We start from the raw sequence: 56,919 nt of genomic DNA, 5'->3' as shown, positions 1-56,919 counted from the left end.
AAAGAGCTTACGAGGTTGCCGGAACTGTTCGAGGAATTACCCGTAAGGAAGAAACACATGCTGGTAAAAGGGGTGTTCAAACATGGTCTGGTATATTCAGAAGGAAGTTATCGAACTCCCTGGCTGCACCCGGCGGTTTCCCATAACGAACTGATAATGAAAGAAAAAGGGCTGCTCGTTGTAGAGCAACCCAATGCCGTTTGGAACCAAATTCCTGTTAGTAGCCCCGACGGGAATCGAACCCATATCTAAAGTTTAGGAAACTTCTATTCTATCCGTTGAACTACAGGGCCAACATCAAGCTGCAAACATACGACTTTGCCCACAAAAACAGAAAGGCACCGTTGAAATGTAATCCCAAAATCAAAAATCCGGCGCAATAGATGATTTATATCGCACATCGATAAAAACGATACTTCCCCATTGCAATAAACCTTACTTTTGCAGCGACAAAATTAAGGATATATTACTATGAGTTTCACAGGAAAAAAGTTCCCAAACATTACCGTTGACGCGATTGATTACCTCGGTGATAATTTGTTTATCAATATTTTCGAAGAAGCAGCGAAGAAAGAAAAGAAAGTGCTCTTATTCTGGTATCCCAAAGACTTCACGTTCGTATGCCCTACCGAGCTGCATGCGTTCCAGGAAGCACTTCCCGAATTTGAAAAACGCAACACGGTGGTTATCGGCGCTTCATGCGACACCAATGAAGTACATTTTGCCTGGTTAAATACACCGAAAGACAACGGCGGCATTGAAGGGGTAACCTATCCCATCCTCGCCGACACCAACCGCAACCTTTCGCGGATACTGGGCATATTGGAAGGCGAAGAAAGGAAAAGTGAAGAGTTCGGCTCCATCTTTGAAGGTTCGAACGTTACTTTCCGTGCCACATACCTCATTGACGAGGAGGGAAAGGTATTCCACGAAAGTGTAAACGACATGCCGTTGGGCCGCAACGTAAAAGAGTACATCCGCCTGATCGATGCGTACGCCCACGTGCAGAAATTCGGTGAAGTATGCCCCGCCAACTGGGAAGAAGGCAAGGATGCCATGAACGCTACCCGCGACGGTGTGGCCGCATACCTATCCAGCCAGCCGGCGATGAATTAGTGCTTGCTGTAGCCCACTGATTTCCGAAGGCCCGTGGACGACCTCAAAGGATTGCTCACTGGCCTTTGTGATGTATCAACCCTGCCCTTTTGTTAAATAAAAATTGATTTGAAAGATGTTACAGGAATTAGAAAATGACAACCTGGCCGATATCGTAAAGAACAACGATGTGGTGCTGGTGCAATATTCGGCCACCTGGTGTGGCAACTGCAAAATCATGAAACCGAAGTTCAAGAAGTTAGCTTCGGAAAATGACCAAATCCCGTTTGTTATCGCGGATGCCGAGCGGTTCCCCCAGTCCAGGCAACTGGCAAATGTGAGCAACCTGCCGACTTTTGCAGCCTTCAAAGGCGGCCAGCTGGTAAACCAGGTGCAAACCAACAAATTCGACCCCTTAATCGATCTGCTCAATGAAGTTGCCCATAATTAAACACCTGGTCGAGTTCATCGAGCAGAACGACCAGGACTATGTGCTCGAGGCCATTGAAGCCCTTGAGTCGCTTACCGAAGTTCCTTCACTGAAAGATGAAGAGCTCGACGTAATCGGCGAACTGATTTCGAACATGTATGGTGCCGTTGAAGTAGATAAACTGGTTAAATCGGGAATGGATCGCAAAGAGGCGCTCAATACATTTATGAAACGCGTACTGGGTTCCATCGATAAGGCATAACCCCGGATGGTCCCCCATGGCGGCCTGTGGAAAACATGGTTTCTGTGGAAAACTTGTCGTCCCGCCCCCCATGGCCCTATTTTTCTTTATCGTATCTTTACAAGTGTTAAAGGTTAACTTCTTAGGGCAAGCGCTTTAAGATCGAATGATTTTTTAATTGTTAATTGCAGAAGCCGTCTCGCTTAAAGCGAGACGGCTTCTGCTTTGTAAAATTTGTGTGGGGGGGTTAGAAAGTTGAGGATGAGAACCCTTATATTTAAACCATGAACAAACAACGAGTCGTATCTTTAACATCGCTGCTTCTTTTCGTCATCTTTTCTACCCGCGCACAGACACTGCAACCCCAGCATCCCGGCGAGATTAAACAGGCCATAAAGAAGCTGAATACATTAGGGTCCGTACTCTACTTCGCCGCACACCCCGACGATGAAAATACCCGTCTTATCGCGTGGCTTGCCAAAGAAAAACACCTTCGCACGGGCTATCTTTCATTAACGCGGGGCGATGGCGGGCAAAACCTTATCGGTACGGAGCAGGCAGAAGAGCTGGGGCTCATCCGTACGAACGAGTTGCTTGCCGCGCGGAAGGTCGATGGCGGCGAACAGTTCTTTTCGTCGGCAATCGACTTCGGATTCTCGAAAACCGCGGCGGAAACATTCCACATATGGGATCGGGAAAAAATCCTCGCCGACGCGGTATGGGTGATCCGGAAATTCAAACCCGACGTCATCGTCACCCGGTTCCCCCCCGACCAGCGCGCTGGTCACGGACACCACCAAGCTTCGGCCTTGCTGGCTATTGAGGCGTTTACGGCCGCAGCAGACCCCAACCGTTTCCGCGAGCAGCTCACTACCGTCGCACCTTGGCAAGCGAGGCGGCTCCTTTGGAATACGTCGAGTTTCTTTCAGGGGTCCCCGCCATCGTCCACACACCTGCTCGTCAATATCGGCGACTACAGCCCGTTCATCGGCGAGTCTTATGGTGAAATCGCCGCCGAAAGCCGGTCCAAGCACCAAAGCCAGGGTTTCGGGGCTGCCCGCCAGCGGGGCAACGCCGTGGAGCGTTTCGAGCTCCTCGCCGGCGACGCTCCGGAACACGCTCTTTTTGAAGATATCGAAACGTCGTGGAAGCGGGTCGCGGGAGGTGAGACCATTGCCCGGTTGGTTACCGAAATAGACAACCGCTTTGATATGGAGCACCCCGAGAAATCAATCGGTGGCCTCCTGCAGTTGCTGGAACGGGTTGCCCAGCTAGGGGATGACCATTGGAAAACTTTGAAAACCGACGAAATCAAAAACCTGATCCTGGCATGCGGAGGGATATGGTTTGAAAGCTACGCCCCCGTGTCGCAGCTCGCCGTCGGCGAGCAGGCCCCGATCAACACGGCCTACATCGTACGGCGGCCGGATGTAACGGTATCCGTTGGTGGCCATCCTTTGCCATTCAACGAGCTATACGAACAATCGGACGTTTTTACGGCCACTGCGGCCACACAGCCTTACTGGTTGCGGCAACCCCATGGGTTGGGCCGCTTCGCCATTGCAAACCAGCAAGATGTGGGCCGTCCGGGAAACAGCGATGCCCCGAAAACGTCCATTACGTTATCCATCAATGGGAGGGAGTTAACTTTCGAACGCCCGGTTGTTTATAAATATACACATCCCGTGAGGGGCGAAGTATACGAACCATTAACCATAACACCCCGCATTACCGCCAATATAGGCCACAAGGCGCTTGTTTTCAGCGGCATGGACCCTAAGACCATCGAAGTGCGATTTACCGGCCATACACAAAGGGAGGTCTCCGCTGTCGCCCGCCTTCAACTGCCCGCGGGGTGGCGGGCAGCGCCAAGCGAGGTTCCCTTGCATTTCTCAGCAAAGGCGGGGGAGACCATTTCCCACATCACGCTGTACCCAGCGGAAAACGCATCATTGGCAGACTCACTGGGTATCGCACTGGAGTATCCCGACGGAACCGAAGCCGCACAGGCAATCCAAACGATCAGTTACGACCACATCCCGAAAATCACCTGGTTCCCGGCCGCCAAAGCACGCCTCAGCAAGATCGAAACAGGCGCGTCGGCTCAACACATCGGCTATTTGCCCGGTGCCGGCGACCTTATCCCCGCTGCGCTTCGGGAGATCGGTCTGCGGGTAACCGTGTTGAACGAGCAGGATATATTATCGGGCGACTTGTCCCAATACGATGCCATCGTTACGGGGGTACGCCTATACAATGTTAACCCACGGATACGGCACATGCAGCCCCGGTTGCTGCAATACGTCAAAGCCGGCGGCACGTTGGTGGTGCAATACAATGTGAGCAATGGGTTGCATACCCCGGAAATAGGGCCTTACCCGTTGGGGCTCAGCCGAACCCGGGTCACCGACGAAACAGCTCCCATAACGATGCAGCTCCCCGATAGCCGCGTACTGAATTACCCCAATGCCATTACGCAGACCGATTTCGAAGGGTGGGTACAGGAACGGGGGCTTTATTTCGCGGGTGAAACCTCGGACCAGTATGACCGACCCCTACAGATTGCCGACCCCGGCGAATCGCCGAGCGACGGATCGCTATTGGTCGCTCGCTATGGCGAAGGTAACTTTGTTTATACATCCCTTGCTTTTTTCAGGCAATTGCCGGCCGGCGTACCCGGCGCATACAGATTATTTGTAAATTTGTTAGCAAAACCCATTGATTAAACGGACATAGATATGGAGAAACACATCGAAGAGCATTCCACGGGAACGAGCATTAACTCGTATTTTTATTTGCTTGGCGCTATATTCGGCGGTTCAACGGGCGTGCTCGCACAAGAGGGTTTCCTCGGTGCCGTCATCGGTGTAGTAGCAGGGCTGCTGTTTGCCGGCTTTTTCGTCGGCACCTTGCTCAAAGGCCGTGAGCATGACCGATAAGGGGCTACCTCCCTTCGTCCGCACCTGGAAGCGATTCTACTGGATCGTGATTGCCTGGTTGCTCGTATTGATCCTGCTGTTTTACTTCTTCACTGATTATTTTGGATGAGTACGACGGATTGGGTTGTCCTGTTCTGTACCCTGCTGCTCATCGTCGCGTACGGCGTGTATAAAAGCAAGGGCATCCGCAATATAGACGGATACCTGTTGGGCAACAAGTCACTGCCGTGGTACCATGTTGCCCTATCGGTGATGGCAACGCAGGCAAGCGCCATCACGTTCCTTTCGGCTCCGGGGCTCGCTTATTCATCGGGCATGAGTTTCGTCCAATTCTACTTTGGACTGCCCTTGGCTATGATCGTGCTGAGCATCTCGTTCGTGCCGATGTTCCATCGATTGCGCGTATTTACGGCCTATGAATTTTTGGAGAAGCGGTTCGACGTACGCACGCGCGCATTCACCGCCTTCCTCTTTCTGGTGCAGCGGGGCCTTTCAACCGGGATTACCATTTATGCGCCCGCCATTATCCTATCGAGCATTTTGCAGATCAATGTGGTTTATACGACCTTATTCATCGGCACGCTGGTGGTATTATATACGGTCTACGGTGGCACGAAAGCCGTGTCGTACACCCAGCTGCTTCAAATGGCCATTATTTTTGGTGGGCTGGTCACGGCGGGGGTCCTCGTAATATATATGCTCCCCCAAGACATCGGTTTGATGAAAGCCCTGCATATAGCAGGCAAATCGGGCAAGGCCAATGCCATCGACCTTTCTTTTGATTGGAATAACCAATACACCCTTTGGAGCGGGCTCATCGGTGGCTTTTTCCTGCAATTATCTTATTTCGGCACCGATCAGAGCCAAGTAGGCCGGTACCTCACCGGATCGTCCATCCGCGACAGCCGCATTGGGCTGCTGATGAACGGGTTGCTGAAAGTGCCGATGCAATTTTCCATCCTACTTATCGGTATCCTGGTCTTCGCCTTCTATCAATACAACACTCCGCCCATATTTTTCAACAAATACGAACTCCACAAAATAGAGCAAAGTAGCTACGCGGCGCAGGTGGACGAGCTGAAGGCTGAGCACAAGCAGATATTCGACGAAAAGCAGGAACAGATCCATCGGCTCACCGAGGCCCTCGATCGCGAGGAGGAAGCCGTGATATCCGATGTGCGCGAGCAGCTGCAACAAGCCGATATGCGTGCCAAAGAAATACGGAAGGACCTGGTAACGCTGATGCAGGAAAACGATGCCCTCGCCGATACCAATGACAACAATTACATTTTCCTGACGTTCGTAACAGAAAACTTTCCGCGGGGGCTCATCGGCCTACTGGTAGCCATCGTGTTCATGGCTTCGATGGGCGCGACGGCCAGTGCCATCAATTCATTGGCCTCCACCACGGTCATCGATATTTACAAGCGTTTTGTAAGCAAGACCGGCACCGAGCGGGGATACCTTTCCGCCTCACGGATATTTACATTTGTTTGGGGTATATTCTGCGTGATCATCGCGCTGTATGCCAGCAAACTGGGTAACTTGCTGGAGGCGGTAAATATACTGGGCTCCTTGTTCTACGGTACCATCCTGGGTATCTTTATTGTCGCGTTCTACGTAAAACGCGCCGGCGGACGGGCCGTTCTGGCCGCGGCGATCCTCACCGAGATCATGGTCGTCTCCTTTTGGTGGTTTGATGTGATGGCCTTCCTTTGGCTCAACTTGGTGGGCTGCATGGGCGTCGTATTGTTTGCCTTGCTTTTCCAAGGGCGGCGAGATTACCGGGCTACTCAGTCAAGCCGGAAGTCCGCCCAGACAGGGTAGTGGTCAGACAGTTTCGTTTTGATGATTTGATAGCGGTGCACCTCAAATGCTTTGCTTGAAAGGATATAGTCGATCTGGAAATTTGGAAAATCCCCATTGTAGGTAACCCCCCAACCCCGTCCCTTATCCCTAAACGCATTCCGCAACCCCGACGAGACCTCGTTCACGGCATAGGATAATGGCGTATCATTGAAGTCGCCGGCAATAAGATAAGGCAGGTTACACGCCCGGCTATGGGCCCGCAGCGCGTCCGCTTGGGCACTCCGGGCACGAAAGGCCTGCTTCAGCCGCGATCCGATGCGCTTGGTGGAAGCAGCATCTTTCTCGAGGGTTTTTGACGGGCTGTTGATAAAGTCGTAATCCTCCTTCTGGAAACCGAACGAACGCAGGTGGACATTGTAGACCCTGAAAACCCGCCCGCCTTTATCAATATCTGCATAAATAATCTGGTTTACGCCATACTCATGCTCCGGCAAGACACCCGAACTGACAATCGGATACCGTGAAAATATCGCCATCCCGTATGCCTCGTAATCATTCTGGGCCGTGGGGGAGACATAATGATAGGGCATACTGATCTCGCGCCTAAACTCCTCCGCCATCTTGTACTTTCCCTTCTGCCGGGTATAATACTCCTGCACGCAGATCACATCCGGCGATACGCCATCCATCAGTTGCATGGCTTGCTCGCGGATGGTCAGTTTCGTGTCCTCCTGCTCAAACGCCCTAAAGAAATGCACGTTATAGGTCAATATCCGTATGTGCCCGGTATCCGGTGAGGCCACCGCGCTTTCAGGCACCTCGGCGCTAAAACCGTAATGCTTGCGCAAGGTGTTCCACCCCAACAAAATGGCCAAGAGGGAAATCGCCGCATAGGGAACCCGCCGCACCAACCAATAGCCCACAAACAACCCATTGATGACCAACAGCGGGAGGTATGCTATCCCCAAAAATGCAATGGGCCAGAAAGATTGCGGGTTGATGATCGGCGCCAAATAACTCAACAACAATGCAGCCACCGCAAAAATATTTGCCAACAACACGGATTTACTGAAAAAACCCAGCCGCCTCGTACGCCCGCGTTTCCTTGCCATCAATCAATATTCGTTTTGCCCTTGCTTACTGGCTTTAAACAGCGCTTCTTTTTCCGCATTTGTGAGGCTATCATAGCCCGACTGGGAAATCTTGTCCAAAATGCGATCGATCACCTCTTGGTTTGGCACCAAGGGTTCCTCTTGGACGGGTTTCTCATTCCGTACCACCCGCAGTGTTCTCCTCTTCCGTTCCTGCTTCCCCAGAATCCGGCTCCAATCCTGCCCGTTCTGCAATCGTTTGATATAGACGAAGCCAAACACTGCGCCACCAATATGGGCAATGCTCCCTCCGGCATTCAACCCGCTGATTGCCAACACATCGATCACAATAAATACCAACGCCAAATACTTCAATTTGACATTGCCAAAAAAAAGCATGCGGATGGTGTAATCCGGCAGCAAGGTTGCCGTGGCAAAAACAACGGCACTCACACTGGCCGAGGAGCCGATCATAACCGTCCGGAAAGCCTCAGCCCTGAACACGGGGATCATGTTGTATGCCAGCAAATAAAGCAGCCCCCCCGCAATCCCACCGGCGAGGTAAACGAAGGTGAATTGCCTTTTTTTAAGGAAGTCAAGGAAAATGATACCCAACCAAAAAAGCCAAAGCATGTTGAACAGGATATGGAACAGTCCCTGTTGGGTAAACATATAGGTGGCTAAGGTCCACGGTTTGTACAGCCAAGCGGATACCGACGCGGGCAGTTGAATCCACGGCATCACATAACCGGATAGCGAGGCATCCGTAAACCCAAGCGCCGAAACCAACGAGAGCATACCGAGTGCCACAAACACCAGGATGTTAATACCTATAAACAGGAAAAGAGGATTCCCTGAACGGAAAGCCTTATGCCATAAATCGCCAATCCATGACTTTTTCATCGCGTGCTCCCTGTATGGTCATTTGATAACATTGGCTAATATAGGAAATTTTTTTTTGAATATCCTTGGAGGCCCGGCGCACCTACCAATAATTAGGCCGTCGTATTCCCCAGAGTTTTATTAACAGGAAGCCGAACAACGCACCACCGATATGCGCAAAATGAGCAATGGAAGAACCCGTGCGCGATACACCCAGAAATAGTTCGATAAGAATCATCACCGGAATGAAATACTTCGCCTTAATAGGCACAGGCAAAAAGATAAGCATCAACGGCGTATTGGGAAACAGGTAGCCAAAGGCAATCAGCAAGCCATATATGGCCCCCGAAGCTCCTACCATGGGGGTGGTATATACAGACAGGAGCGTTTGCCGCGCTTCCAACGGTAGGCTGCTCAGCACCCGTGCGCTTCTGTTTGCCACATCAATTTCGGATAGAAATGCCTTTGCCGAAAACGAATCCACGATCATGTATACTTCCAATGCCTGCACCGCAAACTGCAAAACCAAGGCGCCCAGTCCCGTGATTAGGTAAAAATTCAGGAAGCGCTTCGACCCAAACACCTGCTCCAGTATCGGTCCGAACATGAACAGGGCAAACATATTGAAAAAAATATGTGTAATACCGCCATGCATAAACATGTACGTAATGACCTGCCAGATGTGGAAACCCGGTGAATCCGGATAGTAAACACCGAACAAATCATTTGCCCGCTCGAAAATCAGCGAACCGCCAATGAAACATATTACATTGATGATGAGTAAATTCTTCACTACCGGCGGCAAGCCGGAAAAGGGGGATGTGGTATTGTTAAACATAATCTTTCTCAGACTAATTTTTCAGTGTTTACCGCTCAAACCGTTCCATCAGCTCTTGCAGGGTAAAAGTAAGAATTATGGGCTTACCGTTAAGCGACATATTCGGCATTTCGCACGCAAACAACCGGTCGATCAGGTCGGCCATGTCTTCCGTTGCCAGTTCCATGCCGGGCTTGATGGCCGCGTGCCGGGCAAGGCTTTTGGCCAATTGCTCCCTTTTCGGAAGCTTTAATTGGATCTGGTTATGTTTATAGTCTTCCAGGAGCCGTTCCAACACCTCCCGCTCGTCGAGACCCGTGGTCAAGTCAGCAGGGATCCCTTCGACCACGAACGTGTTCTTGCCGAACTCCCGTATCTGGAAACCCAACGCACGGATGTCTGGCAGTAAATCGGTGATCAGTTGGAAATCCGAACCGGTGAATGTCACCGTTTGCGGGAAAAGGCTCTGTTGGCTGGCTCCTTGCCAATTCCCCTGTTGCTGCCGGAACTGCTCGAATAGAATCCGCTCGTGTGCCGCCTGTTGGTCGATCAGGACAAAACCCGAATGGATCTGCGACATGATGTAGCGGTTATGCAGCTGGAAAGGCTGCTTTCGGGGGGAGGGTGCCGGCTCGGTGGCGCCATCGTCCTCTTCGCTATGCAAAGGCAGCTGGCTACTTTCTTCCTTTTTGGTAATCCGGTAAAGCGTATCCCACTGCGCAGGGACGGCAGGTCGCCTCCCTTCGCTGGGCTTGCTACCCTCAAACGGATTATAATCGGGGTTAAAAGTGATCGATGGTGGAGTGATCTCCTCCAACGGCTTGTGGCTGATCATCTGGCTGAACCCCGTTTCCTGGTTGAAATCGAGCGTGGGCGTGATGTTATACCTACCCAACGACCGTTTCACGGCCGATTGAAGTATCGCATAGATCGCCCGCTCATCCTCGTATTTGATCTCGGTCTTCGTGGGATGCACGTTGATATCGATCTTGGCCGGATCAATCTCTATAAACAGCACATATAACGGATAACTGTCCGCCGGCAGGATTCCCTCATAGGCCTTAACCACCGCATGGTTGAGGTATGGGTCTTTCACGAACCGGTTATTTACAAAAAAATATTGTTCCCCACGGGTCTTCTTGGCATATTCCGGCTTCCCGATGAACCCCTTGAGGTTGATGATGGTTGTCTCTTCCTCCACCGGCACCAAGCGTTGGTTGTAGCTGCTTCCAAACACATGCACAATCCGTTGCTTCAGGCTTTCCGCCGGTAACTGGAACAGTTCCTGGCCATCGCTATGGAGCGTGAAAAAGATCTGCGGATAGGCCAGTGCCACGCGCTGGAATTCCTCAATGATATGCCTCATTTCCACGGCATTGCTTTTCAGGAAGTTGCGGCGGGCCGGAATGTTGTAAAACAGGTTTTTTATACGGATGCTTGTTCCTGCGGGCAGGGCCTCGGGTTCCTGGCGTACTACGTCCGATCCGGCAATCTCAACGAGTGTGCCCAATTCATCTTCCACGCGGCGTGTCCGAAGCTCCACATGGGCTATCGCAGCGATGGAGGCCAGTGCTTCCCCACGGAATCCCATGGTGCGGATGGCAAACAGGTCTTCCGCTTTCCGGATTTTAGAGGTGGCATGGCGCTCGAAACACAGCCTTGCGTCGGTTACGCTCATACCGCACCCATTGTCTACCAACTGTATAAGTGTTTTCCCTCCGTCCCTTACAATCAATTTTATCCGGTCAGCACCGGCATCGATCGCATTTTCTATCAGTTCCTTCACTGCCGATGCCGGGCGCTGCACCACTTCACCCGCGGCAATTTGGTTGGCCACCGCATCCGGCAACAATTGGATAATATCTGACATACGCGGCAAAGTTACGAAAAGGGGCCTACACCCTGCATTTCTGCGGCAAGAAATCGGGCCGTCTGGCTCCGCCCGCATTTCAAAAGATCTTCCGGCGTACCGCTGAAGAGGATTTCGCCGCCGCCGCCGCCCCCTTCAGGCCCCAGGTCAACCACCCAATCGGCAACCTTGATCACGTCGAGGTTGTGCTCAATCACCAGCACCGTGTTTCCTCGGTCTACCAGTCGGTTAAGCACATCGAGCAAAACACGTACATCCTCGAAATGCAGCCCCGTCGTTGGCTCGTCCAGGATATAAAACGTCTTGCCCGTATCTTTCTTTGAAAGCTCTGTCGCGAGTTTCACCCGCTGTGCCTCGCCGCCCGATAATGTCACGGACGACTGACCCAGCGTCAGGTAACCCAGCCCCACGTCACGCAGCGTTTTGATTTTACGGTAAATGGCCGGGATATTCTCAAAAAAGGCAACCGCTTCGTCTATGCGCATGTCCAGCACGTCACTGATCGATTTACCCCGGTAACGCACTTCCAACGTCTCCCGATTATAGCGCTTGCCGTTGCAGGTTTCGCAAGGCACCTGCACGTCTGGCAGGAAGTTCATCTCGATAACCTTCATGCCCGCACCTTGGCAGGTTTCACACCGCCCGCCCTTCACGTTAAAAGAGAACCTGCCCGGCTTATAGCCCCGGATTTTCGATTCGGGCAATTGGACGAACAAGGCCCTGATATCCGAAAACACGCCCGTGTAGGTCGACGGGTTGGAGCGCGGGGTCCGGCCGATGGGGCTTTGGTTGATTTCGATGATCTTGTCGATGTGCTCCAGCCCTTCTATCTTGCGATAGGGCAGGGGGGTCTTCTTTGCGCGGAAAAAGTGGTGGTTCAGGATGGGGTATAACGTCTCCGTAACAAGGCTCGATTTTCCACTGCCCGATACCCCGGTCACGAGGAGGAGTTTTCCCAGTGGGAACTCCGCCGTCACATCCCGAAGGTTATTCCCCGAGGCGCCCGATAAACGCAACGTGTGGCCATTCCCTTCGCGCCGCAACGCTGGCACGGGTATCTCCTTGGCCCCGCTGAGGTAGGCCGCCGTGAGCGTGTCGGCCGCCCGGATGTCTTCGGGCGTCCCCTGCGCAACCACAAGCCCGCCATGTGCCCCCGCCGCGGGCCCCATGTCGATCACATGGTCGGCATGGAGGATCATGTCCTTGTCGTGCTCAACCACCAGTACCGAATTACCGATATCACGCAGGTTCTTGAGCGCATTGATCAGTCGCTCATTGTCACGCTGGTGCAGGCCGATACTGGGCTCATCCAGGATATACAGTACATTGACCAGTTGAGACCCGATCTGTGTGGCCAGCCGGATGCGCTGTGCCTCGCCCCCGGAGAGCGTCTTGGCTGTACGGTCGAGGGTCAGGTAATTGAGCCCTACATCCAGGAGGAACCCCAAACGTGAGCGGATTTCCTTCAGTATCTCTTTAGCGATTACCTGCTGCCGATCATTCAGCTGATGCTCCACATCCGTAAACCACGCTGCCAATTTGCTGATATCCATGGACGCCAGCTCATGGATATTCTTTCCTGCTATCCTGAAATGGAGCGATTCCCTCTTCAGGCGTGCGCCCTGGCAGGTTGGGCATACCCGTTGTGCGCGGAAATCTTCCAGCGGCAGTCCGTTTTGCCCTTGCCGATCACTTTGGTCCTCAAGCATTTTGAATAAGCCTTCAAACGTGATCCGGTAATCTTTCTTATTCCAGCTGCTATAAGAAACCGGTACAACGACTTCCTCTTCCGTACCGCCCATCAGGATATCGAGCTGTGCTTCGGTGAGCTTCTCAATCGGCGTCGATAGCGAAAAGTCAAACTTCTTCGCCACGGCTTTCAGCACTTGGAAGTTCCACGTTTCGCGGTATTCGCCCAGCGGGGCCAACCCACCCTTCATGATGCTCAGCTTCGGGTCGGGCACCACCGCCCCCCGGTCTATTTCATAGATATAGCCCAGTCCGGCACAGTGCTCACAGGCACCGTACGGCGAATTGAACGAAAAGGTATTGGGCTGGGGCTCATCGTAAGATATGCCCGACTCGGCATCCATCAGGTACCGACTGTAGAAGAACTCGTTGTTGGACTTGTCGCTCACTTTAATGATGCCCTTGGCTGTTTTCATGGCCTGCATCACCGACGTATAAAGGCGCTTGCGGTCCTTCTCCGACACCAGAAGCCGATCGATGACCACTTCGATATCATGGATCTTATAGCGGTCTGCCTGCATCTTGGGTACCAGGTCCAGCAATTCGCCGTCTACCCGCACTTTCACATACCCCTGCTTGCGAATCTGCTCAAACAATTCCCGGTAGTGGCCTTTGCGTCCTTTTACCACAGGGGCCAGTACGTTGATTGCCTGGCCCTCAAACTGCGCAATGATGCGGTCTACCACCTGGTCTTCCGACATCCGCTCCATGCGCTTCCCGGTTACATAAGAAAACGCCTCCCCTGCGCGCGCAAAAAGCAACCGCATAAAGTCATACACTTCCGTGATGGTCCCCACGGTAGACCGCGGGTTCTTGCTGGTGGTTTTCTGCTCGATGGATATGACGGGGCTAAGTCCCGAGATCTTGTCCACATCGGGGCGTTCCATGCCGCCCAGGAACTGGCGGCTATATGCACTGAACGTCTCCATGTACCGCCGTTGGCCTTCGGCATAAATGGTGTCGAAAGCGAGTGAAGACTTTCCGCTCCCACTCAATCCCGTTACGACCACCAACTCATTGCGCGGAAAACTTACGTCGATATCCCGGAGGTTATGAACCCGCGCACCAAAGACTTGTATTTCACTTTGTTCGCCCAGATCGGGCGCCATTTGTTTTGTCATTTACTGTTGTCAACTAATCGTATGATGAGCAAAATTCGCCAAAACTGGGCCGAGACGCAAGCTGACGATTTCTCCTCTGTCGCTAAAGATAATGGTTTGCAGGCAAAAAATGCTAAAAATATTCGACAAAAAACGCCCGTCTCGTTTAAAACGAGACGGGCGGCCCTATTCATCAAGTTTCCTTTGCCTTAAGCGACCGAAGAGGGTGCTGTTTCCTCCGCAAGGGCTTCATCAACAAGTACACGGCCGCAATGCTCGCATACGATGATTTTCTTGCGCTGGCGGATTTCCAGTTGCTTCTGGGGGGGTATCTTGTTATGGCACCCCGAGCAGCTGTCGCGGTCTATCGAAACAACCGCCAACCCATTCTTGTAAGAGGTCCTCAGTCGGCGATATACCCGTAGCAGGCGCTCCTCGATGTCATTTTCAGCTTCGTCGGCTTGCTTGGTCAACTCATCCTCTTCCTTTTGGGTTTCGCTGGTGATGGTATCCAACTCCCCTTTTTTTACTTCAAGGTCTTTCTTTGCCGTTTCCAGCGTCTCCAGCGTGCCTTCGTAAATCTCCGTCTTGTTTTTGATATCAAACTCAAACTCGCGGATTTTTTTCTCACTCACCTGGATGTCCAGCCCCTGGATTTCTATCTCTTTGGTAATGGCGTCGTACTCCCGGTTGTTTTTCACCTCGTTGAGCTGCCCCTCGTATTTCTTTATCGCCGCCTGTGCATCCTGGATCATGTTGCGGCGGTTTACGATGGCATCCTCCAGCTCGTCCAATTCGCCCCGGATTTTCTCTATGCGGGTTTCCAACCCCGCTATATCGTCTTCCAGGTCGCTTACCTCCATCGGCAACTCACCCCGCACCTGCCGGATTTTGTCGACCTTGGTGTGGATGGTCTGCAGCAGCCAAAGCGCCCTTAGTTTTTGTTCTATAGTCTGTTCCATTTAACTATAATATTTTATTGGGTTCGTGTCCATTCCCGTCAAACGGACTGCAAAGGTAGGAAATTTTTTCTGAATAATTTCCAACAATAGTTGCTGCGTAAACTGTTCGCTTTCAAAATGTCCCACATCCGCGATGACGATTTTTCCCTCGGCATCAAAAAACTCGTGGTACTTGTAATCTGCCGTCACGAACACATCTGCCCCTGCACCGATTGCCTGGCCGAGCAAGAAGCCCCCGGACCCGCCGCAAACGGCCACATCGGCCACCGGTTTGCCTCGGAGGGCTGTGTGCCTGATCACGGTTGCCCCCAGCTGTTCCTTCAGGAAACCGAGGAAGTCTGTTTCCGCCATCGGCTGCTCCAACCGGCCAAAAAGGCCTGCCCCTATCCCTTGATGGCGGTTTTGCAACCGATAGATGTCGTACGCCACCTCTTCATAAGGATGCGCTTCGAAAAGGGCCTGTAACACGGCTCTTTCTTCTGTGGCTGGAAAAACCACCTCGATCCGCATTTCCTCTTCCCGGTGGTGCTCCCCCGGGCTACCCACAAAAGGATCCGCCCCTTCGCCCGCCCGGAACGTCCCATAGCCGGTGGTGTTGAAACTGCAAGCATCATAGCGGCCAACGTTACCGGCGCCGGCCCCGAACAGGGCCGTCCGCACACGCTCCGCATGTGCCAACGGCACAAACACCGCCAGCTTGCGGAGCATGTCGCCCTTCGGGCTGAGTATCCGCTTATCCCGTAATCCCAACCGCTCCGCTATCTTACCATTCACGCCGCCCAGTACGTTATCCAGGTTCGTATGGATGGCATACAGCGCGATGCCATGCTTGATTGCCTTCATCACCACCCGTTCCACATACGTGCTGCCATTGAACCGCTTCAGCCCGTTGAATACGATGGGGTGGTGGGATATGATCATGTCGCAGCCCAGCGCGATGGCTTCATCCACCACGGCCTCGGTGCAATCCAACGAGATGAGTGCCCGGTTTACTTCCTGGTCGGGGCTGCCGACCAAGAGCCCTGCATTGTCGTAGGGCTCCTGGTAAGCCAGTGGGGCCAACGACTCGAGGTGGTCGGTCAATTCACGCAGTTTCATCATCGGTTTGCCGGTTATTTTTGAGTTTTTCATGCTCTACCAGAAGATTTCTAAAGTTGTTCACCTTCACCCAATAGCCTACGAAATAAACGATGCTTAATAAACCGATGGTCACCAGGATAAATGCGGGTAATGGAATGCTGGACAGCAAAAAGAGCCAGGCGTACCACATTCCTGCCATCCGTCCGGGGTTTTCTTCCTCCGCTATTTTACGGTCATAGAACTCATTGGTAAGCGAATCTGCCAACCGCGAGGCCACGGAAAAATTCCAGTAAATGTTAAATAGCGGTATGACCAGCAGCCAGGCCTGGTTGGGGGTCATCAACCGGTTTTCAGGCGAGACGCAACCCAATGTTTTGCGTACGGTATTGGCATAAAACACCCACACGGCCAATCTGATCAGAAATACAGCGACAACCAGCTGTATCATTTCGGGCGAAAGATTTTCGTAGTCAATGTTCATTCGCAAACAGTTGCTTCTAATGATTTCTTCGGTGCTAAATTACAGCGATTCCGTTATAAAACCCAACGATCGGCTCGAATCCACGGCATCAACGTTCCCTTGGCGGAAGGGTCATCTCGATGTGCAGGATGCCGGCATCCATATAAGGCTCGCTTGTCTGCTCAAAGCCCAGTGCGTTATAAAACGCTTCGAGATGCTGCTGCGCCCCTATTTTTATCGTTTTCCCCCCATATAAACCGTAGGCTCCATCGATGCTCCGCCTCATCAGCTCGCCGCCCAGGCCCCGCCCCCGGAAAGCCGAGGCAGTGGCCACGCGTCCAATGCTCAACGCATCCGGGTAGGAGATACCGTACGGGATAAGCCGTGTATAGGCTACCAACGTATCGCCCTGCCATGCCATGAGGTGGCACGACAGTTGGTCCTTGTTATCCAAGTCGCGGTATACGCACGCCTGCTCCAAGACGAATATTTCTTGCCGCAATTGCAGGATTTTATAGAGCTCCTCCAACGAAAGTGCGGCAAACGTCTTCTCCACCCATGTTATTTCCTGCCTATCCATGGATGCCTTCATTAGTTGCCCACCACTTCTTCCAATAGGACCGCCAGCTTGTCCGGCATGCTCATCTGCGGATTATGATCCGCTTGCATGTTGACTACCGTCCAGCCGTAGCGCTGCGCCCGTTTAGCGAAAAAAGCAAAAGCATCTTTTTCCGCATTGTCGCCCTCGTACGTAAGGATATAGGTAGTCGGTAGGGCCAACCGCTTTTCGTTCTTCAGCACCAGCGGTTGGGAAAATGTCTTGGCCGGCTGCGGTACATCTTTCGGAAAACCCTGCGCGTCCACAGCCCAAAAGGGGTGTATGAGCCCGTCTTCCGCCGACATTTCGCGGCCGGTCTGCCCGCCGCCGTGCGCAGTGGCCACGCTTTGGCCGTCTTCGGGCACAAATGCGTCCAGGTAAATCAACCGCTTGATGCGGCCGGGCAGGCTGTCGGCCACACCGGTAACCACCATGCCGCCATAGCTATGCCCCAGCAGGATCACATCGTGCAGGTTCTCAAACAGGATGGTATTTACCACGTCCTTGATGTGGGTATCCAGATCGATGTCCGGCGAAGCCAGGTGCTGCCGCTCTCCCAATCCGGATAAGGTGGGCCGGTACACCGTGTGTCCGGCCGCGCGGAGCAGTGAATCCGTCTGCTTGAAAGACCATCCGCCGCCCCAAGCACCATGCACCAGCACGTAGGTTTGCTGTTGGGCCATCGTTGCCGCCGACCAAAGTGCCATACAAAGAAGCAGCATACTTGTTAACTTGTACATATGGGTGTTAATTTGTGATACATAGTTAGTGCTTTTCCGGTAAATGACCAAAAAAAGCCCACCCCAATATCTCCTGCATGTACGTATCTACAAGGGATACATTAAGCATGTCATTGATGTAACCGATATGCATATCTGGCCGGATGAGCACGAGTTTCGTTCCTGTCGGTTTCACTTCGAACGCACGGAACACCGCTTGGTTCCGGTTTGAATAGGGGAGATAGTAAAGATGCATCTCACGGGGATATTTTTGCCGCATCCACTGTCCGATGATATGGAGGTGGTGGTGGCTGATTGTACCCAGCACCAATAAAACAAAACCTGGTTTTTCACACCAGCGGTGTAAATCGGTCTGTATTTTTACTTTCTCGTCAAACACGGGCAAGCAGGGAAGCCGGTCACCTGCCTGGATATAGGTCCCCGATGCATGGTGTACTGCAAGGGGAGAGTGCCGATAATGCACATCGATGCCTGCCAGTCGGTCAAATGCCCGCCGTAGGCGGTCCGGGTCGCTGCCGACACGGTTTATCCGCATTTTTAAGAGGGAGTTCTTCAACCTGTTCAGCCACCGTCGGCCTTTTTCTCCCACGTCAAAAATACCGTTCCCCGCCTTTATCGCAGGCATTCGTTCCTGCTGGTACGTATGGAGCACGCCCAATGCCATCCGACCGTTCACCACCCCCGCGAGTTTCCAGGCGAGGTTTGCCGCATCGTATAGGCCTTCGTTCATTCCACGGCCCACGAGGGGCGAGAACCCATGCGCCGCATCGCCGATTAGGAAGCATCGTTGCCGCCGCATTTGCTCAACGGCTTGCTTCCGGTAGCGGAAATGTGTAATCCGTAGGCTTTCGTCCGGGTCGAAATCAACACCAAACGCAGCCGTCAGACCTTGTTTGACGGCTGCACATCCCAGTATATCGTTTTGTTTGGGTTCATATCCCGCGGGCAATGTGCCCAGCATGTGGTGGCGGCCGGTTGCGCCGATAGGAACAACCGCCAATGGTCCGGTGTCGAGAAAAAAAAGCCGGATTTTACGGCTTTCCACTTGTTTCGTTTCGACTTCGGCCACAAAAAAATTCCGTGCTTCGCCATCGCCTTCAAGCGGTATGCCGAGCAATCCTTGCAAAGTACTGTGGTGGCCGTCTGCGCCGATCACCCATGCACACCGCCACTCCTGGCGCCTGCCGTTGTGCAGCAAGGTGGCCGTCGCCCCGCCGTCGTCCTGCCTGATCGATTCAAGACGGGTTTCCCACGATACGGGGCATGCCTTTTCTGTCAGCCGGTTGAGCAGCAGTTTCTCCACATCATCCTGGCCAATCCGGTGGATGAACGGAAATGCTGTCGCTGTAGCAACCAACTGCGAAAAATCCAACGTGCCCACCGGGCCACGGCGCCCGAGCAGCTGCATGGCATAGCACGGTTCCCCCTGCGCAAGCAGCCGATCGGAAAGCCCCAGCTGGCGGAAAAGCTCCAACGACCGAGCGTGTACAAGCATCGCTTTGGGTTCACGATCCGGACCCGGCTTGGCATCGATGACCGTGGGCTGCAGACCGTAACGGAGCAGTTGGGCCGCCATCATCAACCCCGAAGGGCCGGCCCCGACAATCAAAACATCGGTTTGCTTTATGGTTCCCACAGTTAAAAAAGCAAGAAAATCGCTGGCTTTTTATGGAAATCATAGTTCCCTTCCCGCCACTTGCGGATCGGTTGGCTTATGATTTGCTCATCGGCAGCCGTGAGGTCAACGGCCACGCAAAGGCGTGTCTGCGGTTTGCATATGCGGAGCAGCTCAGCCAGCAACTGGTTGTTGCGGAAGGGGGTTTCGATAAAAACTTGTGTTTGTTTGTCCCGCTGGGCCGTTTGCTCCAATAGGCTTATTTTCCTCGCACGGTCGCCTTTATCTATCGGAAGGTAGCCATGGAACGCAAAGCTTTGGCCGTTGAACCCCGACGCCATCAGTCCCAACAGGATCGAACTGGGGCCGACCAGCGGCACCACCTTGATGCCCAGGCGGTAGGCCTCCGCCACGATGTCTGCACCGGGGTCCGCCACACCCGGGCAACCAGCCTCGCTCATCAAACCTACATCCTTACCCGATAGCAGGCCCGAGAAAAAAGGCGCCATATCCGCGTTGCCTCGCGAATGTTTTCCGTAATCATGCAATAGAAGCCTGTCTTGCGGTGTCCGGAGCCCCGCTTGTTTCAGGAACTTGCGTGCGGTTTTCCCGTTTTCAACGATGTACTCATCAATTGCATTGATGGTTTCGCTGAGGTAAGGCGTAAACGAAGCCGAGGCCGCATCGTCTGCCAAAGGCACGGGGATAAGGTACAGGGTTCCGTAAAACATGTACAAACCTAACAAAAAGGTGTTGAATAAGTTGGGTCAAGCCCGGATAATGTGCAGGTTGGTTTTATTTATTCAAACACATTTCTTAATTTGGCCAAAATTCCGCTGAACGCATGGCCACACAAATCACTGACGGCGTAAAGGTTTCGGTTGAGACGGTGTACCAACCCGAGTACTCCAATCCCGAAAACGAACATTTCATGTTTGCGTACCGGATTACCATCGAAAACTTAGGGGACTACAGCGTGCAGCTTTTACGCCGGCACTGGTATATTTTTGATTCCAACGGCACCCACCGCGAAGTGGAGGGCGAGGGGGTTGTGGGCCTGCAGCCCATCATCGAGCCCGGTGAGCGGCATGAATATGTTTCGGGTTGCAATCTCAAAAGCGACATGGGCACCATGGGTGGCACCTACCAAATGCTCCGGGAACTCGATGGTGCGATCTTCGAGGTGGATATCCCTAAGTTCGACCTGATTGCGCCCCACCGGTTGAACTAGCCGCCGCGGTTACCTGTTATACGCTTCTGCCGACCTACTTCTTCCCGGCGTTGTGCATGCCTCATCTTTTTTGTTTCGGTTTTGGCCATTTAAGTCAACGCTTCTATGCGGTACCCGTTTATAAATTTGCTGGAGGCAACCACCTACGCGGTAAAAGTGTTCACAAGAAACAGCACAACTAAACGGTTCCGGCCGGAAAGTAAATACAACCGGCAGCACAGGTAGCCTCTTGGGCGGTGGAAGTGCTCACAAGAAGCGGCAGAACCAAGCCGCTTCGACCGGAAAGCAAATCCATGCATGGCATACGTAAAGCCTGTGAAGCCGATGCGGACACAAGACGCAACAGAACCAAGCCGTTCCGGCCGGAAAGCAAAGCCATGCACGGCATACGTAAATCCCCTTGAAGTTGTAATGTACACAAGAAGCAACAGAACCAAGCCGTTCCGGCCGGAAAGCAAAGCCATGCACGGCGTACGTAAAGCCTGTGAAGCCGATGCGGACACGAGAAGCAACAGAACCAGGCCGTTCCGGCCGGAAAGCAAAGCCATGCACGGCATACGTAAGTCCCCATGGAGCCGTGGTGTACACAAGAAGCAACAGAACCAAGCCGTTCCAGCCGGAAGTAAACAAAAGCGCGGCATGCGTAAGTCCCCTATGCCGAGGTTGAGTTCACAAGCATCGGCATATCCAAACAGTTTTTATCGGAATACAAAAGCAAATGCGGCATAAGAAAACGCCTAAACAGTATAAGCGTTCACGAGAAACGGCATAACTAAGTAGTTCTGGTCCGGAAGCAAACCCCTGCACAGCAGAAATATATACTGCCGGCATATAAGAATGTGCTACCGGCATATAAGACAACGTGCCAATGATGAAAAGCAACTAGGAAGTACCGTTCCGCAGGATTCATAGTCCAACGCTGCCCGCACCCGGCCGCGAGTGGGAGAACCGATATATTTCCGTATTTTTGCACCGGATTTATGGCAACTCGGAAATCAGCTATTCTATTCGGCGCCACCGGATTAATCGGCAGCCAGCTCCTGCGCGAGCTGCTCGACTGCTCGGCATATGCCGCGGTTACGGTTGTCGTCCGCCGCGATACCGGCATCAGACACCCTAAGTTGAATCAACTTGTTGCCGATCACCGGTCGCTTGCCGACATCAAGGGACAGCTTGTCGCCGACCACGTTTTCTGCTGCGTAGGGACCACGAGGAAGAAAACGCCTGATCTCAACGAGTATTACCGCATAGACCACGATTACCCGGTCGCTGCCGCGCAGTATACGAAGGATAACGGTGCGACGGCTTTTTTGCTCGTTTCCGCGGTAGGGGCCAACCCTGCTTCGGCCAATTTCTACCTCCGGATGAAGGGGGAGACCGAACGGGACATCATCCGCTTGGGCTTCGAGCGGGCCCATGTGTTCCGACCGTCGCTACTGATGGGCAACCGATCGGAGAACAGGGGGTTGGAATCGCTGGCACAGGTCCTCTTCAAGGTTATTAATCCTTTATTAATCAACAGATTATCAAAATACAGGGCGGTTTCGGCTACTTGGGTGTCAAAAGCCCTATGCCATGTCGCCTTAAGCGGAGACCAAGGGGTCCATACGTACCATTGGGCCGATATCAAAAAGTGGGTATGAGCATTGTGTCAACAGAGCGGCTGGGCCATTCGTACCACGACAAGTGGTTGTTCAAAGACGTTTATTTCGCCCTACAGCGGGGGGAGCGCACCGCATTGGTCGGTGCCAACGGCGCCGGTAAATCCACCTTGCTGGGAATCCTTTCTGGCACGGTTGACCCCTCAGAGGGACAGGTGGTGCAAGAAAAGGGCGTGCGACTGGGATTTTTAAATCAAAATCCTGATTTCGAGCGGTTTAATACAATTTCCGATTTCATTTATAGCGAGGATCACCAACAGCAACAGCTCATCCGGCGCTATGAGGAACTTGTGTTGGATCCGCTTGCCGATGCCGACAAAGTGGCTGAATTGAGCGACCAGCTTACGGCGGCCAACGCTTGGGAGTACGAGCATACCATCAAAGGGATCCTGTCGCGTTTCCAATTGACCGACCTTTCCCAACATATCGCTACGCTTTCCGGAGGCCAGCGCAAACGGTTGGCGCTGGCAAAATTGCTCATCGATGAGCCGGACGTATATATCCTCGATGAACCAACCAACCACCTGGATATCGAGACCATCGAATGGCTCGAGAAATGGCTGGTAACCGGCCAGAAGACCGTATTGTTGGTTACGCACGACCGTTACTTTCTCGATAGCGTGTGTACCTCTATCTTTGAGCTGGAACGGGGCTCGCTGCAACGGTACACCGGGAATTACAGCTATTACCTCGAGCGGCGGGCGGAACGGGCCGCCGCTGAAGGAACCGCCCTCGTGCGCAACCGCAACTTGCTGCGCCGAGAACTCGAATGGATGCGGCGCCAACCCCAGGCTCGGGGAACAAAATCGAAAGCCCGGATCGACGCCTTCCACGAACTGAAGGAAAAGACGCAGCAAGCCACCACACAAGGTTCCGTGCAACTCAGTGTCAAGGTAAGCCGGTTGGGTGGAAAGATCATGGAACTGGAAGGTGTCTCCAAATCATACGATGGGAGAACCATTATCCGCGACTTTTCCTATGTCTTCAAGAAGGGCGACCGCATCGGTTTGGCGGGCCGCAATGGCTCGGGCAAAAGCACGTTCCTCAACTTGGTCACCCAGGTGACCGAACCCGATTCGGGTACGGTTGCCGTGGGCGATACCGTCGTTACCGGGTACTACCGCCAAACAGGTTTGGCCGTCGATGCCGATGCCCGGGTCATCGACGTAGTCAAGAACGTGGCCGAATACATTACGATGGCCAATGGCGACACGCTCACGGCGACACAACTCCTTACCCTGTTCCTTTTCCCGCCCGAAAAGCAATTCGGGCTGGTAAGTAAACTCAGCGGGGGCGAGCGCAAGCGGCTCCTATTGATGCGGGTACTGATGCAAAACCCGAACGTCCTTATATTGGACGAACCGGCGAACGATCTCGATATCGACACGCTCAATGTGCTGGAGGAGTTCCTTACGAATTATCCGGGCATCCTCTTGTTGGTGTCCCATGACCGTTACCTATTGGACCGGCTAACAGACCAACTATTCATCTTCGATGGGATGGGCGAGGTAACCCCCTACAACGGGAACTACGCGGCATTCAAGGCGGAGCAGAAGGAAGCAGAATCCGTAGCCCCCAAGGCGTCGCGGCCGAAAGCGGAGGCAAAGCATCTTGAACCCGCAACGAAAACCAAACTCACGTTCGGCGAGCAGCGGGAATACGAATTGCTGGACAATGAAATTCCCGGCCTCGAAAGGAAAATAGCAGAACAGGCGGAATTGTTGGCTCGGGAAACCGACTACCAAACGATTGCAGCCATGGCTGCAACGATGGAAGAATTAACACGGCAGCTCGATGCCAAAACCGAGCGCTGGCTCGAGTTAAGCGAATATATATGATGTGTTCCACGTGGAACATCGCGATAAGATAGGGCGTTCCACGTGGAACAAAACAAAAGGAAGATGTTCAAAAAATACAATGTCATCGTAGTAGGAGGGGGGCACGCCGGATGCGAAGCAGCAGCAGCAGCAGCCAACATGGGGTCGTCGGTCCTGTTGGTTACCATGAATATGGCCACCATCGGCCAGATGAGCTGCAATCCGGCCATGGGTGGCGTGGCAAAAGGCCAAATTGTGCGCGAAATCGACGCACTGGGCGGCTACTCGGGTATCATAGCGGATAAAACGACCATCCAATTCCGCATGCTCAACCAATCGAAAGGACCAGCCATGTGGAGCCCACGGACCCAAAACGACCGCATGCGCTTCGCCGAGGAATGGCGGCTCCAGTTGGAATCGATACCCAACATAGATATTTGGCAAGATACCGTGAAGGCCATACAAGTAGCCAACGGGAAAGCCGCCGGCGTCATCACTTCCCTCGGCCTCACCATTGATGCCGACGCCGTGATCCTCACGAACGGCACCTTCCTCAATGGAACCATCCACATCGGTGAGAAGCGCTTTGGCGGAGGCAGGACCGCCGAAAAAGCAGCCACTGGATTGACCGAGCAGCTCGTCGGTCTGGGTTTCGAATCCGGTCGCATGAAAACGGGCACGCCCCCCCGCGTGGATGGCCGAAGTCTGGATTATTCCAAAATGGAGGAACAATGGGGCGATGAGCAACGGGGACGCTTCTCATTCACGGAGATTGACTTACCCACGGAACAACGGTGTTGCTGGATTACGTATACCAACCCAGCCGTACACGAAAAACTAAAGGAAGGTTTTGAAAAATCGCCCATGTTCACGGGCCGTATACAAGGTCTCGGACCCCGTTATTGCCCATCCATCGAAGACAAAATCAACCGTTTCGCCGAGCGCGACAGGCACCAGATCTTCGTAGAGCCCGAGGGTTGGAAAACCGTCGAAATTTACGTGAATGGCTTCTCGACCTCCCTTCCGGAAGAGGTACAACAACAAGCGCTCCAACTCATACCTGGCTTCGAAAAGGCAAAGATGTTCCGCCCCGGATATGCCATCGAGTATGACTACTTCCCGCCGTTGCAGTTGGACCTCACCCTCGAAACACACCTCATCAAACACCTGTTTTTCGCCGGGCAGATAAACGGCACCACCGGCTATGAAGAAGCTGCCAGCCAGGGCCTGATTGCCGGCATAAATGCCCACCAGCGAATCAATGATCGGCACGAACTTATCCTGAAACGGTCAGAATCCTATATCGGTGTGTTGATCGACGACCTCGTAACCAAAGGGACCGAAGAGCCTTACCGCATGTTCACATCACGGGCCGAACACCGGCTCTTGCTTCGCCAGGACAACGCAGACGTACGGCTCACCCCTTTGGCACACCAGTTGGGAATGGTAGGAGACGATCGGCTTGAAAAAGTAAAAAGCAAAGTGGCAGCAGCCCGACAACTCGTCGATTATCTCCGGAAACATTCGGTCGGAGCCGAAGAGATGAACCCTATCTTGGCCGAATTGGGCTCAAGCCCGCTTACCCAGAAAATCAGGTTGTTCAATGTACTTACCCGTCCCCATGTCCATATCAGGCATTTGGCCCAAGCCGATACGAGACTTGCGGGATTGCTTGCTCACTGCGATACCGAAATTGTAGAACAAGCGGAAATCCAAGTGAAATACGAAAGCTATTTCGATAAGGAAATAGAAATCGTCGATAAAATGAAACGGATGGAAGACCAGGAAATCAACCCGGACTTCGATTACACTTCGCTCGTATCACTATCAAAGGAGGCCCGCGAAAAACTCATCAAGGTCAAACCCCGCACACTCGGACAAGCGTCCCGGATTTCCGGTGTTTCACCCTCAGATATTTCCGTTTTAATGGTACATTTGAATTAACAGTTTGATTAACAGTTGTTTACAATAAAATTATCTCGGCTTCCATAAATCATCCACAAGAGACTTTCTCAGATTTTTCAACGTACGGCATGTCAAGAATAGAAACCCGCTCAAATCGCTTAAAAATAGCCCCAAATGCAAAATGGGTTGTTCTCCCGTTTTTTGTAGCCCTTGTTTTACTCTCTTGGCAGTGTGCAAGTATCCAACAGCCCCAGGGCGGACCCAAAGACTCCATTCCGCCCGTGATACTGAAAGAAACCCCGCCCAACTTTACACGGAACTTCAACGCGGAAAAAATAGTGATCGAATTTAACGAGTTCATCAAACTTTCCAACCCGTTCAAGGAAGTCAGTGTCTCGCCCGATATCGATCAACCCATCAATCCCCGAGTCAAACGGAAAAATATAGAGATTACACTTCCCGATTCCCTTGAGGAGAATACGACCTATACCATCAACTTTGGAAAGGCCATCGGCGATTTCAATGAGGGTAATCCATTATTGAACTACAGCTATGTTTTTTCTACCGGCGATATCATCGACTCGCTAGCCGTATCCGGAAAGGTAATCAATGCGCTTACCAAGGAAAAGGAAAAGGAAATTACCGTCATGCTCATCCCAACACGCCAGGACTCAATTTTTGGCAAACGCAAAGCAAACATTTTCACACTTACCGATACCGCCGGAAATTTCAGGTTGCAAAACCTAAGGGAAGACAATTACCGCATATATGCATTAAGGGAGGAAAACAACGATCGCATATACAATGCCCCAACCGAACTTATTGGCTTCCTGAACGATTCCATCGTATTGGGCAAAGACACTTCGGGAATACTGCTGGAAGTCTCAAAAGGTATCCCCCGCGATTTCCGGTTACTTGATCGCAAAATAGAGTCCAATGGCAAAATCAGTCTGATCTTCAATAAGCCGCTTGAAGATGCCGGGTTGACGATCATCCATCCCACGGCACTCGATGCCGATAAGGTGGTCGAATATACCCCTACCCTTGACTCGGCCACGGTATGGGTCAACGACCTTACCTTCGATTCACTGAAAGTCGCTATCAGCAACCAAGGAGAAATACTGGATACCATTGTGATGCGGAGGGGCCGCAACGACAAATATGACCGCGATTTCATCATCACAGACAATCTCTCAGGAAATAAGGTAAACCGCACCCGGCATATTGAACTAACCGCAGGGTCGCCCGTACAGTCTATCGACCGCAGTAAAATCGTCCTGCTTGTAGATTCCGTTCCCGTTACTAATTTCCAATTGGCGAAAGATACTTCCTTGCAACGCCGGTACATCTTGCGGTACAACTGGCGCCCGAAACGTAATTACGTCCTGACTCTCGAGGAAGGTGCATTCGCCGGATTCTTCTCCGACAAGAACAAGTCTGTGACCAAAACGTTTACCATGGACGAGACCGAGAATTTCGGCGACATCCTCTTGAAAATAACCGTCCCCGATACATCACACCAATACCTAGTACAGCTCATCAATGAAAAAATGGATGTTATCTTCCGGAGTATTCCGATAGCTACCTCCACAGACATCCCTTTCCATCAATTCCCCGGCGGAAAATATACCATCCGGGTTGTCTACGACGAAAACAATAACGGTAAATGGGATACGGGCAACGTGTACGAAACCAAACAACCCGAGCGGGTGTGGTATCTCGGTAAGACCTTTATCATCCGGGCAAACTGGGAACAAGAAGAACTTATCACCATTCCTGAATAGCAAGGCTATGGTGATATCGAATATAGAACGCTGTCAGGAAAACCAGCTAGCATACATCACGTAGCGATCGGGCAGTTCATCGAGCATTTTCCGCTGCTCGGAAGTGATGGGTTTCACTTTCCGAGCGGGCACCCCCGCATACAGATAACCACGCTCACATACCGTTCCCTCCAACACCACGGCTCCTGCCGCGATGATAACATACGGCTCTACAACAGCACGGTCCATCACGATGGCACCCATGCCAATCAATACCCGGTCCTTCAGCTCACAGCCGTGCACCAGCGCGTTATGCCCGATATTCACGAAGCTACCGATCAGGGTAGGCGCTGTTTTGTACGTGCAATGAATCACGGCCCCATCCTGAATATTGGTATAAGTGCCAATCCGTATATGGTTCACATCGCCTCTCACCACCGCATTGAACCATACCGAACAATGTGCTCCCATCTTCACATCGCCTACCACCGTCGCATTGTCGGCAATAAAGCAATCGGTTCCGATATCCGGATGAATACCTTGTACGGGCAAAATCAATGGCATAAAATATCCAATTAGAAAATAGTGTCGACCCGGGTATCCGCGCGCTCCGGATAATCCGTTGTATAATGCAATCCACGGCTTTCCTTCCGGCCCATAGCCGACTTGATAACCAGGTACGCTACCTGGATGACGTTACGAAGTTCGCACAATTTTACCGATAGTCGGGTGTTCTTATAAAAACTTTCCGTCTCGTCATACAATAGCCCCAACCGCCGCATGGCACGTTCCAACCGGAAGTCAGACCGCACGATACCCACATAGTCGCTCATCACTTTCTGTGTTTCCCGTAAATTATGGGTTACCAGGATATCTTCATTGGACAATTCCGTATTCGAATCGTCCCAATCCGGTATCGATGCGGGGAGCTCAATATCCGACGCCATTGCAACGGCATCCAGATAAATCCGATGGGCAAATACCGTAGCCTCTAATAACGAGTTAGAAGCCAGCCTATTAGCTCCATGAAGTCCCGTGGAAGCACACTCTCCGCACGCATACAGGTTGCGGATTGACGAACGGCCGTGTTCATCCACCATAATGCCGCCACATAGGTAATGCGCAGCTGGCGTGACCGGAACATAATCCCTCGCCAAATCGATACCTATCGATAAACACTTCGCATAAATGTTCGGGAAATGGGCCAAAATATCCGCCTTACCTCGATGGGTAATGTCAAGCAAGACAAATTCGTCTCCCGACTTCTTCATCTCGGAATCGATTGCCCTTGCCACGATATCCCGTGGTGCCAAGTCCGCACGGTCGTCATATTCCTTCATAAAGAGGTCTCCATTCTTCCGTCTGAGCACACCGCCGAATCCCCTGACCGCTTCTGAAATCAGAAAAGCCGGGTACTCACCGGGATTATAAAGTGCTGTAGGATGGAATTGCATAAACTCCATGTTGCGCACCTTTCCCTTCGCACGGTAAACCATCGCTATACCATCGCCTGTAGCAATCACCGGATTGGTCGTGCTGGAATAGATGTGCCCGGCACCGCCCGATGCCATCACCGTTACCTTGCTCAGGATACGCTCCACCCGGTGGTCCACCGTATTCAATACATATACACCATAGCACGTGATATCGGGTGTACTTCTATCCACAAAGGTCCCCAGATGGTGCTGGGTAATCAAATCTACCGCAAAGTAGTGGGTCAGCAATTCAATGTTCGGATTTTCATGGACCTTCTCGAGCAATACACGCTCGATCTCGAACCCTGTAACGTCCTTATGGTGCAATACCCGATGCTCGGAATGGCCACCTTCGCGTGCCAAATCATACACGCCATCCGTCTTCTTGTCGAAATGGGTGCCGTAATCGATGATTTCCTGTATACGGTTCGGCCCCTCCCTAACCACATTTTCCACAACCCGTTCATCACACAATCCATCACCAGCTATCAGTGTATCAGCAATATGCTTTTCGAACGAGTCAGATTTATCCACAACCACCGCCACGCCCCCCTGGGCATACTTCGTATTCGATTCGTCTTCATTTGACTTCGTAATAATCATCACTTTACCATGCGAAGCAGCCTTCAAGGCAAAGCTCAGACCGGCTATCCCCGAACCGATAACTAAAAAATCAACCTGATGCATAAATAAAAAATGGGCTAAAACTGACCAACCTGGCCCTAGGTCTGAAATCCTGTTAATAACTTGTCGATTACCGGTTGAATAAAAATGATAACTCCACCTTTCACCAACTTCCTCTATTTTCTACACAAACTTCTACCTGAAACCAATCGAAATACACTACAATATTAACAAATCCTTCCCAATAAATACTATACAAAATCATGTGGATAGGGAATCGGCCTGAAAGTGAAAAGCATTGTAACTCAATAACAACACTTAAAATTCATGTTAATAATGTGTTAAAAAATAAAGAACTTTCAAAAATCAAAATAAAAACCCCGCACTTTACCCACAAAACCAACACCCTAACAAACAATAATAAAAGGATTATTTAAAATAATTATTACTTATTGAAGCGGTGGGAAACCGAAAATCAAATCAATTTGTTTAGCTACCTTTGTATTGCGATGAACGAATATCTAACGGAACTAGACAACAAAGGGTATATAGACGAGCCTATCGACCCTGCATTGGATCTTGTTGAAGAAATCAATCGGTTGAAGAGGGAGAAAAATGCGGTCCTTCTTGCCCACTACTACCAGGAACCCGAAATACAGGACATCGCCGACTACATCGGTGATAGCTTGGGCCTATCGCAGCAGGCTGCCCAGACCGAGGCCGATGTAATCGTATTCGCTGGCGTGCATTTTATGGCCGAAACGGCAAAAATACTGTCTCCGGAGAAGAAAGTATTGCTTCCGGACCTGAAAGCCGGCTGTTCGCTGTCGGATAGTTGTCCACCTCATTTATTTGCCAAGTTCAAGGAGCAATATCCAGACCATATTGCTATTACCTATGTAAACTGCACAGCCGAGTTGAAAGCATTGAGTGATATCGTATGTACTTCCAGCAATGCCGTACAGATTGTGGATAGCCTACCGCTTGATCAGAAGATCATTTTCGGACCTGATCGGAATCTAGGCGACTATGTACAGAAAAAGACAGGCCGGGAGCTGGTGCTTTGGAATGGTGCATGTATGGTACATGAAATTTTCTCGCAGGAGCGTATCGAAGAGCTACGGCGAGCGTACCCGGAAGCCAAATTTATTGCACATCCCGAATGTGAGGAGCATATTCTGGAGACCGCAGATTATATCGGATCCACGTCCGGCTTGTTGAAATATACCAAGGAACATCCCGCAGATACATTTATCGTGGCCACAGAGAGTGGTATCATCCATCAGATGCAAAAAGCGAACCCACGAAAGCGGTTTATCCCCGCACCGCCGAACAATGCATGCGCATGCAACGATTGCCCGTATATGAAGCTCAATACATTGGAAAAACTGTATAATTGCATGAAGTTCGAGCAACCCGAAATCGTTTTGTCTGACGATGTGATTTCGCGTGCCCGCAGACCTATCGAACGGATGTTGGAAATCTCCGCTAGATTGGGACTTTAGGGGCAGTTAACTATTGATAGTTGGCCATCGATAATGTGAAGTAGCGATGAAATATTCTTTGACCTCGTTGTTGTAAAAAGTGATGTTTGATAATAGAGAACATACCGATATTAACCAGTTGGGTGAGTTTGGCTTGATAGCACACCTCACCAAAGCAGTTGAATGCAAGGAAAAATCCACCACAAAAGGTATCGGCGATGATGCTGCCGTATTGGACTTTTCGGGATACAAGACGTTGATATCTACCGATCTGCTGCTGGAGGGAATCCATTTCGACTTGCGGTATGTACCGTTTAAACATCTGGGATATAAGGCCGTACAGGTGAATTTAAGTGATATCTATGCGATGAACGGCATGGCGTCACAAATCACTTTTTCTATCGGCGTATCCAGCAAATTTCCCTTGGAAGCAGTGGAGGAGCTGTATGCAGGGGCATTATTGGCATGCAAGAACTTCCAGGTGGATCTGGTAGGCGGAGACACTTCGGCGTCGGCACAAGGGCTGGTGATCAGCGTTACCAGCATAGGCCATGCAAAGACTGAAAATATCGTCTATCGCGACGGTGCGCAGGAAGGTGACCTGATTTGCGTTTCCGGCGACTTGGGAGGTGCCTATGTCGGTTTGCAGCTGCTGGAACGTGAGAAGCGGATTTTCTTGGAGAACCCCTCTATCCAACCCGACCTGGAAGGAAAGGATTATATCGTGGAGCGGCAGCTCAAACCGGAAGCCCGTAAGGATGTCATTGAGTTGTTGGCATCGTTGCATATAAAACCTACGGCGATGATAGACGTGTCGGATGGGTTGGCTTCTGAAATCCTGCATATCTGCAACGCATCGGAAAAGGGCTGCAGGTTATACGAAGAAAAGATACCGATTGACCCGATGACCTACGATACTGCCCGGGAATTTGCGCTGGATCCGACAGTCTGTGCACTGAATGGCGGTGAAGATTACGAATTGCTCTTCACGATCAGCCAGTCGGACTATGACAAGTTATCGGGCCATGCAGATATCAGTGTTATTGGCCACATTACAGACAAAGCCTCGGGGCACGAATTGATTTCCAAATCGGGCAAGGTACATCCCATCAAAGCACAGGGATGGAACGCATTCCGTTCGCTGTAACCCCGTGAAAGAAAAAGTTATCTAAGGAATCCCCTGAGCACATATTGCAGTATCCCGCTGTGGCGGTAATACTCCACTTCGATAGCCGAGTCAAACCGCGCCCGTGCTTGAAAAGTCACCGTACGCCCGTCGGCTTTCGTAGCTGCCACGTCCAGTATCTTGTGTGGTTTCAACTCATTGGAAACACCCGCTATGGAAAAAGTTTCCGAGCCGTCGAGTCCTAGCGAGTCCGCATTTTCCCCTTCGGGGTACTCCAAAGGCAAAATACCCATTCCCACCAAGTTGCTGCGGTGGATACGCTCGAAACTTTCTGCGATCACCGCCTTGATACCAAGCAGGCTTGCCCCCTTGGCTGCCCAGTCCCTTGACGATCCGCTGCCGTATTCTTTTCCTGCCAGTACCACCAACGGGGTACCTGCTTCGATGTATTTCATTGCGGCATCATACACCGATAGTGTCTCACCGGTTGGAAAGTAGGTGGTGTACCCCCCTTCTTTCGCCGTAATCTTATTGCGTATCCGTACATTTGCAAAGGTGCCGCGCATCATCACTTCGTGGTTGCCGCGACGCGATCCATAGGAGTTGAAATCCTTGGCTTGTACATTTTTGGAAACCAGGTATTGGCCTGCCGCCGAATCAGCCCTGAAAGACCCTGCCGGCGAGATATGGTCGGTCGTGACCGAATCGCCGAGTGAGAGCAACACGCGTGCGCCCGTGATGTCTTGTGTGGGCAAGGGATCTGTGCTGATATTCTTGAAGAAAGGTACTTCCTGTATGTAAGTAGATTCGTCTTTCCACCCGAAGTTTTTGCCTAGTGGCGCAACCAATTGCTTCCAATCTTCGCCCCCATCGAAGATAACATCATAAACAGCTTTGAAATCTTCCACGCGCATGCAGTTGCTTATCGTATCCACGATTTCCTGCTGCGTGGGCCAGATGTCGCGCAGGTAAACCGGGTTGCCGTTCGGATCGTAATCCAACGGATCGTTGATCAGGTCGATATCCACGCGGCCGACCAATGCGTAGGCCACCACCAGCATCGGCGACATAAGGAAATTCATCTTTACCTGCGGGTGCACCCGTGCTTCGAAATTCCGGTTCCCTGAGAGTACAGATGCGACCACCAAGTCGCCTTTATCTACCGCTTCGGCGATGTGCGGAGGCAGGGGGCCACTGTTTCCGATACAGGAAGTACATCCATAACCCACTGTATGGAAGCGTAGCGCTTCCAGGTCTTCCAAAAGGTTAGCGCGTTGCAGGTATTCGGTTACGACCTTCGATCCTGGAGCCAAGCTGGTTTTAACCCATGTTTTGGTGCGCAGACCACGCGACACGGCCTTGCGCGCGACCAAGCCGGCCCCCACCATGACGGCAGGGTTGGAGGTATTCGTGCAACTCGTGATCGCAGCGATTACAATGCTGCCATCACTAAGGATATATTCCTTGTTTTTTATTTTTATCCGTACGGACCGGAGATCTTCGGGCTCCACGAGAATCTCTTTTGGTTTGGCCCGGTTTTCATAGGTAAAAGCACTGCCCGAGCCGCCTTCCGATAGCCAAGCCTGTTCCTGCCTGGCCTTTATCGGCACGTAATTACGCTGGTATTCTTGTTCCAGCAGCAACGAGAACTGCGTATTCAAATCTTTTACGAGAATCTTGTCCTGCGGCCGCTTCGGACCGGATACCGTTGGCTGTAGTGTATCCAGGTCGAGTTCAAGTACGTGTGAGTATGTTATTTCTTCGTTGCCGGTACGCCACAGCAGGTTTTCCTTGCAATAGTCTTCCACAAGATTGATGTGTTCTTCCGACCGGTTGGTCCGCCGCATGTATTCCAGCGTTTGGTTGTCTACAGGGAAGTAAGTGACGGTACAGCCAAATTCGGGAGACATGTTGGAAATCGTCGCACGGTCAGTGACGCTAAGGTGATCAAGCGCTTCGCCGAACACTTCGACGAATTTTCCGACAACCCCGAAGTCGCGCAGCAATTTCGTAATGGTAAGCACCATATCGGTAGCGGTGCACCCGGCCGGGATCTTTCCGGTCAATTTGAGTCCGATGACCTGTGGGCACGTAAAATAGATAGGCTGGCCCAGCATGGCTGCTTCGGCTTCGATACCACCAACACCCCATGCGATTACGCCGATACCGTTGACCATCGGCGTATGTGAGTCCGTGCCGACCAACGTATCGGGGAATGCCCAGCCATCACGGGTGATGACCCCTTTGGCCAGATATTCCAGGTTGACTTGGTGGCATATGCCCATCCCCGGCGGCACCACGGTGAAATTGTCGAGTGCTTGTTGGCCCCACTTAAGCAATTCATACCGCTCCGCGTTACGCTCGTACTCGAGTGCCACGTTACTTTGGTAGGAATAGTCGGTACCGAAATAATCCACTTGTACGGAATGGTCTATAACCAGATCGACGGGGATGGCCGGATTGATCTTGCTTCCGTCGCCCCCTTTCCGGATGACTTCCGCCCGTATGGAAGCGATATCCACAATGGCAGGTACCCCGGTGAAATCCTGCATCAATACACGGGCCGGCTTGAAGGGGATCTCTTTGTCGGTGCCCGCGGGATCCCAGTTAACCAAGGTGTCTAGATGTTCATCGGTAATCGCAAAATTGTCGTGGTTCCGCAATACATTCTCGAGCAATATGCGGATGGAAAAAGGAAGTTTGTTTATCGCGTTGTTTTTTTCTGCCAGTTTTTTCAGAGATGCAATGTGATGATCCATATCGTTTAGTTAGCGTTTTGTTGTCGGATAAAGAAAGATTGTGCCACTTATGGCAAGCAACAATTGAAAAGGAGATTATGTGCTAATATAGTGAAAAAAATCCATTTGTAAATATTTTTGGCTGGTTTACAAATAAATATATATACCTTTGATTTTTATTATTTTTAATTTTTCAATACAATGGCAGAAGGAGTAGTTAAATTCTTCAATGAAACCAAGGGTTTTGGTTTTATCGTTCCTAATTCAGGTGAAAGTGAAATTTTCGTTCACTCATCAGGCCTTATCGACAAAATTCGTGAAAACGACAACGTTTCCTACGATGTTGAGCAAGGAAGAAAAGGACTAAATGCGGTAAATGTTAAGGTAATCTAAGGATTACTTATCACTATATTTATTGTATTTGGCCGTCTCGTTTCAAACGAGACGGCTTTTTTTTGCCGCTTGCGCTTCGCGGTCGCCAATCAGGCCTCCATAGGGCTTCAATGAATCTACATGGTCGAAAACAACCTTCGCCGCTCCGAGGAACGGAACAAAAAGGACCATGCCAGCAACACCCCAAACCAAGCTTCCGAGCAGCAGCGCCATGATGGTAAACAACGCATTCAACTGGATTTTGCTGCCCGTTATTTTCGGTGTGAGGATGTAGCTGTCTATTTGCTGCAGTACGATGAAAAATACGGCAACAACAGCAGGAGTAACCAGCGAATCGCGCGTAATTAGGGTATAGAGCACCACGATAGCACTGCCTGCAACCGAGCCTATGTACGGTATAATGTTAATGAAAGCCACCATCACTCCGAAGAAAAGGGCATTTTCAATGCCGATGATGGTTAGACCGACCGTGTTGATGACCGAAAAGATCAGGGCCACAATGCTCACGCCCGCTAGGTAGGAACTGGCTACGTGGGTGGTTTTGTCAACCACGTTGCGAGCTTCGTCCAGGTTTGTACGCCCGGCGTAATGCACAACGAGTGCCAACACAAAATTTTTAAACCGGCGGCGATAGATGAGTAATAAGACGGTATAGGCCGTGATAATAAGCAGGTGGATGAGGAAGGAGAGGATGGATCGGAAAATATCGCCCACATATTTGCCAGCGAGGTTTGAAAAACCATCAATCTGGTTCTGCAAATAGGCCTTTTGTGTATCCACGGGCAATTGGAAATGCTGGGATATGAAGGCATGCGCCGCGTTCAGCATGTCATTGAGCTTTTTCCCGATCAAGGGCATGTCCTTTGCCAGTGCGATGATTTGGTTGATCAGCAGGTAACCGATACCCAAAAGAAGAACCAGGGCAACCAAGGTACAGCTTACTGCGGCCAGGGCCCGCGGAACGCTCCGTTGCTCGAGCCACCTGCACAGCGGCACCAACAACATGGCCATCATCGCCCCGATTGCGATGGGAATAAAAAAAGGTTTTCCAAAGTGGAGAATGCCGAAAAAAAGCACAACAAAGAGCAAAACCTGATTAAAACGGGTAATGGGGTTAACTCCTGCCTGCATATAATAGATTGTCAATGGCCTGCGCGAGATTCCGGTCCTTCTCGGTCACCACATCGCCGGCATCATGCGTAGAAAGCCATATTTCCACCTTGTTCCACGTGTTCGTCCAAGTGGGGTGGTGGTTGTGTTGTTCGGCCAGTAAGGCAACCCGTACCATAAATGCAAAGGCTGCTGAGAAATCATCGAAAGCAAACGATCTGTATAGGGTATTGTTTTCTTCTTGCCACATCTGTACGGAAAATGGTTGTTAAAATTATGCATTATCGAAACAATCGAAAGGCATTTTTGTTTGTTCGCGATATCAGTCAAGTACGGCTTCCAGCACCTCATGCGATTTGATTTCCCCCAAGTGATCCACATGGAACTGGTAGAACGCAAGGATCCGGCCGAGTAGGAAACGGCGATCTGCCAGCGGAAGCCGCAAGGTATCCAGCTGGTCAAAGGAGACGGTCAGCAGGTTTGCGAACTGGGTCGTATGCGGGCCACTCAATACCAGCGGATGTGCCGGCAGTTGACCGCAGAAGACGCCATCCTTTAAATCGAAGAACCGTTGGCCCGGTTTCGGCGAGGCAGGATGGAAACCGAGGTACCGCGATAATTTGAGGAGGAAAAGAAGGTGGAAGTTGGGTGACATCCTATCCGTGCTATCCAGCCACGATACCGCATTGAATACGTAATTGAAAAGGGGCTCATCGGCCGACTGTTGACGGAGGCATTTGTATAGCACTTCGTTCAGAAACAACGCAACGGCCCGTTTGGCAACGTCATACGGTATCGTCTGAAAAGGGGGTTTTTGGCGGGCTTCCGAGATCCGTTGAAGCGAAGCATTCGCACGTTGGTACACCACCATATCAAGCAGGTGCAGGGGTTGCAGCAGTGTGGTGCCGATTTTGGCCTTCGGCTTGCGTGCGCCGTTCACCAAGTACGACTGCAGCCCGAACCTTTCGGTAAACACCTGGACCACCACACTGGTTTCCGAATAATTGGTAGTCTTCAATACGATACCCCGCGTTTTATGCAGCATGCGATGCAACGATTATAAGCCACAGCTTTGGCAGGAAAATAATACCACCTACCATCACCGCGAAAAAAGCAGTGACCAACACGGCACCCGCGGCCGCGTCTTTAGCCTTTTTCGCCAACGGGTGTTCCGTGGGCGAGACAAGGTCAACACAAGTTTCGATGGCTGTGTTAACCAATTCGGCCATAACGACCAACGTTATGCACAGCGCAATCCAGCACCATTCCCACCGGTCTAAGCCCAGCCAACCGCCCAATGCGATGGCAACGACGGCCAAGGCAGCATGGACCCGCAAGTTCCGTTCGGTACGGTAGGCAGCCAACATCCCGTTGAACGCATCGGCGAACGGGTTCCGTTTCCGTTTACTCATGGTTTTACGGTGTGTTTTTTCGGCGTTCATCCAACAAACTTCGGCGTTCGATTTTCCGAATGAGGCTATAGACAATCGTCAAAAAGCCAACACCGAATACCACGACCCCCAGCACCAATATCCATTTATAACCGGAAATCTCTTCGCCCATGAGGTACAAACCCAGCAGACAGAACGCCAGCCCGAGCGCAGTGCCGATAATCCCCCGAAGCAAGTATCTGTTCATAACCTAGCCACATGAAAGTCTTCAACAAAGATAACGTTTTCGCTGCATGATGCTATTCTACAGGGAATACTTATCTTTATGGATTCATTTACGCAAGATAATGCCCAACATAACACTACGTGATATTGCCAAGACGCTGGATCTGTCTGTTTCCACGGTATCCAAGGCATTGCGCGATAGCTATGAAATCAGCGAAGCCACCAAAAGGCGGGTGGTGGATTTTGCGCGGGCGAACCATTACTTGCCGAACCGGATGGCCAAGAGCCTCAAGGAGGGAAAAAGCGGATCCATTGGGGTCGTGGTATGCTCCATCGACAACAGCTTCGTTTCGCGGATGCTTGACGGCATCGACGGCACCTGTGCGGCTTCGGGATATGATATCATTATCATGCAGAGCAAGGAGTCGCTACTCCAGGAGCGCGCCTGCCTTAAGCAATTGGAGGCCCGGGGGGTTGAGGGCATGCTGGTTTCTCCTTCGGCAGAGACAGTGGACATGGGCCATTTCGACCTGCTGTCGGCCGCGGGGATGCCGGTTGTGTTCTTTGACCGGGTCAGTAAGCGGTCTGACACGTTCCAGGTTGGGATCAATAACCAGGAAGGGGCGTTCTTGGCCACCCAGCACCTGATAGACAACGGGTACCGGCGTATAGCGATGCTCAACATTGGTCCCGACATCTATTTCGCCGAACAACGGGGCGAAGGTTACCGTGAAGCGCTGGCAGCCAATGGGATCTATTATCGGGAGGAATATGTGCGGATATGCACGCCCTCGGACCGGGAAACATTGAAGGCGGGTGTCGGCGCAAGTATCCGGTCGCTCTTTGCCTTGCCCGAGAAACCGGATGCGCTGTTTACCACCACCGACCAGTTGTCGACCTACAGCCTTAGCGCCTTGCACGAGCTGGGTTACCGTATTCCCGATGATATTGCGCTTATCGGCTTCAGCAACACCGAGTTTGCCGGTATGCTTACGCCACCGCTTTCCGCGGTGTACCAGCCGGCATTTGAAATCGGTAGGCAGGCCGCAGAAATGCTTATTGGCTTGATTGGCGGAAAGGAATCCATGGATTTTGAAACGATTATGCTGCCGGTACGGTTGGATGTCCGGGAGTCGAGCCGGCTTAAGGGTTAACCAGCGCAACGATGCGCGCACAGATATCGGCCGCGGCCAAAGGCTTGGGTTTGAGGTCAAATTCCTCGACGGTGTTGTCGCGGTGGATGATGGTGATCTTATTGTTGTCACCGGCAAAACCGGCGCCCTTATCTTGCGTTGAATTAAGCACGATGAAATCGAGGTTTTTCCGGCGGAGCTTATCTTCCGCGCTGGCCCGGCCATCGTCCGTTTCCAGGGCGAAGCCAACGAGTACTTGCCCTTCCTGCTTCTGTTTGCCCAATGTGGCGAGTATGTCGGTCGTCTTTACCAGTTCGATGGCCGGTTGGTGCCCAGCCCCCTTTTTGATTTTTTGGTCGGCTACGGTCTTGGGGGTGAAGTCGGCCACCGCCGCACTCATCACCGTGATGTCGGCACCGCCGAAGTGGGCCAAGCACGCCCCGAGCATTTCGGCGGCGGACGTAACGGAGACCACTGTTGCCCCCAGCGGGGCTTGTAAAGCGGTGGGTCCGCTTACCAGTGTGACGTCGGCTCCCAAATGGATCAGTTGTGCAGCGAGGGCATAGCCCATTTTGCCGCTGGAGTGATTGCCGATATACCGTACAGGATCGATGGCCTCCCGGGTTGGCCCAGCCGAGACAAGCGCCTTCTTTCCAGCCAATGGTTTTGGCAGGGAAAAATAGGCTTCAAGGGCCACCACGATTTCTTCGGGCTCGGCAAGGCGTCCCTCTCCCGAAAGGCCACTGGCCAGCTCGCCATTGCCGGGGGGGATGATGTGGTTACCGAAAGATACCAGGCGCTCCATATTGGACCGCGTGCTGCCATGCTGCCACATATCGAGGTCCATGGCCGGAGCCACGAAGACCGGTGATTTGGCCGACAGGTATATGGCACAAAGGAGGTTATCACACAGGCCTTGGGCAAACTTGGCCAGGGTATTGGCGCTGGCGGGTGCCACCACCATGGCATCGGCGGCTAAAGCAAGATGCACATGGTTATTCCATTCGCCAGAAGTCGGGTCGAAGTAGTCCACCAGTACCGGATTGCCCGAAAGGGTGGCTAGCGTAAGGGGTGTGATGAAGTTTGTGGCGTCGGGGGTCATCACCACCTGCACATGGGCACCGGCTTTGACCAGCAGGCGAGTCAGGTGGGCCGATTTGTAAGCGGCGATACTACCGCATACGCCCAACAGGACATGCTTTCCCCGGATGCTCACTACTCGTCGTCGTTTTCCGCCTCGGGGTTTCTGAAGTAAACCTTGTCGTTCAGGAACTCATCGACAGCCACCAATGTGGGCTTGGGTAAGCGTTCGTAATGTTTGGAAATTTCGATCTGCTCGCGGTTTTCAAACACCTCTTCCAGGTTGTCGTTCGTGGTTGCGAACTCCGCAAGCTTGCCGTTCAGTTCCTCTTTCACATCGACCGCGATTTGGTTGGCACGTTTGCCGATGATGACGATGGACTCGTAGATATTGTCCGTTTTCTTGTCAAGGTCCCTCAAATCACGGGTAACGGTTGTGTTTGGGGTGGTATTGCTTATTTGAGTACTCATATCTTTTGGAATGTATTCATTCAATTCGTCGGTTCGGCAGCTTTTTCGGCAGCATCATCGGCGGTTGCCGCCACGATGCGTGCGGTGTATTTCTGTGCTTGGCCGATTCCCTTTTCCGCATCCTGTTTGAGTTGGTCGGCTTCCTTGCGGAATTTGCTTTCTGGATAATCCGCCACGAAATCGGCGTATAGGTCCAGCGCCTTACCATAGCGCTCCTCCTGCCTTCTGGGGTGGCTTTGCTCGGCGTATAGGTACTGGGCTTTGATGCTCAGGAACTCCATTTCTTCCGCGTATTTGGTGTCTGGGAATTGGCTTAGCACGTTGTCGAATGCGATAACCGCTGCGCGGTAGTCATCCTGCAGCCCCATATCCAGGTATAGTTTGGCACTGTTGAATGCTTTGGTTTCCAGTTTGTCGCGCAGCTCGCCGATGAGTCCGGCGGCTTCTTGGGCCCGTTCGCTATCCGGATAGAGGTTGATGAAAAGCTGGAGCGCCTCGATGGCGCGGTAGGTGTATTCCTGGTCGAGCCCCACCTTCGGCGATTCCAGGAAATAGCAGTAGGCCCCCATGTAGCGGCACTCTTCGGCGCGGGCACTGTTCGGGTAGGTGTCCGTGAACTGCTTGAAATGGAACCTTGCCGAGGTATAGTCGCGGAGGTAGTAGTTGGTGTATGCCGCGTAATAATACAAATCTTCCGCTTCGGCCTGACCGCGGTACCGTTGCGCGAGGTCGTCAAACAGGATGAGGGCTTTGCTGTATTTTTTCTTGTTGTAGTACTTCAGCGCCTCCTGGTATTTCTGGGCAATGTTGTTGCTTGCACGCAGCTTCTCGAACTTACTCTTACACCCGGCAACCATCACCACCAAAAACACCGCGGCCATCCATGCCGCTATTCGCCTGTTTATAAACATCCTGCAAAGATAAGTGAATTTAAAATACCTGTCAATTAAATTTTTAGCGCAAGATAGGGCGAAAAGGGCGACCAGCCAAGTAGTTTAACAGAGTTTAACAGATTGCCGGTCTTATGTATTATTGCGAAAATATCCGTATCTTTACAACCTTGTAATAATCACAAAGGTTATGGAAATACGGGAAAGAGTAGAACAGGCCTTGGAGTCCATCCGGCCGTATCTCGAGACGGACGGGGGCAATGTGAGCATCGAGGAGATTACGCCGGAGAATGTGGTGAGACTAAAGCTCTTGGGATCCTGTGCATCCTGTGCGATGAGCATCATGACATTCAAGGCCGGTTTGGAGCAAGCCATCAGGAAAGCCGTTCCGGAGATTACCGCCGTGGAGGCCATCAACATTACCGACATGGACGATCCGAATGCCACGATGCCCGTTCCACGGATGGGGTAGCTAGGCTTTTAGCGATTTAACATTATTTAACGGGGGCACAAACTTACGAATACGTAGCTTTGTGGGGCAGCTATGAGGATAATCCGCAACATACTGATTGTTTTGCTTACCGTGGGGGCGGTAACGGCGTCGCTAGCGCAGCAGAGGAAGCTTGTACAATTCAGTGGCGTTATCCACAATGCGGATACCAATGTGGTTGTGCCCTATGTCTCGGTTACCAACCGATCGTACAACAATTACACGGTCACCGCCAACCATCAAGGATATTTTTCGTTTGTGGCCCACGAGGGAGATACCATCTTATTCACTTCGGTTGGGTACCTGTCCGCCCGTGTGGTCATCCCACAGGTCTCGGGTGATAAGTATACGGCCATGGTAAACATGACCGCCGAGATCAAGGAGCTACCCATGGTAACCCCTTATCCTTGGGCCAGTATCGACGAGTTCAATATGGCATTCATGTCGCTGGAAATTGCCGATGATGATATCGTTGTCGCTAAAAAGAACCTTTCGCCCGAATCGCTGGCTGCACTGGCCGCGGTGACACCCCGTAGTGCGGAGGAAATACAAAGCTACAGCGCCACGCAAAACCACATCGGCCTGACCAATAAAGCGGTGAACCAGCGCATGGCCAACCCGCTTTTGAGCCCCTTTGCCTGGGGTAATCTCATCCGCCAGATTTCTGAAGGGAACAAGAGCCGGCAGCGCGGCCAGTAATCCAGCTTTCGTGGGATTTACAGGCAACACTGCCGGGTGTCGTCAAAAAAGCGGTTGGATGCTTTCAACCCAGATTATTCATTAGCTTTCGTGATGAGGGCTGTAACTACAATAAAGTCAGGATGTTTGGAGGCTGAGGCATAGCAGCGCTATGTGAGGCCGAAAACATCAGCGAAGCGACTGAATTTGAAGTAGTTTCAGCACGTAATAGAAGTGCTAATGAATAATCTGGGTTCAAGACAGCCGCACCGTCTGTTTCACGCTGAGGCGTGACGATACCATCGAAATAAGGGCAGATACAGCGAACACGGTAAGGAAAACCAACAGGAAGTCGCTATACCGGATATCCACCGGATAAACGTCGGTAACGAGGTTTTCACCCGCGCCAAACCGAATCCAGCCGAAGGCTTGCTGCGAGATGCAGAAAAGCAACCCCAAGACCAATCCGGCCACGCAGCCGATGAGCGAAATGAGCAGGCCCTCGTAAAAGAAAACACGGCGGATAAGGCCGTTGTTTGCCCCTAGTCCCATCAGCACGGAAATGTCTTTCTTTTTATCGATAACGAGCATGGTCAGTGAGCCCACGATGTTGAAGAGGGCGATCATACCCGTAAAGGCAATGATGACAAAAACCGCCCATTTTTCGGTACGTACGATTTTGTATAATGTGGGATTCTGCTGTTCGCGGTTTTTCACCGCATAGCTGTCGCCCAGCGAGGCGGAAAGCTCCCGCTGCGCCGCGGCCATATTGCTGCCCGGCACCAGGCTGACCTCAATGGCGGACACCCTCGAGGACTCGCCGATCACGTCCCGCGCGAACGCCATCGGCACGATGAGCAGGTCGTCAAATTCCTGCTGGTATTGCAGCACGCCTCCGGGGCGGATAGCCCGCATCGTGAAATCATCGGCCGGATTGATTCCGCCCCGCGCTCCCTTGCGCGGCGAGAAGACGTCGATGAACCGGGATTCGTCGCGCAGCGAAACCCCGAGCATGCCCTGCACGCGTGCCCCCAACACGGCATAGTCGTCACCGCCGTACTGTAACACCGGATGGCCGTTCTGCAGCAGCGTATCCATGGGGTACGACGCCGAGCCATCCACCGTCACGCCCCTCATGGTGGCAATGTATTGGGCGTCTCCGTAGCGCAGCAATACGCGCTCTTGCAGCACCTCGCGGTAGGCGCTCACATCCCGGCGGTCTTTCAGCAGTGCGGTAAGGGCCGAATCGGCAACAAAACCTTTGCCCGTTACGGGTTCGATGCGCAGCTCCGGCGTAAAAGCACTGTACATGGAGAAAATCAACTTTTCCAGTCCGTTGTAGAACGAGAGGATGATAATGAGCGATGCACTGCTAACCAACACGCCCACTACGCTGATGCCGGATATGATGTTGACGGCATTGACGGTTTTTTTGGAGAACAAATAGCGCTGGGCGAAGTATAGTGCGGTGTTCATGCGTTACCCCCTGACAAACGGATTGGTTTTTTTTTCGTGCCCGATGGTTGTTTCCGGGCCGTGGCCCGGAAAGACCACGGTATCATCCGGCAGCACGTATAGCTGGCGGGCGATGCTGTCCAGCAGCTGTTGGTGGTTGCCTCCCGGCAGGTCGGTGCGGCCGATGCTATTCCGGAAAAGGACGTCGCCGCCGATCAAGAATCCCTCCACCCTGCTGTAGAAGCAGAGATGGGCGGGCGAATGGCCCGGAGCAAAAATAAGTGTAAGTTCCTGCTCGCCGAACGAGACGGAGCCGCTTGCCGGCAGGAACGTTTCCGCGATGGGCGAAACGTCGTAACGGATACCCATCTGCGGTGCGTAGTTCTGCACTTCCATGAGCAGGGGCAGTTCGCCCTCGTGGAACTGGGGCAGCAATCCGTATGTGTCGTACACATAGCGGTTGCCCAGCACGTGGTCTATGTGGCAATGCGTGTTGAGCAGCAGCTCGGGCGTGAGGCCCTCGGCAGCGATGAAATCGTCCAACCGCTTTTCTTCCTGGGGGCCATACATACCCGGGTCAATGATGGCCGCGGCCCCCCTGTCGTCATATAATACGTAGGTATTTTCCTGATAAGGGTTGCACACGAATGATTGTATACGGATCATAAGGGCAAATGTAGGGCTTTTTTGATTCTTATTTCCACCGCACGGAACCAATGAGCGCATCGATGTCGGCCTTGAGGAACTCCAACACCGGCTGTATGGAGTCCAACCGGGGCCTTTCGTTGAAATACAATGCTCCCCGCAGGTAGTGGTGCGTGCTATCGGTAACGAAAAACTGGATATTGGAGGCCGTGTTGCCGCTGATTTCGTATTTCAGCCCGTAGACATGGGCTTCGGGACGACGGATCCGTTGCTGGTCGATGGCGGTGGCTTTCACCGTGTGGTTGAAGGCAAACGTACGGGCATCCTCCACCAATTCGTCGAAATTGTCCGGGCCGGAAACAGGCATGTAGCTGAGGTGTATGCGGGCATTGAATTGCGGAAAGTGGATGTCCATCCAACAGGGTTGCGCATCTGCGGACCGGTCGGGCTCCATTTCGGCATACACGGGGATATCAAAGGTGTAGGGGCAACCAGCGGAAAAAGGGCGGTATTCCTTCTCGGGGAGCTCGATGCGGAAATATCCGCGGGGTTTTGGCGAGTAGTGCCGTTGGCAGCTCCAGGCGCAAACCACGATGAAGCCAACGGCCACCAGCTTGGCGGAGAGCCTTGCTATCCCTCGGCGTTCCATATTTCCCAGTTCCGCTCGGCCTGCAGCTCGAGCATTTCAAGTCCGTTTTTGGTGGCCGTACCTCGGGCTTTCCCCCGCTTCAGGAACTCCGTTTCCGCGGGGTTATAGACCAGGTCGTAAAGCAGGTGCCGGTCATCCAGCAGGTGGTAAGGGATGCCGGGGTGGCCTGCAACATTGGGGTAGGTGCCTAGCGGGGTGGTGTTGATGATGAGCGGATGGATGCCGATGACGCCCTCGTCGAGCTGTGTGTAAGCGAGCTGCCCACTTTTTGCCGATCGCGAAACGACGGTGTGGGCAATGCCGAGCTGGCCGAGGGCAAAGGAAACGGCCTTTGCCGCGCCGCCATTGCCGAGTATGAGGGCGGCTTCGTGGTGGGGTTTGAGCAGCGGCCTCAATGACTCGGCAAAACCATATACATCGGTGTTGTAGCCGGTAAGGACCGGTTTTCCGCCATTTTCCCGGTCGATACGGATGCAGTTGACCGCGGCGATGGCTTCGGCCTCCGGCGATAGGCGGTCGAGGTACCCCATTACGGCTATTTTATAAGGGATGGTTACATTGATTCCCATCAGCCGGGTATCTTTTCCCACCAAGCCCGGAAAGTCGGTAATGGCAGGGATGGGATACAGTTCGTAGCCTACGCCCGGGATTTGCTCCCGCTCGATTTTCGCATCGTAGTATTTCTTGGAGAAGGAGTGTGTCAACGGAAAGCCGATCAGCCCGAATTTCTTCATCGTCAGATAAAATTATGGAACGTATCGCCCCGGAGTCCCATGCGCGTGGTTTCGAGCGCGATGATTTCGTTGGTATTGATGTTCCCCAAGTTAACGTTGGGACCCACGAGATTGATGAAATATACCTGCTGTGCTTTCAGGGGGGCCTCCCAGATGATCTTCTCGTTGGAGATCTCGTTGAGGATTTCGTCGACCAGTCCCTGCCTTACTTCGCCCGACTCGCGGTAAAGGCCTACATTGCCACTCTCGCGCGACTCGGCGATCAGCCGCCATGTACCGGCTTCCAACTCGGCTTTCATCAGCGAAATCCATTTATAGGGGGCCATGATTTTGGTGTTGTCTTTCGAGCCCACTTCGGAGATGACGGTGGCATGTTGTGCTACGGTGGCGATGTATTCGCATTTCCGCTCATGCGGGAGCGTGATGGAGCCGTCGGACACTTCGGCGTATTCCAACCCATATTTCTCCACTATCCGTAGGAAGTCGTCAAACTGGTCGCGGGCAACGAACGCTTCGAACAGCGTGCCACCGAAATAAGGGTGCACACCCGCGTCGCGGTAGACGGCCAGCTTCTCCTCCAGTTGCGGGATGATGTAGGCCGTGGTCCATCCAAGTTTAACGAAATCGATATACGGTGCGCCCACGGCCATGAGATCTTCGGCCTGGCGTACGCTAAGCCCTTTATCCATGACCATCGTTAGCCCGTTATTTCTAGGCTTCTGCGTTCGTGCAGGAACATTATTTAGCTCAAAATTCATCTATTTGCTAATTGTTGTTAACGGCTAAAATGGAATATTATGGGCAAAAAAGCAGAAAAAATCTGAAATATTTCTGAAATCTACCCCCGTGGGGAATACGTGCCCCGTGGTTGACAGCCGTGAGAGACCGGCTATGGCAGGTACTTCCGGATGACTTCGGTGATCGCTTTGTTTTCACGCAGTTGCGGCAGGTATTCAAACAATACGGCGTGTTTACGCGGATCTGCGCCAAGCCCCAACTCGAGGTAGTTCAGGGCTTCGTTGTACTTGCCGGCCGCAATGAGGTAAGCCACCATGCGATAGTACAGTTCGGCGCCGTCGGGATTGTTCTTGATGGCCTCGGCGATGGTTTCTATCGCACGGTCGAGCTTATTGCGCTCATAGAGGATAGACGAATAGTCCAGCCACGCCTCCAAGTCGATCGGGTTGAGTTCCACCACTTTCTCGTAGGCAGCCTCTGCTTCGTCAAATTGCTTGAGTTTGTACCGCGCATCCGCAATGGCAAACCAGTAGTCGGGATTGTCCTGCTCCAGATCGAGCGCTTTCTTATAAAAGTGCAGCGACTCGAAATACCGCTCTTCGTAGTCCAGCGTCACGCCGATGCCGAACCATGCATCAGCCAACGCGACATCGATCTTCACGGCTTTCTTGTAATACGACCGGGCTTCATCCATTTGTTCCAACTTCTCGTAGCATTCGCCGATGGCACAATAAGTCTCCGCCCCCGGGGGCTCGTATTCGAACGTTTGCCGGTACACGTCGATGGCCTCGCTGTATTTGTCGAGGTTTACCAGTGCGTTGCCCTTGTTGAAATATGCGGAGGCGAAATTGTCTTTGATGAGGATGGCATAGTCGTATGCATCGATGGCTTCCTCGTACCGGCTAAGCTTATGGTAAGCATTCCCGAGGTTGTACCAACCCGCGTACGAATAGGGGTCGTTATCGATATATTGCTTATAAAAACCGATGCTTTCTTCCTGCCTATCCAACACATCGTAGCAAAAAGCAAGCTCGTATAACGCATCTTGGTTCTCCATGTTTTGCTCCAGGCTACGTTTGAGAAAATGGACTGCCTTCTCGTAATCGCCTTTGTTTTGGTGCAAAAGCGCTATCTGCAAATAGATATCGTCGGGGTTTTCGGCAAGGTCCAGCGCTTTATTCAGGCTTTGGAAGGCTTCGTCATAACGTTCCAGACTACCTAGTATGCCGCCTTTGATCAAGTAGATATCTCCCTCGGAAGGCTCGAGGGTTTCAGCTTTGTCCAGCGCATCGAGGGCCTGGGCAAACTGGTTGGTCACCGCAAATAGCTGGGCTTGTTTGAGGTAAAATATCGCGGCAAAAGGGTGTTGGCTCACGGCGTAATCAACAACCTGCAACGCCTTGATCGGATCATTCTTGTCCATATAGTAGTCAATGATCCCCTCAAAAGCCTGCGTATCAAAAAAGTATTGATCCTTATTGCGAATCATTTCTTCGTAGCGCTCAACCGAAAGCTTGGGGTCCTCGGCGGGCCCGTATTCGAAATCGTCTTCCATCTATACTCCTTGTTTAAGAACTAACACTTAGGCACACCGTTACTTCAGCTGCGTTTTGATGATAACAAAATAGGGTTTGTCGGATGATATTGTCAACACAAGTTTTCAACAATTTAGCAAAATCTGCGAAAACCCATAGAAAATCAATCGTTTACCGTACGTGCGATTGTCGATAATCCAACCCGCTTTGTCCACACCTATGCCTGTTCTTCTACCCACCGTCTGCTATGTGGGCTCCAAATAACGGGGCAAAGATACGCAATACTAATCGAATTACGTATCTTTGGGTTATTAGCACAGTACCAAGCAAAGCCAGCTAAGCATGGATGATACAATCGATATTTCGAAACTACTTGAGCGGTTATCGATAAAGGCCGATAACCCGGCTTGGAGTACAGGAACCACACATGGCACCTCCCAGGGCGCTTCCATCGAGAGCTGCTCGCCGGTTGACGGCCGGCGCATCGCTTCGGTAGGGCAGACAGCGCCCGGCGCGTTCGATGACGTGGTGCGCCAAGCGGAGGAGGCGTTTGCCATGTGGCGGCGAGTGCCTGCCCCACAGCGCGGCGAGATTGTCAGGCAGTTTGGGGAGGAGCTGCGCAAACGCAAGCAGGACCTGGGTACGCTGGTATCGTATGAAATGGGTAAAAGCCTCCAAGAGGGGTTGGGAGAGGTGCAGGAAATGATTGATATATGCGATTTCGCAACGGGATTGAGCCGACAGCTTTACGGCCTTACGATGCAGTCGGAGCGACGGGGCCACCGGATGTACGAGCAATGGCACCCGGTGGGTGTGGTGGGTATTATCTCGGCTTTTAATTTCCCCGTGGCCGTGTGGAGCTGGAACGCCGCCATCGCCTGGGTATGCGGCAATGTGTGCGTGTGGAAGCCATCGGAGAAAACCCCGATTGCGGCGATGGCCTGCCAGTCACTCATCGCCGCCGTATTAAGCAGGAACGGCATGCCGGAGGGCATTTCCTGCTTGGTACAGGGTGGCAGGGCACTTGGCGAGCGGCTGGCGGACGATCGCCGCATCGCGTTGGTTTCGGCGACCGGCTCCACCCGTATGGGCAAAGCCGTTGCCGCGGCCGTTGCGTCGCGGCTGGGCAAAAGTATGTTGGAACTGGGCGGCAATAATGCATTGATCATCACCGAACACGCCGATTTTAACATCGCACTGCCAGCGGCGGTATTCGGTGCCGTGGGCACGGCCGGACAACGCTGCACCACGACGCGTCGGTTGATTATCCAGGAATCTGTTTACGAAGCATTTAAGGAACGGTTGGTCGCCGCTTACGCACAGCTCCGTATCGGGAACCCGCTGGATGGTCAGCACCATGTCGGGCCGCTGATCGACCGGGATGCTGTGGCCAGTTACGAGAGGGCCATCGCCAAATGCAAAGGCGAGGGCGGCCGTTTCATCGTGGAAGGCGGTGTGATGGAAGGTCCTGGATACCTGTCGGGCTGTTATGTGAAGCCATGCATCGCCGAGGTATCGCCGGACATGGCCATTGTGCAGACCGAAACGTTTGCACCCATTCTATACATTATGAAATATACGGCGCTAGATGACGCTATCCGTATACAGAACGGTGTCCCGCAAGGGCTCTCCTCTGCCATCATGACGCTCAACCTCCGCCAAGCGGAACAATTCCTCTCGGCGGAAGGCTCGGATTGCGGTATCGCCAACGTCAACATCGGTACGTCGGGTGCCGAGATAGGCGGGGCGTTCGGAGGTGAAAAGGAAACCGGCGGCGGCCGTGAATCCGGGTCAGATGCGTGGAAAGCGTATATGCGGCGGCAAACCAACACCATCAATTATTCCGAGGGGCTCCCATTGGCGCAGGGAATTAAGTTTGACCTGTAATCAATGGGGTGCGTGAAGTTTTCAAACAGCCGTGTAAACGTTTGCATCCTTTGTAAAATGTGCTTACCTTAGTCGCGCCACCGGGTAGGGGTGGTTATTGCAAAACAGGATATAAATAATTAATCTATAAGAAACGGACATGAGTGTACATGATGAAACCCGGTATGCATTGGGTCCCGGGGAAACGAAAAGCCTGGATACGGCCGGGCTCCGGGAAAATTTCCTGATCGAAACGGTGTTTGCCGAAGACGAAATACGGTTGGTATATACCCATTACGACCGTTACATCGCCGGTGGAGCGAAGCCGGTAAGCAAATCGCTGAAGTTGGAGACCATTGATGCGTTGAAGGCACCTTATTTTCTCGAACGGCGTGAGCTGGGCATTATCAATGTGGGCGGTAGCGGACAGGTAACGGTAGACGGAGCGGCTTATACGTTGGCCTTCAAGGAGGCGCTTTACATAGGCAAAGGCAACAAGGAAGTGGTCTTTTCGAGTGACGATGCCGCCAATCCGGCCAAGTTTTACCTTAACTCGGCCCCGGCGCACCACGCCTACCCAACCAAAAAGGTGACCAAGGCGGAGGCGGAAGTGGTCGAGCTCGGCAGCCTGGAAACCGCCAATCACCGTGTCATCAATAAGTTGCTGGTAGCCAGCGTGGTGGATACGTGCCAGCTCCAGATGGGTATGACCGAACTGAAAACGGGGAGCATATGGAATACCATGCCTGCGCATACACACGACCGCCGCATGGAGGTTTATTTTTACTTTGAGGTGCCCGAGGGGCAATCGGTAAGCCACTTCATGGGCCAGCCACAGGAAACGCGCCATATCTGGATGCAAAACGAGCAAGCGGTGATTTCGCCGCCGTGGTCCGTGCATGCCGGTGCGGGCACGAGCAATTATACCTTCATCTGGGGTATGGCAGGCGAAAACATGGACTATGGCGACATGGACGGATGTGCCATTCCGGAGCTCAAGTAACCCGTCTAAAGGACTGATTATGGAAAGATTAAAAGTTTACAGTTTGCTGCCACTGGTAGTGGCAGCAGTGGCCTGTGGGGGCGGGGAACAACCTAAGGCCATCGTGATTACCAACCCGTTGGATGCCGAACGCCATGAGCTGGTTGCCGTTCCATATGGTGAGTTTACGGCGGCCTTTGGTGCCGATAGCCTGTTCAGGGTGGTAAATGCGGAAAGCGGTGCTGAAATACCTTACCAACTGGAAACCAAAGGGACCCCCTCGCCACAGAACATATTGCTCTATGTGTCTGTACCGGCATCGGGCGACATAACGTTAGCGGTGGAGGGATCGGCACCGGCGCCGGTAGCGGCAGGGACATTTGCCCGTTACGTACCCGAACGGTATGACGACTTCGCATGGGAGAATGACGTAGTCGCTTTCCGGATGTATGGCAAGGCCCTGGAAGGCCGGCCCGACGACGCACAGGGGATAGACCTTTGGTCAAAACGCACCACCGATTTGGTCGTGGATAAATGGTATGCCCATGGAGACTACCATACCGACCACGGCGAGGGAATGGATTACTATTCCGTGGGCATGACATTGGGTGCGGGCGACATCGCCCCACTAGTGGGCAAGGAGGTGGTCTATTCGAAACACTATCGCGGGCACAACGTATTGGACAACGGCCCGCTGCGCACAACGTTCCAGCTGGACTACGAGCCCTGGCAGGTCGGCGGAAAGACCGTGTCGGTGAGCAAACGGTATACCTTGGATGTGGGCTCACAACTGAACCGTGTGGAGGTAACGTATACGGTCGATGGGGATGGCGAGCTTCCCGTAGCGATCGGCGTGTCACGCCGGGCGCAAGCGGGCCAGCTGCTTCACGAGGGAAATAACGGGATGTTCGGCTATTGGGAACCAACGGACGACAAACATGGCACCACCGGTGTGGGCGTGGTACTCGCCGATGGTCCGTCCGAACAGCTCATCGAACAGCCCACGCAGTACCTCACGGTACTTACCGCACATGATGGCGAACCCATCGTGTATTACAATGGCGGTGCGTGGGACCGGGCGGGGAAAATCACATCGGCCAACGACTGGTTCGCTTACCTGCGGACGGTAAAGAACCGGCTGGCATCACCATTGCAGGTGGAGATTAAGTAATGGTTGGATTCTATTAGCTTCAATGAAATGGCAAAAAACACATTCGATCTAGGAGGAAAGGTTGCGTTGGTAACCGGTTGTAAGCGGGGCATTGGCAAGGCGATAGCCGAGGGGCTTGCCGCGGCCGGGGCAGACATTATCGGTGTTTCGGCATCGCTCGAGCTGCAGGGAAGTGATGTCGCGCGGGCGGTGGAAGCCAACGGCCGGCACTTCTACGCCTACCAGGCCGACTTTGGCAACCGGGAGTCGCTTTACGCGTTTATTGACGAGGTGAGGACCAACCACCCCCGCATCGATATCCTGTTTAACAATGCGGGGACGATTCTGCGTAAACCCGCAGCCGAACACCCGGATGATTATTGGGATCGGGTCATCGAGATCAACCAGAACGCACCGTTCATCCTTACCCGCGAAATAGGTAAGGGCATGGTGGCGCAGGGAAGCGGGAAGATTATCTTCACGGCTTCGTTGCTCACCTTCCAAGGCGGCATCAACGTGCCCGGCTATGCAGCTTCAAAGGGAGCCATCGGCCAGCTAACCAAGGCATTTGCCAACGAGTGGGCCTCCAAGGGGGTAAATGTAAATGCCATTGCACCGGGATATATCGCTACCGACAACACGGAAGCCCTGCGTAACGACGCGGACCGCAGCCGCGCCATTTTAGAGCGTATACCGGCAGGTCGTTGGGGCGAACCGGACGATTTCAAGGGACCGGCCGTGTTCCTTGCCTCCGAGGCGGCAAATTACGTCCATGGAACGGTACTGACGGTGGACGGCGGATGGATGGGGAGGTAGCTACCGATACAGCCCTTTGTTTTCGATGAACGCCATCACGCTGTCGGGCACGAAGTAACGGATGTTTTTACCGTCCTTCATCGCATTCCGTATGAAGGTGGATGAAAACTCCATGAGAGGTGTATCTGTAACGGTAATCGACGGGTGCTCGGCCAACTTGGCGGGAGCGGGATAATCGGGCCGGGGATAGACCAAGATCCGGTAGTCCCGGAGGATGATTTCATGGTTCTTCCATTTATGGAGCGAGACCAGGTTGTCTGAACCCATGATGAGCACGAAGGCCTTTTCGGGGTGTTTCTCGCGCAAGTGGGCCAATGTGTCGACCGTGTACGAGGGCTGCGGCAGGGAAAACTCAATGGTGCTGCTTCGGATGTTCTCCGCCTTTTCGAGGGCCAGGTTGACCATTTCCAGGCGATCGTATTGATTGATCAACGAATCTTTCTTTTTAAACGGGTTATGGGGGGTAACAACCAGCCACACCTCATCCAATTCCGTATAGTTGGCCATGTAATTGGCAATGATCAAGTGGCCCGTGTGAATGGGATTGAACGATCCGAAAAACAACCCGATGCGCTGCATATGCCTGTTTATGTTTCCTGGAGGAAGGCGAGCAGCAGCCGTTCGGCTTCCGTGCAAGCTTTCTCCAGGTCGTCGTTTTGCAGGATAACGTCGAACCGATGCGCATAACCCAACTCCTTTTCCGCTTTTACGATGCGCTCTTGGAGCTTTTCTTCGCTGTCTGTGCCGCGTCCGCGGAGGCGCTGTGCTAGCACATCCAGTGACGGTGGCTGCACGAATACCGCCAATGCGCGATCGCCGAATTTGCGTTTCAGGTGCAGCCCCCCCTCAACGTCGATGTCGAAGATAACATGCCTGCCCAAGGCCCAAATACGGTCTACCTCGGCGCGCAATGTACCGTAAAACGTGCCCGAATAGACTTCTTCAAACTCAATGAACTCTTTTTTGGCAACCCGGTGGAGAAACTCTTCCTTGGAGATGAAATAATAATCCTTGCCATTTACTTCGCCGGCGCGTGCTTGGCGCGTGCTGGCCGAAATGGAAAACGAGATTTTGCCGGGGTGCTTTGCCAAGAGGCGCTTCACGATGGTGGTTTTACCGGCGCCGGAGGGTGCAGAGAATATGATAAGTTTGCCTTCCATGCGGGTCACAGTACGTTTAGCAGTTGTTCCTTGATCTTTTCGAGCTCTTCTTTCATCCGTACCACCACTTGCTGGATACCGGCATGGTTGGCCTTCGAGCCAAGGGTATTTATTTCGCGCCCCATTTCCTGTGAAATGAAACCCAGCTTCTTCCCATTCGCATCAGCATCTTCGAGGGCTTGGAGGAAATAGTTGCAATGGCTGCGGAGGCGCACTTTCTCTTCAGTGATATCCAGCTTGTCGATATAAAAGATAAGCTCCTGTTCGAAGCGGTTCCTGTCCACATGCTCTTTGCCCACGGCCTCATCAAGGTATTGGCCTATGCGGTCGCGGATGAGGGGGATACGGTCGGTCTCCACGGCCTCCACCTCAGCGAGCAAATGCTGGATGCCCTGTGCCCGCGCCGCAAGGTCCTGCTTAAGCACGGAACCCTCGTCGGCCCGGAAGCGGTTGAGTTGCGCCACCGCATCCTGGAACGCACCGATGAGCAAGGCTGCCTCCTCTTCGCCAGCTTCCTCCTCGTTATGGCTGATTACCTCCGGCATGTTGAGCGCGAGTTCAAACAAGTTGCCCGTTTCGGTGCCCAGATCTTTCGCGACGGCCGTTAGCTGACCATAGTAGTTCTTAAGCAACGCTGCATTGATGGTTGCTGCGCCTGCTGCCTGGTCAATGTATTCCACGCTTACCACAAGGTTTACCTTGCCCCGCTCGATCAGCCGGGAGCACTCGCCCCGCAGGGAAAGCTCTTTGTCCGAGAACGCTTTGGGAAGCCGCAGGTTGAGCTCCAGGAACTTTGAGTTCAGCGATTTTATTTCTACGGTATACTTTACCTCTTGGTTGTCTCTGGTCCCTATGCCGTAACCAGTCATGGATTTGATCATGTGCAAACTTAGATAAATTTACTCAAATTTATCGATCTCTCCGCCGCCCGAAGAAGTTTTTATTTGGCGGAAACGAAACAGTCCGGGGCGTGCTTTCGGCAATCGATGGTTATTCCTTACCAATCGTGCTTGGCGATAATCACACATAGGTAGGATTGGTAGGTGCTTCCTGAACGGGCGCGTACATAGCCGATGCCGATATCCTGCAAGGAAGCATTCCACTGGTCCATACCGAGTAGGTGCTTGCGGTGACCGAATCCGGGGGAGTTCCGGCCGACAATCATCGCTTTTATACCGTCGACGGCCGACGGGTGGTTCGCACCGATGGATTCAAAGTTATTGGCGTTTTTACGCTTCAGCCAGTCGGGATTCAATGTATAACCGGCTCTGTTGATGTGGAAATTGGGGCCGAACCCATCCGGGTCGGTATGGTCGAAGTAATCGCGCCGGGCCATATCAAGAGCCTTTCTTTCGGCCACGCCGGCGAGTGTCGTGTTCCATTTTAAGGGTGTTTGGGCGATTTGGGCGCGGGGGTTCAGATGGAGTTCCCGCTGATACGCACGGGGGTCCAGACGGATCTTGTTGAGCAAGAGAAAGGCCGACCTCGCTTCCTGCCGGTCAATCCTTGGATGGTCCGGTACGCGTGCTGAAAAGGAGCAAAAAAGCCAAAACGCGGTCAAACATGCCATTATCCTCATAGCCGAAATATTGTTGCAAGATATAGGCAAGGACTATGCCGCGTTTTTCTTGAATTTCTCTTTCACCACCTCAAAAATGATGGGTAGGATGGAGAGAATGATAATCAGGATGACGACTTTCGAGAAATTATCCCGGATAATGGGGATATTGCCTAGGAAATAGCCGGCCAGCGTAATACCCACTACCCACAGCACGGCCCCCACCACATTGTATGTAAGAAAAGTACCGTAGTTCATTCTTCCGATTCCGCCTACAAACGGTGCCAGCGTTCTAACAATCGGCACGAAGCGGGCGATAACGATGGTCTTGCTGCCGTATTTGGCATAAAACGAATGCGTTTTCTCTATTTGCTCATTTTTGATGATCTGCCTGCCGAAAAACTTGACTCGGGTCACCTGCATTCCAAAGCGTTTTCCAATGGAATAGTTGAGGGAATCGCCGGCTAT

At 52.5% G+C, this 56,919-nt stretch carries 57 protein-coding genes and 1 tRNA gene (2 of these 58 running past the window's edge); 23 read left to right on the top strand and 35 right to left on the bottom strand.

What is annotated here, in order from left to right; genetic code table 11:
* On the top strand, positions 1-252 hold the 3' end of the coding sequence (locus ACEVG1_RS08415) for a recombinase family protein (RefSeq protein WP_374743196.1). Its footprint begins 1,293 nt before the window's first position; 252 of the gene's 1,545 nt are visible here — the last part of the coding sequence; the start codon falls outside the window, past its left edge; it ends in the stop codon at positions 250-252.
* On the opposite strand, the gene ACEVG1_RS08410 is transcribed toward ACEVG1_RS08415, so the two are convergent.
* Positions 222-293 (bottom strand) — tRNA-Arg (locus ACEVG1_RS08410). The two genes, ACEVG1_RS08415 and ACEVG1_RS08410, sit on opposite strands and share 31 nt — an antisense overlap.
* Before the next feature lie 178 nt (positions 294-471).
* On the opposite strand from ACEVG1_RS08410, the gene ACEVG1_RS08405 reads away from it, so the two are divergent.
* From ACEVG1_RS08405 to ACEVG1_RS08380, 6 genes are all read left to right on the top strand, one after another.
* Positions 472-1,116 carry a peroxiredoxin gene (locus ACEVG1_RS08405; protein ID WP_374743195.1) on the top strand — a complete coding sequence of 215 codons (645 nt, stop codon included), beginning with the start codon at positions 472-474 and terminating at the stop codon, positions 1,114-1,116.
* A 115-nt stretch (positions 1,117-1,231) separates the two neighbouring features.
* Positions 1,232-1,546 (top strand): thioredoxin family protein, encoded by a 315-nt coding sequence (locus ACEVG1_RS08400; protein ID WP_374743194.1) that lies wholly within the window; start codon positions 1,232-1,234, stop codon positions 1,544-1,546.
* On the top strand, positions 1,527-1,787 hold the full coding sequence (locus ACEVG1_RS08395) for a hypothetical protein (protein WP_374743193.1): 261 nt from the start codon (positions 1,527-1,529) through the stop codon (positions 1,785-1,787). Before ACEVG1_RS08400 ends, ACEVG1_RS08395 begins: the two co-directional genes overlap by 20 nt.
* A 263-nt stretch (positions 1,788-2,050) precedes the next feature.
* The gene (locus tag ACEVG1_RS08390; protein WP_374743192.1) at positions 2,051-4,492 is read left to right on the top strand and encodes a PIG-L family deacetylase; all 2,442 of its coding nucleotides are present in this window, start codon (positions 2,051-2,053) and stop codon (positions 4,490-4,492) included.
* Between the two features lie 12 nt (positions 4,493-4,504).
* Entirely contained in the window at positions 4,505-4,705 is a 201-nt protein-coding gene (locus ACEVG1_RS08385) for a hypothetical protein (RefSeq protein ID WP_374743191.1), read from the top strand.
* A 105-nt stretch (positions 4,706-4,810) separates the two neighbouring features.
* Positions 4,811-6,532, top strand: a complete 1,722-nt coding sequence (locus ACEVG1_RS08380) for a sodium:solute symporter (protein ID WP_374743190.1) — start codon at positions 4,811-4,813, stop codon at positions 6,530-6,532.
* Here the strand turns inward: ACEVG1_RS08380 and ACEVG1_RS08375 are convergent.
* The 12 genes from ACEVG1_RS08375 to ACEVG1_RS08320 all read right to left on the bottom strand — a co-directional run bounded on the left by ACEVG1_RS08375 (position 6,499) and on the right by ACEVG1_RS08320 (position 20,209).
* Positions 6,499-7,626, bottom strand: coding sequence for an endonuclease/exonuclease/phosphatase family protein (locus ACEVG1_RS08375; RefSeq protein ID WP_374743189.1), 1,128 nt, complete (start codon positions 7,624-7,626; stop codon positions 6,499-6,501). The genes ACEVG1_RS08380 and ACEVG1_RS08375 overlap by 34 nt on opposite strands.
* A gap of 3 nt (positions 7,627-7,629) precedes the next feature.
* Positions 7,630-8,508 (bottom strand): rhomboid family intramembrane serine protease, encoded by an 879-nt coding sequence (locus ACEVG1_RS08370; RefSeq protein ID WP_374743188.1) that lies wholly within the window; start codon positions 8,506-8,508, stop codon positions 7,630-7,632.
* A gap of 82 nt (positions 8,509-8,590) precedes the next feature.
* Positions 8,591-9,325, bottom strand: coding sequence for a rhomboid family intramembrane serine protease (locus tag ACEVG1_RS08365; RefSeq protein WP_374743187.1), 735 nt, complete (start codon positions 9,323-9,325; stop codon positions 8,591-8,593).
* A gap of 28 nt (positions 9,326-9,353) precedes the next feature.
* A complete protein-coding gene (gene mutL, locus ACEVG1_RS08360) occupies positions 9,354-11,174 on the bottom strand; it encodes a DNA mismatch repair endonuclease MutL (protein WP_374743186.1) in 1,821 nt (606 codons plus the stop codon).
* An 11-nt stretch (positions 11,175-11,185) separates the two neighbouring features.
* Positions 11,186-14,044: an excinuclease ABC subunit UvrA gene (gene uvrA, locus ACEVG1_RS08355; protein WP_374743184.1), complete on the bottom strand. Its 2,859-nt coding sequence runs from the start codon at positions 14,042-14,044 to the stop codon at positions 11,186-11,188.
* A gap of 188 nt (positions 14,045-14,232) precedes the next feature.
* On the bottom strand, positions 14,233-14,985 hold the full coding sequence (locus ACEVG1_RS08350) for a zinc ribbon domain-containing protein (RefSeq protein WP_374743183.1): 753 nt from the start codon (positions 14,983-14,985) through the stop codon (positions 14,233-14,235).
* The gene (locus ACEVG1_RS08345) at positions 14,986-16,083 is read right to left on the bottom strand and encodes a Nif3-like dinuclear metal center hexameric protein (RefSeq protein WP_374743205.1); all 1,098 of its coding nucleotides are present in this window, start codon (positions 16,081-16,083) and stop codon (positions 14,986-14,988) included.
* The gene (locus ACEVG1_RS08340) at positions 16,070-16,546 is read right to left on the bottom strand and encodes a hypothetical protein (protein WP_374743182.1); all 477 of its coding nucleotides are present in this window, start codon (positions 16,544-16,546) and stop codon (positions 16,070-16,072) included. The genes ACEVG1_RS08345 and ACEVG1_RS08340 overlap by 14 nt, the downstream gene beginning before the upstream one ends.
* A gap of 88 nt (positions 16,547-16,634) precedes the next feature.
* Positions 16,635-17,105 carry a GNAT family N-acetyltransferase gene (locus tag ACEVG1_RS08335; RefSeq protein WP_374743181.1) on the bottom strand — a complete coding sequence of 157 codons (471 nt, stop codon included), beginning with the start codon at positions 17,103-17,105 and terminating at the stop codon, positions 16,635-16,637.
* Between the two features lie 11 nt (positions 17,106-17,116).
* Positions 17,117-17,863: an alpha/beta fold hydrolase gene (locus tag ACEVG1_RS08330; RefSeq protein WP_374743180.1), complete on the bottom strand. Its 747-nt coding sequence runs from the start codon at positions 17,861-17,863 to the stop codon at positions 17,117-17,119.
* A 25-nt stretch (positions 17,864-17,888) separates the two neighbouring features.
* Positions 17,889-19,499 carry an FAD-dependent monooxygenase gene (locus ACEVG1_RS08325; RefSeq protein WP_374743179.1) on the bottom strand — a complete coding sequence of 537 codons (1,611 nt, stop codon included), beginning with the start codon at positions 19,497-19,499 and terminating at the stop codon, positions 17,889-17,891.
* 2 nt (positions 19,500-19,501) lie between these two features.
* The gene (locus tag ACEVG1_RS08320) at positions 19,502-20,209 is read right to left on the bottom strand and encodes an SAM-dependent methyltransferase (protein WP_374743178.1); all 708 of its coding nucleotides are present in this window, start codon (positions 20,207-20,209) and stop codon (positions 19,502-19,504) included.
* A 113-nt stretch (positions 20,210-20,322) separates the two neighbouring features.
* On the opposite strand from ACEVG1_RS08320, the gene apaG reads away from it, so the two are divergent.
* The 6 genes from apaG to ACEVG1_RS08290 all read left to right on the top strand — a co-directional run bounded on the left by apaG (position 20,323) and on the right by ACEVG1_RS08290 (position 27,876).
* A complete protein-coding gene (gene apaG / locus ACEVG1_RS08315; protein WP_374743177.1) occupies positions 20,323-20,709 on the top strand; it encodes a Co2+/Mg2+ efflux protein ApaG in 387 nt (128 codons plus the stop codon).
* 411 nt (positions 20,710-21,120) lie between these two features.
* The gene (locus ACEVG1_RS08310; RefSeq protein ID WP_374743176.1) at positions 21,121-21,438 is read left to right on the top strand and encodes a hypothetical protein; all 318 of its coding nucleotides are present in this window, start codon (positions 21,121-21,123) and stop codon (positions 21,436-21,438) included.
* A gap of 251 nt (positions 21,439-21,689) precedes the next feature.
* Entirely contained in the window at positions 21,690-22,352 is a 663-nt protein-coding gene (locus ACEVG1_RS08305; protein WP_374743175.1) for an NAD(P)H-binding protein, read from the top strand.
* The gene (locus ACEVG1_RS08300) at positions 22,349-24,208 is read left to right on the top strand and encodes an ABC-F family ATP-binding cassette domain-containing protein (protein WP_374743174.1); all 1,860 of its coding nucleotides are present in this window, start codon (positions 22,349-22,351) and stop codon (positions 24,206-24,208) included. The genes ACEVG1_RS08305 and ACEVG1_RS08300 overlap by 4 nt, the downstream gene beginning before the upstream one ends.
* A 63-nt stretch (positions 24,209-24,271) precedes the next feature.
* Entirely contained in the window at positions 24,272-26,131 is a 1,860-nt protein-coding gene (mnmG, locus tag ACEVG1_RS08295) for a tRNA uridine-5-carboxymethylaminomethyl(34) synthesis enzyme MnmG (RefSeq protein WP_374743173.1), read from the top strand.
* A gap of 242 nt (positions 26,132-26,373) precedes the next feature.
* Positions 26,374-27,876, top strand: a complete 1,503-nt coding sequence (locus ACEVG1_RS08290; protein ID WP_374743172.1) for an Ig-like domain-containing protein — start codon at positions 26,374-26,376, stop codon at positions 27,874-27,876.
* Between the two features lie 33 nt (positions 27,877-27,909).
* Here the strand turns inward: ACEVG1_RS08290 and ACEVG1_RS08285 are convergent, their stop codons facing one another.
* On the bottom strand, positions 27,910-28,419 hold the full coding sequence (locus ACEVG1_RS08285) for a gamma carbonic anhydrase family protein (RefSeq protein ID WP_374743170.1): 510 nt from the start codon (positions 28,417-28,419) through the stop codon (positions 27,910-27,912).
* 11 nt (positions 28,420-28,430) lie between these two features.
* Positions 28,431-30,017 (bottom strand): L-aspartate oxidase, encoded by a 1,587-nt coding sequence (nadB, locus tag ACEVG1_RS08280; RefSeq protein WP_374743169.1) that lies wholly within the window; start codon positions 30,015-30,017, stop codon positions 28,431-28,433.
* Between the two features lie 446 nt (positions 30,018-30,463).
* On the opposite strand from nadB, the gene nadA reads away from it, so the two are divergent.
* A complete protein-coding gene (nadA, locus tag ACEVG1_RS08275; RefSeq protein ID WP_374743167.1) occupies positions 30,464-31,459 on the top strand; it encodes a quinolinate synthase NadA in 996 nt (331 codons plus the stop codon).
* Between the two features lie 82 nt (positions 31,460-31,541).
* Positions 31,542-32,585: a thiamine-phosphate kinase gene (thiL, locus tag ACEVG1_RS08270; protein WP_374743166.1), complete on the top strand. Its 1,044-nt coding sequence runs from the start codon at positions 31,542-31,544 to the stop codon at positions 32,583-32,585.
* A 17-nt stretch (positions 32,586-32,602) separates the two neighbouring features.
* Here thiL and acnA read toward each other — a convergent pair whose 3' ends face one another.
* A complete protein-coding gene (gene acnA / locus ACEVG1_RS08265) occupies positions 32,603-35,323 on the bottom strand; it encodes an aconitate hydratase AcnA (protein ID WP_374743165.1) in 2,721 nt (906 codons plus the stop codon).
* Positions 35,324-35,503: 180 nt separating this feature from the next.
* Between acnA and ACEVG1_RS08260 the strand changes: the two genes are divergently transcribed.
* The gene (locus ACEVG1_RS08260) at positions 35,504-35,695 is read left to right on the top strand and encodes a cold-shock protein (RefSeq protein WP_090626780.1); all 192 of its coding nucleotides are present in this window, start codon (positions 35,504-35,506) and stop codon (positions 35,693-35,695) included.
* Positions 35,696-35,737: 42 nt separating this feature from the next.
* Here ACEVG1_RS08260 and ACEVG1_RS08255 read toward each other — a convergent pair whose 3' ends face one another.
* From ACEVG1_RS08255 to ACEVG1_RS08235, 5 genes are all read right to left on the bottom strand, one after another.
* Positions 35,738-36,826 (bottom strand): AI-2E family transporter, encoded by a 1,089-nt coding sequence (locus tag ACEVG1_RS08255; protein ID WP_374743164.1) that lies wholly within the window; start codon positions 36,824-36,826, stop codon positions 35,738-35,740.
* Complete coding sequence (locus ACEVG1_RS08250; protein ID WP_374743163.1) at positions 36,810-37,055, bottom strand: 4a-hydroxytetrahydrobiopterin dehydratase; 246 nt, start codon at positions 37,053-37,055, stop codon at positions 36,810-36,812. The genes ACEVG1_RS08255 and ACEVG1_RS08250 overlap by 17 nt, the downstream gene beginning before the upstream one ends.
* Before the next feature lie 72 nt (positions 37,056-37,127).
* Entirely contained in the window at positions 37,128-37,850 is a 723-nt protein-coding gene (gene recO / locus ACEVG1_RS08245; protein WP_374743162.1) for a DNA repair protein RecO, read from the bottom strand.
* The gene (locus ACEVG1_RS08240) at positions 37,840-38,217 is read right to left on the bottom strand and encodes a diacylglycerol kinase family protein (RefSeq protein WP_374743161.1); all 378 of its coding nucleotides are present in this window, start codon (positions 38,215-38,217) and stop codon (positions 37,840-37,842) included. The genes recO and ACEVG1_RS08240 overlap by 11 nt, the downstream gene beginning before the upstream one ends.
* A gap of 4 nt (positions 38,218-38,221) precedes the next feature.
* Positions 38,222-38,443: a signal peptidase gene (locus ACEVG1_RS08235; protein ID WP_374743160.1), complete on the bottom strand. Its 222-nt coding sequence runs from the start codon at positions 38,441-38,443 to the stop codon at positions 38,222-38,224.
* Positions 38,444-38,543: 100 nt separating this feature from the next.
* On the opposite strand from ACEVG1_RS08235, the gene ACEVG1_RS08230 reads away from it, so the two are divergent.
* Entirely contained in the window at positions 38,544-39,575 is a 1,032-nt protein-coding gene (locus tag ACEVG1_RS08230) for a LacI family DNA-binding transcriptional regulator (protein WP_374743159.1), read from the top strand.
* Here ACEVG1_RS08230 and coaBC read toward each other — a convergent pair.
* The 3 genes from coaBC to ACEVG1_RS08215 are packed head-to-tail and all read right to left on the bottom strand — an operon-like array spanning position 39,565 to position 42,016.
* Positions 39,565-40,770 carry a bifunctional phosphopantothenoylcysteine decarboxylase/phosphopantothenate--cysteine ligase CoaBC gene (gene coaBC / locus ACEVG1_RS08225; RefSeq protein ID WP_374743158.1) on the bottom strand — a complete coding sequence of 402 codons (1,206 nt, stop codon included), beginning with the start codon at positions 40,768-40,770 and terminating at the stop codon, positions 39,565-39,567. The genes ACEVG1_RS08230 and coaBC overlap by 11 nt on opposite strands.
* Entirely contained in the window at positions 40,770-41,105 is a 336-nt protein-coding gene (locus ACEVG1_RS08220) for a DNA-directed RNA polymerase subunit omega (protein WP_374743157.1), read from the bottom strand. Before ACEVG1_RS08220 ends, coaBC begins: the two co-directional genes overlap by 1 nt.
* 20 nt (positions 41,106-41,125) lie before the next feature.
* Positions 41,126-42,016, bottom strand: a complete 891-nt coding sequence (locus ACEVG1_RS08215; RefSeq protein ID WP_374743156.1) for an outer membrane protein assembly factor BamD — start codon at positions 42,014-42,016, stop codon at positions 41,126-41,128.
* Between the two features lie 169 nt (positions 42,017-42,185).
* On the opposite strand from ACEVG1_RS08215, the gene ACEVG1_RS08210 reads away from it, so the two are divergent.
* Complete coding sequence (locus ACEVG1_RS08210; protein WP_374743155.1) at positions 42,186-42,467, top strand: NifU family protein; 282 nt, start codon at positions 42,186-42,188, stop codon at positions 42,465-42,467.
* A 72-nt stretch (positions 42,468-42,539) separates the two neighbouring features.
* A complete protein-coding gene (locus tag ACEVG1_RS08205) occupies positions 42,540-43,184 on the top strand; it encodes a hypothetical protein (protein ID WP_374743154.1) in 645 nt (214 codons plus the stop codon).
* Between the two features lie 234 nt (positions 43,185-43,418).
* On the opposite strand, the gene ACEVG1_RS08200 is transcribed toward ACEVG1_RS08205, so the two are convergent.
* From ACEVG1_RS08200 to ACEVG1_RS08175, 6 genes are all read right to left on the bottom strand, one after another.
* Complete coding sequence (locus tag ACEVG1_RS08200; protein WP_374743153.1) at positions 43,419-44,639, bottom strand: ABC transporter permease; 1,221 nt, start codon at positions 44,637-44,639, stop codon at positions 43,419-43,421.
* Positions 44,640-44,642: 3 nt separating this feature from the next.
* Positions 44,643-45,284 carry an MBL fold metallo-hydrolase gene (locus ACEVG1_RS08195; RefSeq protein WP_374743152.1) on the bottom strand — a complete coding sequence of 214 codons (642 nt, stop codon included), beginning with the start codon at positions 45,282-45,284 and terminating at the stop codon, positions 44,643-44,645.
* 28 nt (positions 45,285-45,312) lie between these two features.
* Complete coding sequence (gene gldD / locus ACEVG1_RS08190) at positions 45,313-45,912, bottom strand: gliding motility lipoprotein GldD (RefSeq protein ID WP_374743151.1); 600 nt, start codon at positions 45,910-45,912, stop codon at positions 45,313-45,315.
* Entirely contained in the window at positions 45,894-46,646 is a 753-nt protein-coding gene (locus ACEVG1_RS08185; protein WP_374743150.1) for a shikimate dehydrogenase, read from the bottom strand. The genes gldD and ACEVG1_RS08185 overlap by 19 nt, the downstream gene beginning before the upstream one ends.
* Before the next feature lie 2 nt (positions 46,647-46,648).
* Complete coding sequence (locus tag ACEVG1_RS08180; RefSeq protein ID WP_374743148.1) at positions 46,649-47,404, bottom strand: phosphosulfolactate synthase; 756 nt, start codon at positions 47,402-47,404, stop codon at positions 46,649-46,651.
* 131 nt (positions 47,405-47,535) lie between these two features.
* Positions 47,536-48,939: a tetratricopeptide repeat protein gene (locus ACEVG1_RS08175; RefSeq protein ID WP_374743147.1), complete on the bottom strand. Its 1,404-nt coding sequence runs from the start codon at positions 48,937-48,939 to the stop codon at positions 47,536-47,538.
* Between the two features lie 322 nt (positions 48,940-49,261).
* On the opposite strand from ACEVG1_RS08175, the gene ACEVG1_RS08170 reads away from it, so the two are divergent.
* From ACEVG1_RS08170 to ACEVG1_RS08155, 4 genes are all read left to right on the top strand, one after another.
* Positions 49,262-50,806, top strand: a complete 1,545-nt coding sequence (locus tag ACEVG1_RS08170; protein ID WP_374743146.1) for an aldehyde dehydrogenase family protein — start codon at positions 49,262-49,264, stop codon at positions 50,804-50,806.
* 139 nt (positions 50,807-50,945) lie between these two features.
* Positions 50,946-51,788, top strand: coding sequence for a 5-dehydro-4-deoxy-D-glucuronate isomerase (gene kduI, locus ACEVG1_RS08165; protein ID WP_374743145.1), 843 nt, complete (start codon positions 50,946-50,948; stop codon positions 51,786-51,788).
* Between the two features lie 19 nt (positions 51,789-51,807).
* The gene (locus tag ACEVG1_RS08160) at positions 51,808-52,938 is read left to right on the top strand and encodes a DUF4861 family protein (RefSeq protein ID WP_374743144.1); all 1,131 of its coding nucleotides are present in this window, start codon (positions 51,808-51,810) and stop codon (positions 52,936-52,938) included.
* Between the two features lie 27 nt (positions 52,939-52,965).
* Positions 52,966-53,733 carry an SDR family oxidoreductase gene (locus ACEVG1_RS08155; RefSeq protein ID WP_374743143.1) on the top strand — a complete coding sequence of 256 codons (768 nt, stop codon included), beginning with the start codon at positions 52,966-52,968 and terminating at the stop codon, positions 53,731-53,733.
* On the opposite strand, the gene nadD is transcribed toward ACEVG1_RS08155, so the two are convergent.
* The 5 genes from nadD to ACEVG1_RS08130 all read right to left on the bottom strand — a co-directional run.
* The gene (gene nadD, locus ACEVG1_RS08150; protein ID WP_374743142.1) at positions 53,734-54,312 is read right to left on the bottom strand and encodes a nicotinate (nicotinamide) nucleotide adenylyltransferase; all 579 of its coding nucleotides are present in this window, start codon (positions 54,310-54,312) and stop codon (positions 53,734-53,736) included.
* 8 nt (positions 54,313-54,320) lie between these two features.
* The gene (gene gmk / locus ACEVG1_RS08145) at positions 54,321-54,893 is read right to left on the bottom strand and encodes a guanylate kinase (RefSeq protein ID WP_374743141.1); all 573 of its coding nucleotides are present in this window, start codon (positions 54,891-54,893) and stop codon (positions 54,321-54,323) included.
* Positions 54,894-54,898: 5 nt separating this feature from the next.
* A complete protein-coding gene (locus ACEVG1_RS08140) occupies positions 54,899-55,774 on the bottom strand; it encodes a YicC/YloC family endoribonuclease (RefSeq protein WP_374743140.1) in 876 nt (291 codons plus the stop codon).
* A 116-nt stretch (positions 55,775-55,890) separates the two neighbouring features.
* On the bottom strand, positions 55,891-56,463 hold the full coding sequence (locus tag ACEVG1_RS08135) for a CAP domain-containing protein (RefSeq protein WP_374743138.1): 573 nt from the start codon (positions 56,461-56,463) through the stop codon (positions 55,891-55,893).
* 42 nt (positions 56,464-56,505) lie between these two features.
* Positions 56,506-56,919, bottom strand: the 3' portion of a protein-coding gene (locus ACEVG1_RS08130; protein ID WP_374743137.1) for a DedA family protein. It continues 243 nt past the right edge of the window; 414 of the gene's 657 nt are visible here — the last part of the coding sequence; its start codon lies off the right edge, out of view; its stop codon occupies positions 56,506-56,508.

Source organism: Parapedobacter sp. 2B3, from assembly GCF_041925275.1.
Lineage (GTDB): Bacteria > Bacteroidota > Bacteroidia > Sphingobacteriales > Sphingobacteriaceae > Parapedobacter > Parapedobacter pyrenivorans_A.
This window is presented reverse-complemented; position numbering and strand designations above follow the sequence as displayed.

Excerpts from the sequence above, each read along its gene's own strand:
- kduI (WP_374743145.1), top strand. The coding sequence starts at position 50,946 with ATGAGTGTACATGATGAAACCCGGTATGCATTGGGTCCCGGGGAAACG.
- nadB (WP_374743169.1), bottom strand. The coding sequence starts at position 30,017 with ATGCATCAGGTTGATTTTTTAGTTATCGGTTCGGGGATAGCCGGTCTG.
- ACEVG1_RS08405 (WP_374743195.1), top strand. The coding sequence starts at position 472 with ATGAGTTTCACAGGAAAAAAGTTCCCAAACATTACCGTTGACGCGATT.
- ACEVG1_RS08175 (WP_374743147.1), bottom strand. The coding sequence starts at position 48,939 with ATGGAAGACGATTTCGAATACGGGCCCGCCGAGGACCCCAAGCTTTCG.
- ACEVG1_RS08170 (WP_374743146.1), top strand. The coding sequence starts at position 49,262 with ATGGATGATACAATCGATATTTCGAAACTACTTGAGCGGTTATCGATA.
- ACEVG1_RS08385 (WP_374743191.1), top strand. The coding sequence starts at position 4,505 with ATGGAGAAACACATCGAAGAGCATTCCACGGGAACGAGCATTAACTCG.
- ACEVG1_RS08370 (WP_374743188.1), bottom strand. The coding sequence starts at position 8,508 with ATGAAAAAGTCATGGATTGGCGATTTATGGCATAAGGCTTTCCGTTCA.
- ACEVG1_RS08240 (WP_374743161.1), bottom strand. The coding sequence starts at position 38,217 with ATGAGTAAACGGAAACGGAACCCGTTCGCCGATGCGTTCAACGGGATG.
- ACEVG1_RS08185 (WP_374743150.1), bottom strand. The coding sequence starts at position 46,646 with ATGAAGAAATTCGGGCTGATCGGCTTTCCGTTGACACACTCCTTCTCC.
- mnmG (WP_374743173.1), top strand. The coding sequence starts at position 24,272 with ATGTTCAAAAAATACAATGTCATCGTAGTAGGAGGGGGGCACGCCGGA.
- ACEVG1_RS08350 (WP_374743183.1), bottom strand. The coding sequence starts at position 14,985 with ATGGAACAGACTATAGAACAAAAACTAAGGGCGCTTTGGCTGCTGCAG.
- ACEVG1_RS08235 (WP_374743160.1), bottom strand. The coding sequence starts at position 38,443 with ATGAACAGATACTTGCTTCGGGGGATTATCGGCACTGCGCTCGGGCTG.
- ACEVG1_RS08390 (WP_374743192.1), top strand. The coding sequence starts at position 2,051 with ATGAACAAACAACGAGTCGTATCTTTAACATCGCTGCTTCTTTTCGTC.
- ACEVG1_RS08140 (WP_374743140.1), bottom strand. The coding sequence starts at position 55,774 with ATGATCAAATCCATGACTGGTTACGGCATAGGGACCAGAGACAACCAA.
- ACEVG1_RS08380 (WP_374743190.1), top strand. The coding sequence starts at position 4,811 with ATGAGTACGACGGATTGGGTTGTCCTGTTCTGTACCCTGCTGCTCATC.
- ACEVG1_RS08345 (WP_374743205.1), bottom strand. The coding sequence starts at position 16,083 with ATGAAACTGCGTGAATTGACCGACCACCTCGAGTCGTTGGCCCCACTG.
- ACEVG1_RS08250 (WP_374743163.1), bottom strand. The coding sequence starts at position 37,055 with ATGTGGCAAGAAGAAAACAATACCCTATACAGATCGTTTGCTTTCGAT.
- uvrA (WP_374743184.1), bottom strand. The coding sequence starts at position 14,044 with ATGACAAAACAAATGGCGCCCGATCTGGGCGAACAAAGTGAAATACAA.
- thiL (WP_374743166.1), top strand. The coding sequence starts at position 31,542 with ATGTTTGATAATAGAGAACATACCGATATTAACCAGTTGGGTGAGTTT.
- ACEVG1_RS08335 (WP_374743181.1), bottom strand. The coding sequence starts at position 17,105 with ATGGATAGGCAGGAAATAACATGGGTGGAGAAGACGTTTGCCGCACTT.
- ACEVG1_RS08135 (WP_374743138.1), bottom strand. The coding sequence starts at position 56,463 with ATGGCATGTTTGACCGCGTTTTGGCTTTTTTGCTCCTTTTCAGCACGC.
- ACEVG1_RS08305 (WP_374743175.1), top strand. The coding sequence starts at position 21,690 with ATGGCAACTCGGAAATCAGCTATTCTATTCGGCGCCACCGGATTAATC.
- ACEVG1_RS08400 (WP_374743194.1), top strand. The coding sequence starts at position 1,232 with ATGTTACAGGAATTAGAAAATGACAACCTGGCCGATATCGTAAAGAAC.
- gmk (WP_374743141.1), bottom strand. The coding sequence starts at position 54,893 with ATGGAAGGCAAACTTATCATATTCTCTGCACCCTCCGGCGCCGGTAAA.
- ACEVG1_RS08255 (WP_374743164.1), bottom strand. The coding sequence starts at position 36,826 with ATGCAGGCAGGAGTTAACCCCATTACCCGTTTTAATCAGGTTTTGCTC.
- ACEVG1_RS08230 (WP_374743159.1), top strand. The coding sequence starts at position 38,544 with ATGCCCAACATAACACTACGTGATATTGCCAAGACGCTGGATCTGTCT.
- ACEVG1_RS08375 (WP_374743189.1), bottom strand. The coding sequence starts at position 7,626 with ATGGCAAGGAAACGCGGGCGTACGAGGCGGCTGGGTTTTTTCAGTAAA.
- ACEVG1_RS08300 (WP_374743174.1), top strand. The coding sequence starts at position 22,349 with ATGAGCATTGTGTCAACAGAGCGGCTGGGCCATTCGTACCACGACAAG.
- ACEVG1_RS08180 (WP_374743148.1), bottom strand. The coding sequence starts at position 47,404 with ATGAATTTTGAGCTAAATAATGTTCCTGCACGAACGCAGAAGCCTAGA.
- ACEVG1_RS08340 (WP_374743182.1), bottom strand. The coding sequence starts at position 16,546 with ATGAACATTGACTACGAAAATCTTTCGCCCGAAATGATACAGCTGGTT.
- ACEVG1_RS08215 (WP_374743156.1), bottom strand. The coding sequence starts at position 42,016 with ATGTTTATAAACAGGCGAATAGCGGCATGGATGGCCGCGGTGTTTTTG.
- mutL (WP_374743186.1), bottom strand. The coding sequence starts at position 11,174 with ATGTCAGATATTATCCAATTGTTGCCGGATGCGGTGGCCAACCAAATT.
- ACEVG1_RS08285 (WP_374743170.1), bottom strand. The coding sequence starts at position 28,419 with ATGCCATTGATTTTGCCCGTACAAGGTATTCATCCGGATATCGGAACC.
- ACEVG1_RS08195 (WP_374743152.1), bottom strand. The coding sequence starts at position 45,284 with ATGATCCGTATACAATCATTCGTGTGCAACCCTTATCAGGAAAATACC.
- ACEVG1_RS08320 (WP_374743178.1), bottom strand. The coding sequence starts at position 20,209 with ATGTTTTACGGAACCCTGTACCTTATCCCCGTGCCTTTGGCAGACGAT.
- ACEVG1_RS08365 (WP_374743187.1), bottom strand. The coding sequence starts at position 9,325 with ATGTTTAACAATACCACATCCCCCTTTTCCGGCTTGCCGCCGGTAGTG.
- ACEVG1_RS08155 (WP_374743143.1), top strand. The coding sequence starts at position 52,966 with ATGGCAAAAAACACATTCGATCTAGGAGGAAAGGTTGCGTTGGTAACC.
- recO (WP_374743162.1), bottom strand. The coding sequence starts at position 37,850 with ATGCTGCATAAAACGCGGGGTATCGTATTGAAGACTACCAATTATTCG.
- acnA (WP_374743165.1), bottom strand. The coding sequence starts at position 35,323 with ATGGATCATCACATTGCATCTCTGAAAAAACTGGCAGAAAAAAACAAC.
- ACEVG1_RS08200 (WP_374743153.1), bottom strand. The coding sequence starts at position 44,639 with ATGAACACCGCACTATACTTCGCCCAGCGCTATTTGTTCTCCAAAAAA.
- ACEVG1_RS08330 (WP_374743180.1), bottom strand. The coding sequence starts at position 17,863 with ATGTACAAGTTAACAAGTATGCTGCTTCTTTGTATGGCACTTTGGTCG.
- apaG (WP_374743177.1), top strand. The coding sequence starts at position 20,323 with ATGGCCACACAAATCACTGACGGCGTAAAGGTTTCGGTTGAGACGGTG.
- ACEVG1_RS08395 (WP_374743193.1), top strand. The coding sequence starts at position 1,527 with ATGAAGTTGCCCATAATTAAACACCTGGTCGAGTTCATCGAGCAGAAC.
- ACEVG1_RS08220 (WP_374743157.1), bottom strand. The coding sequence starts at position 41,105 with ATGAGTACTCAAATAAGCAATACCACCCCAAACACAACCGTTACCCGT.
- gldD (WP_374743151.1), bottom strand. The coding sequence starts at position 45,912 with ATGGAACGCCGAGGGATAGCAAGGCTCTCCGCCAAGCTGGTGGCCGTT.
- ACEVG1_RS08210 (WP_374743155.1), top strand. The coding sequence starts at position 42,186 with ATGGAAATACGGGAAAGAGTAGAACAGGCCTTGGAGTCCATCCGGCCG.
- ACEVG1_RS08205 (WP_374743154.1), top strand. The coding sequence starts at position 42,540 with ATGAGGATAATCCGCAACATACTGATTGTTTTGCTTACCGTGGGGGCG.
- ACEVG1_RS08310 (WP_374743176.1), top strand. The coding sequence starts at position 21,121 with ATGTACACAAGAAGCAACAGAACCAAGCCGTTCCGGCCGGAAAGCAAA.
- nadD (WP_374743142.1), bottom strand. The coding sequence starts at position 54,312 with ATGCAGCGCATCGGGTTGTTTTTCGGATCGTTCAATCCCATTCACACG.
- nadA (WP_374743167.1), top strand. The coding sequence starts at position 30,464 with ATGAACGAATATCTAACGGAACTAGACAACAAAGGGTATATAGACGAG.
- ACEVG1_RS08260 (WP_090626780.1), top strand. The coding sequence starts at position 35,504 with ATGGCAGAAGGAGTAGTTAAATTCTTCAATGAAACCAAGGGTTTTGGT.
- ACEVG1_RS08160 (WP_374743144.1), top strand. The coding sequence starts at position 51,808 with ATGGAAAGATTAAAAGTTTACAGTTTGCTGCCACTGGTAGTGGCAGCA.